At 68.3% G+C, this 56113-nt stretch carries 54 protein-coding genes, 2 tRNA genes, 1 other RNA gene and 1 riboswitch (1 of these 58 running past the window's edge); of the genes, 18 read left to right on the top strand and 39 right to left on the bottom strand.

The features are described 5' to 3' along the window. The 4 genes from ABZV44_RS21440 to ABZV44_RS21425 form a co-directional block, all read right to left on the bottom strand. A protein-coding gene (locus ABZV44_RS21440; protein ID WP_354838806.1) for an ABC transporter permease crosses the window boundary here: on the bottom strand, positions 1-470 show its 5' portion. It extends 403 nt beyond the left edge of the window; the window shows 470 of its 873 coding nt (coding positions 1-470); its start codon is at positions 468-470; its stop codon lies beyond the left edge, outside the window. An 88-nt stretch (positions 471-558) separates the two neighbouring features. Then, positions 559-1983 carry an ABC transporter substrate-binding protein gene (locus tag ABZV44_RS21435; RefSeq protein WP_354838803.1) on the bottom strand — a complete coding sequence of 475 codons (1425 nt, stop codon included), beginning with the start codon at positions 1981-1983 and terminating at the stop codon, positions 559-561. Between the two features lie 9 nt (positions 1984-1992). Continuing rightward, positions 1993-2220 (bottom strand): ferredoxin family protein, encoded by a 228-nt coding sequence (locus tag ABZV44_RS21430; RefSeq protein ID WP_040853885.1) that lies wholly within the window; start codon positions 2218-2220, stop codon positions 1993-1995. Further along, positions 2221-3009, bottom strand: a complete 789-nt coding sequence (locus tag ABZV44_RS21425) for a GntR family transcriptional regulator (protein WP_354838799.1) — start codon at positions 3007-3009, stop codon at positions 2221-2223. A 709-nt stretch (positions 3010-3718) separates the two neighbouring features. Between ABZV44_RS21425 and ABZV44_RS21420 the strand changes: the two genes are divergently transcribed. Then, on the top strand, positions 3719-4993 hold the full coding sequence (locus ABZV44_RS21420) for an ROK family protein (RefSeq protein WP_354838796.1): 1275 nt from the start codon (positions 3719-3721) through the stop codon (positions 4991-4993). Between the two features lie 185 nt (positions 4994-5178). On the opposite strand, the gene ABZV44_RS21415 is transcribed toward ABZV44_RS21420, so the two are convergent. The 19 genes from ABZV44_RS21415 to ABZV44_RS21325 form a co-directional block, all read right to left on the bottom strand. Continuing rightward, a complete protein-coding gene (locus ABZV44_RS21415) occupies positions 5179-6315 on the bottom strand; it encodes an LLM class flavin-dependent oxidoreductase (RefSeq protein WP_354838794.1) in 1137 nt (378 codons plus the stop codon). Further along, positions 6312-7124, bottom strand: a complete 813-nt coding sequence (locus tag ABZV44_RS21410; RefSeq protein WP_354838791.1) for a DUF1684 domain-containing protein — start codon at positions 7122-7124, stop codon at positions 6312-6314. Before ABZV44_RS21410 ends, ABZV44_RS21415 begins: the two co-directional genes overlap by 4 nt. Next, positions 7121-8485: an NtaA/DmoA family FMN-dependent monooxygenase gene (locus ABZV44_RS21405; protein ID WP_354838788.1), complete on the bottom strand. Its 1365-nt coding sequence runs from the start codon at positions 8483-8485 to the stop codon at positions 7121-7123. The genes ABZV44_RS21410 and ABZV44_RS21405 overlap by 4 nt, the downstream gene beginning before the upstream one ends. Positions 8486-8494: 9 nt before the next feature. Further along, positions 8495-9592, bottom strand: coding sequence for an LLM class flavin-dependent oxidoreductase (locus tag ABZV44_RS21400; RefSeq protein ID WP_354838785.1), 1098 nt, complete (start codon positions 9590-9592; stop codon positions 8495-8497). Further along, complete coding sequence (locus tag ABZV44_RS21395; RefSeq protein ID WP_354838782.1) at positions 9592-11217, bottom strand: ABC transporter ATP-binding protein; 1626 nt, start codon at positions 11215-11217, stop codon at positions 9592-9594. The genes ABZV44_RS21400 and ABZV44_RS21395 overlap by 1 nt, the downstream gene beginning before the upstream one ends. Then, entirely contained in the window at positions 11214-12032 is an 819-nt protein-coding gene (locus ABZV44_RS21390) for an ABC transporter permease (RefSeq protein WP_354839101.1), read from the bottom strand. The genes ABZV44_RS21395 and ABZV44_RS21390 overlap by 4 nt, the downstream gene beginning before the upstream one ends. A gap of 116 nt (positions 12033-12148) precedes the next feature. Beyond that, on the bottom strand, positions 12149-12310 hold the full coding sequence (locus ABZV44_RS21385; protein ID WP_354838779.1) for a hypothetical protein: 162 nt from the start codon (positions 12308-12310) through the stop codon (positions 12149-12151). Continuing rightward, a complete protein-coding gene (locus tag ABZV44_RS21380; RefSeq protein WP_354838776.1) occupies positions 12303-13262 on the bottom strand; it encodes an ABC transporter permease in 960 nt (319 codons plus the stop codon). Before ABZV44_RS21380 ends, ABZV44_RS21385 begins: the two co-directional genes overlap by 8 nt. A 4-nt stretch (positions 13263-13266) precedes the next feature. After that, positions 13267-14901, bottom strand: a complete 1635-nt coding sequence (locus tag ABZV44_RS21375) for an ABC transporter substrate-binding protein (protein ID WP_354838774.1) — start codon at positions 14899-14901, stop codon at positions 13267-13269. Continuing rightward, positions 14898-15968 (bottom strand): LLM class flavin-dependent oxidoreductase, encoded by a 1071-nt coding sequence (locus ABZV44_RS21370; protein ID WP_354838772.1) that lies wholly within the window; start codon positions 15966-15968, stop codon positions 14898-14900. Before ABZV44_RS21370 ends, ABZV44_RS21375 begins: the two co-directional genes overlap by 4 nt. Next, on the bottom strand, positions 15965-16483 hold the full coding sequence (locus ABZV44_RS21365; RefSeq protein WP_354838770.1) for a GNAT family N-acetyltransferase: 519 nt from the start codon (positions 16481-16483) through the stop codon (positions 15965-15967). The genes ABZV44_RS21370 and ABZV44_RS21365 overlap by 4 nt, the downstream gene beginning before the upstream one ends. Continuing rightward, complete coding sequence (locus ABZV44_RS21360; protein WP_354838768.1) at positions 16480-17457, bottom strand: ABC transporter substrate-binding protein; 978 nt, start codon at positions 17455-17457, stop codon at positions 16480-16482. The genes ABZV44_RS21365 and ABZV44_RS21360 overlap by 4 nt, the downstream gene beginning before the upstream one ends. Positions 17458-17485: 28 nt before the next feature. Beyond that, positions 17486-18250, bottom strand: a complete 765-nt coding sequence (locus tag ABZV44_RS21355) for an amino acid ABC transporter ATP-binding protein (protein ID WP_354838766.1) — start codon at positions 18248-18250, stop codon at positions 17486-17488. Continuing rightward, on the bottom strand, positions 18247-19143 hold the full coding sequence (locus ABZV44_RS21350) for an amino acid ABC transporter permease (protein WP_354838764.1): 897 nt from the start codon (positions 19141-19143) through the stop codon (positions 18247-18249). Before ABZV44_RS21350 ends, ABZV44_RS21355 begins: the two co-directional genes overlap by 4 nt. 8 nt (positions 19144-19151) lie before the next feature. Further along, positions 19152-19244: riboswitch (SAM riboswitch) on the bottom strand. A gap of 102 nt (positions 19245-19346) precedes the next feature. Further along, a complete protein-coding gene (locus ABZV44_RS21345) occupies positions 19347-19895 on the bottom strand; it encodes a flavin reductase family protein (protein WP_354838762.1) in 549 nt (182 codons plus the stop codon). Positions 19896-20038: 143 nt separating this feature from the next. Continuing rightward, on the bottom strand, positions 20039-20734 hold the full coding sequence (locus ABZV44_RS21340) for a hypothetical protein (RefSeq protein WP_354838760.1): 696 nt from the start codon (positions 20732-20734) through the stop codon (positions 20039-20041). 211 nt (positions 20735-20945) lie between these two features. Beyond that, entirely contained in the window at positions 20946-21665 is a 720-nt protein-coding gene (locus ABZV44_RS21335; RefSeq protein ID WP_354838757.1) for a hypothetical protein, read from the bottom strand. Positions 21666-21823: 158 nt separating this feature from the next. After that, positions 21824-22519: a hypothetical protein gene (locus ABZV44_RS21330; RefSeq protein WP_354838754.1), complete on the bottom strand. Its 696-nt coding sequence runs from the start codon at positions 22517-22519 to the stop codon at positions 21824-21826. A gap of 117 nt (positions 22520-22636) precedes the next feature. After that, on the bottom strand, positions 22637-23215 hold the full coding sequence (locus ABZV44_RS21325; RefSeq protein ID WP_354838751.1) for an HhH-GPD-type base excision DNA repair protein: 579 nt from the start codon (positions 23213-23215) through the stop codon (positions 22637-22639). A gap of 88 nt (positions 23216-23303) precedes the next feature. On the opposite strand from ABZV44_RS21325, the gene ABZV44_RS21320 reads away from it, so the two are divergent. After that, entirely contained in the window at positions 23304-24146 is an 843-nt protein-coding gene (locus tag ABZV44_RS21320; RefSeq protein ID WP_354838748.1) for a methyltransferase domain-containing protein, read from the top strand. Between the two features lie 167 nt (positions 24147-24313). Here the strand turns inward: ABZV44_RS21320 and ABZV44_RS21315 are convergent, their stop codons facing one another. Continuing rightward, a complete protein-coding gene (locus tag ABZV44_RS21315) occupies positions 24314-25621 on the bottom strand; it encodes an aminotransferase class I/II-fold pyridoxal phosphate-dependent enzyme (RefSeq protein WP_354838745.1) in 1308 nt (435 codons plus the stop codon). 140 nt (positions 25622-25761) lie between these two features. Then, positions 25762-25856, bottom strand: an RNA gene (ffs, locus tag ABZV44_RS21310) — signal recognition particle sRNA small type. A gap of 99 nt (positions 25857-25955) precedes the next feature. Between ffs and ABZV44_RS21305 the strand changes: the two genes are divergently transcribed. The 4 genes from ABZV44_RS21305 to ABZV44_RS21290 all read left to right on the top strand — a co-directional run bounded on the left by ABZV44_RS21305 (position 25956) and on the right by ABZV44_RS21290 (position 29174). Beyond that, positions 25956-27053 carry a hypothetical protein gene (locus ABZV44_RS21305; RefSeq protein ID WP_354838743.1) on the top strand — a complete coding sequence of 366 codons (1098 nt, stop codon included), beginning with the start codon at positions 25956-25958 and terminating at the stop codon, positions 27051-27053. 54 nt (positions 27054-27107) lie between these two features. Beyond that, a tRNA-Ser gene (locus ABZV44_RS21300) sits at positions 27108-27193 on the top strand. Positions 27194-27852: 659 nt separating this feature from the next. Further along, positions 27853-28689, top strand: coding sequence for a DUF2637 domain-containing protein (locus ABZV44_RS21295; RefSeq protein WP_354838741.1), 837 nt, complete (start codon positions 27853-27855; stop codon positions 28687-28689). A 59-nt stretch (positions 28690-28748) separates the two neighbouring features. Continuing rightward, positions 28749-29174, top strand: a complete 426-nt coding sequence (locus tag ABZV44_RS21290) for a hypothetical protein (RefSeq protein ID WP_354838738.1) — start codon at positions 28749-28751, stop codon at positions 29172-29174. A gap of 154 nt (positions 29175-29328) precedes the next feature. Here the strand turns inward: ABZV44_RS21290 and ABZV44_RS21285 are convergent, their stop codons facing one another. Continuing rightward, positions 29329-30738, bottom strand: coding sequence for a wax ester/triacylglycerol synthase domain-containing protein (locus ABZV44_RS21285; RefSeq protein WP_354838736.1), 1410 nt, complete (start codon positions 30736-30738; stop codon positions 29329-29331). A gap of 97 nt (positions 30739-30835) precedes the next feature. Here ABZV44_RS21285 and ABZV44_RS21280 point away from each other — a divergent pair, with 97 nt between their 5' ends. After that, a complete protein-coding gene (locus ABZV44_RS21280) occupies positions 30836-32455 on the top strand; it encodes a cytochrome bc complex cytochrome b subunit (protein ID WP_354838734.1) in 1620 nt (539 codons plus the stop codon). Positions 32456-32676: 221 nt separating this feature from the next. Here ABZV44_RS21280 and ABZV44_RS21275 read toward each other — a convergent pair whose 3' ends face one another. Next, a complete protein-coding gene (locus tag ABZV44_RS21275) occupies positions 32677-32886 on the bottom strand; it encodes a DUF397 domain-containing protein (protein WP_354838731.1) in 210 nt (69 codons plus the stop codon). A 395-nt stretch (positions 32887-33281) separates the two neighbouring features. Between ABZV44_RS21275 and ABZV44_RS21270 the strand changes: the two genes are divergently transcribed. The 3 genes from ABZV44_RS21270 to ABZV44_RS21260 all read left to right on the top strand — a co-directional run bounded on the left by ABZV44_RS21270 (position 33282) and on the right by ABZV44_RS21260 (position 35691). Next, positions 33282-33779 (top strand): DUF309 domain-containing protein, encoded by a 498-nt coding sequence (locus ABZV44_RS21270; protein WP_354838728.1) that lies wholly within the window; start codon positions 33282-33284, stop codon positions 33777-33779. Between the two features lie 122 nt (positions 33780-33901). Beyond that, positions 33902-34858, top strand: a complete 957-nt coding sequence (gene gluQRS, locus ABZV44_RS21265; RefSeq protein ID WP_354839098.1) for a tRNA glutamyl-Q(34) synthetase GluQRS — start codon at positions 33902-33904, stop codon at positions 34856-34858. A 50-nt stretch (positions 34859-34908) separates the two neighbouring features. Beyond that, entirely contained in the window at positions 34909-35691 is a 783-nt protein-coding gene (locus ABZV44_RS21260; protein ID WP_354838726.1) for an RDD family protein, read from the top strand. Positions 35692-35816: 125 nt separating this feature from the next. Here ABZV44_RS21260 and ABZV44_RS21255 read toward each other — a convergent pair whose 3' ends face one another. Next, positions 35817-36362 (bottom strand): DUF4190 domain-containing protein, encoded by a 546-nt coding sequence (locus tag ABZV44_RS21255; RefSeq protein WP_354838723.1) that lies wholly within the window; start codon positions 36360-36362, stop codon positions 35817-35819. A 174-nt stretch (positions 36363-36536) separates the two neighbouring features. Here ABZV44_RS21255 and ABZV44_RS21250 point away from each other — a divergent pair, with 174 nt between their 5' ends. After that, entirely contained in the window at positions 36537-37211 is a 675-nt protein-coding gene (locus ABZV44_RS21250) for a queuosine precursor transporter (protein WP_354839095.1), read from the top strand. A gap of 35 nt (positions 37212-37246) precedes the next feature. Here the strand turns inward: ABZV44_RS21250 and tgt are convergent, their stop codons facing one another. The 5 genes from tgt to ABZV44_RS21225 form a co-directional block, all read right to left on the bottom strand. Beyond that, the gene (tgt, locus tag ABZV44_RS21245) at positions 37247-38506 is read right to left on the bottom strand and encodes a tRNA guanosine(34) transglycosylase Tgt (protein WP_354838720.1); all 1260 of its coding nucleotides are present in this window, start codon (positions 38504-38506) and stop codon (positions 37247-37249) included. A gap of 87 nt (positions 38507-38593) precedes the next feature. Beyond that, positions 38594-40561 (bottom strand): ABC transporter ATP-binding protein, encoded by a 1968-nt coding sequence (locus ABZV44_RS21240; protein WP_354838717.1) that lies wholly within the window; start codon positions 40559-40561, stop codon positions 38594-38596. Next, positions 40558-42291, bottom strand: coding sequence for an ABC transporter ATP-binding protein (locus ABZV44_RS21235; protein ID WP_354838714.1), 1734 nt, complete (start codon positions 42289-42291; stop codon positions 40558-40560). The genes ABZV44_RS21240 and ABZV44_RS21235 overlap by 4 nt, the downstream gene beginning before the upstream one ends. Positions 42292-42399: 108 nt before the next feature. Further along, positions 42400-42960 (bottom strand): Rrf2 family transcriptional regulator, encoded by a 561-nt coding sequence (locus ABZV44_RS21230; RefSeq protein ID WP_354838711.1) that lies wholly within the window; start codon positions 42958-42960, stop codon positions 42400-42402. 37 nt (positions 42961-42997) lie between these two features. Beyond that, on the bottom strand, positions 42998-43585 hold the full coding sequence (locus ABZV44_RS21225; protein WP_354838708.1) for a TetR/AcrR family transcriptional regulator: 588 nt from the start codon (positions 43583-43585) through the stop codon (positions 42998-43000). A 222-nt stretch (positions 43586-43807) separates the two neighbouring features. On the opposite strand from ABZV44_RS21225, the gene ABZV44_RS21220 reads away from it, so the two are divergent. Next, entirely contained in the window at positions 43808-46135 is a 2328-nt protein-coding gene (locus tag ABZV44_RS21220) for an MMPL family transporter (protein WP_354838705.1), read from the top strand. A gap of 75 nt (positions 46136-46210) precedes the next feature. Here ABZV44_RS21220 and ABZV44_RS21215 read toward each other — a convergent pair whose 3' ends face one another. Continuing rightward, positions 46211-47320, bottom strand: coding sequence for an FAD-dependent monooxygenase (locus ABZV44_RS21215; protein ID WP_354838702.1), 1110 nt, complete (start codon positions 47318-47320; stop codon positions 46211-46213). 88 nt (positions 47321-47408) lie between these two features. On the opposite strand from ABZV44_RS21215, the gene ABZV44_RS21210 reads away from it, so the two are divergent. Beyond that, entirely contained in the window at positions 47409-47975 is a 567-nt protein-coding gene (locus ABZV44_RS21210; RefSeq protein ID WP_354838699.1) for a helix-turn-helix domain-containing protein, read from the top strand. Between the two features lie 215 nt (positions 47976-48190). Here ABZV44_RS21210 and ABZV44_RS21205 read toward each other — a convergent pair. From ABZV44_RS21205 to ABZV44_RS21195, 3 genes are all read right to left on the bottom strand, one after another. After that, positions 48191-48278, bottom strand: a tRNA-Ser gene (locus tag ABZV44_RS21205). Positions 48279-48332: 54 nt separating this feature from the next. Then, positions 48333-48770: a nucleoside deaminase gene (locus ABZV44_RS21200; protein WP_354839092.1), complete on the bottom strand. Its 438-nt coding sequence runs from the start codon at positions 48768-48770 to the stop codon at positions 48333-48335. A 26-nt stretch (positions 48771-48796) separates the two neighbouring features. Then, entirely contained in the window at positions 48797-49336 is a 540-nt protein-coding gene (locus ABZV44_RS21195) for a tRNA adenosine deaminase-associated protein (RefSeq protein WP_354838696.1), read from the bottom strand. Between the two features lie 58 nt (positions 49337-49394). Here ABZV44_RS21195 and ABZV44_RS21190 point away from each other — a divergent pair, with 58 nt between their 5' ends. Continuing rightward, positions 49395-50363, top strand: coding sequence for a prephenate dehydrogenase (locus ABZV44_RS21190; RefSeq protein ID WP_354838693.1), 969 nt, complete (start codon positions 49395-49397; stop codon positions 50361-50363). Here ABZV44_RS21190 and ABZV44_RS21185 read toward each other — a convergent pair. Continuing rightward, complete coding sequence (locus ABZV44_RS21185) at positions 50360-50962, bottom strand: putative glycolipid-binding domain-containing protein (RefSeq protein ID WP_354838690.1); 603 nt, start codon at positions 50960-50962, stop codon at positions 50360-50362. The genes ABZV44_RS21190 and ABZV44_RS21185 overlap by 4 nt on opposite strands. Before the next feature lie 277 nt (positions 50963-51239). Between ABZV44_RS21185 and dcm the strand changes: the two genes are divergently transcribed. The 4 genes from dcm (at position 51240) to ABZV44_RS21165 (ending at position 54480) form a co-directional block, all read left to right on the top strand. Then, a complete protein-coding gene (gene dcm, locus ABZV44_RS21180; RefSeq protein WP_354839089.1) occupies positions 51240-52382 on the top strand; it encodes a DNA (cytosine-5-)-methyltransferase in 1143 nt (380 codons plus the stop codon). Between the two features lie 50 nt (positions 52383-52432). After that, a complete protein-coding gene (locus tag ABZV44_RS21175) occupies positions 52433-52855 on the top strand; it encodes a very short patch repair endonuclease (RefSeq protein WP_354838687.1) in 423 nt (140 codons plus the stop codon). Positions 52856-52977: 122 nt separating this feature from the next. After that, on the top strand, positions 52978-53739 hold the full coding sequence (locus ABZV44_RS21170) for a DUF998 domain-containing protein (RefSeq protein WP_354838684.1): 762 nt from the start codon (positions 52978-52980) through the stop codon (positions 53737-53739). A 27-nt stretch (positions 53740-53766) separates the two neighbouring features. After that, positions 53767-54480 (top strand): maleylpyruvate isomerase family mycothiol-dependent enzyme, encoded by a 714-nt coding sequence (locus ABZV44_RS21165; protein WP_354838681.1) that lies wholly within the window; start codon positions 53767-53769, stop codon positions 54478-54480. Positions 54481-54628: 148 nt separating this feature from the next. Here the strand turns inward: ABZV44_RS21165 and ABZV44_RS21160 are convergent, their stop codons facing one another. Next, entirely contained in the window at positions 54629-55996 is a 1368-nt protein-coding gene (locus tag ABZV44_RS21160; protein WP_354838678.1) for a flavin monoamine oxidase family protein, read from the bottom strand. Positions 55997-56113 lie beyond the last annotated feature (117 nt).

Genomic DNA, 56113 nt, shown 5'->3' with positions numbered 1-56113 from the left:
ACGATTCCCGTCTCGTCGTCGGGGAACAGCAGAATGGCGACCGGCACGATGGCGATGGCCGGAATCGGCCGGGCCAGCTCGGTGAGCGGCCCCAGCGTGTCGGCGATCCACCGCGAACGCCCCAGCGCCACACCGGATGCCACCCCCGCCCCGGCCGCCAGCCCGAATCCGGTGAGGATCCGGACGAGCGACTGCCCGAGATCGAGATAGTAGGTGTCGGTCCCCAGCTGATGCTGAAATGCCCGCACGATCTGCGTCACGGTCGGCAGGGTGTCGAACCGTACCCAGAGCCGGAGGTGGGAGGCCGTCAGGAACTGCCAGAAACCCACCGCGACCAGCACAGACAGTGCGCGCACCAGGCGCGACCGCCATACCGTCCGGCCGGCCCCGGAGCCGGCCGCGCCCACCGCCCGTGCGGGTGCGGCGGCGGACGACGCCGGACGGGCCGCTACCGCCGTGGTCGCGATCATCGTCCAACTCCGTTGCGCCACTGCATGCTTCGACCCGCTTCGGCCGTTCGCCGCCGACCCGGGATCACGTCGTTCCGCGGCCGGGCGCTCACGGCCGGACCTCGCTGATCGCCTGGTCGTAGGAGACCGTCACACCCGACGGGTGCCGGCCCAGGTAGCGCCGCACGGCCGACGCGGTCGTGAAAGGCAGGTAGGTGTCGCCGTCGCGGACCCACAGCGCCTTGTCGGCGAACCAGCGGGTGCCGAGTTCGGCATCCGGCACGTAGGCGGCGCGGACCGTCTTCCCCTGTGCCCGCGCCTGTTTGATCGCGCGGAGCAGGCTGGTGGGGTCGGCGGCGGGCTGGGTGACGTCCTGGCCGGTCAGCCAGATCTCGCCGGCCAGCGCCGGATTGTCGGCAGCCCGGTTGGCCACCGGATCGGTGCCGGCCACGGGCGCGGGGTTGGTGGTGCGGGCCAGCTCCGCGTCATAGTTCAGGCCCCGTTCCGCGAACGCCTGCTTCAGCGCGGCCGGGTCGACGAACCTGTCGATGTCGAGGTCGGCGAAGTCACCGATCGACTTCAGGTACGGCACATCACCTTTGAACGCGGCGATGAGCGAGGGCTTCAGCGTGGTGTCGAAGGAGGTTCCGCCCGGCCCGTTGTACAGGTACACGACCTCCGGGGACAGCCCGGCGTTGTCGGCGACCACCTGCGCCGCTTCCAGGGGATGCTGGTGGATGAAATCGGTGGCGTCCAGCTGGGCTTGCAGGAAGGCATCGAGCACCTCGGGATGCTGCGCGGCGTAGTCGCGGCGGGCGACCACGCCGTGGAAGGTCGGGACGTTCAGTTCCGCGCCGTCGTAGAGCAGCCTGGCCTTGTTCTGGAAGACCAGCAGCCCGGGCCAGGCCACGAACTGCGACAGCGCCGACACCTGACCGGATTCCAGTGCGGAGGAACCGATCTGGGGTTGCTGATTGAGCACCTCGACTCCGGACTTCGGGTCGATGCCCGCGCGGGTCAGCGCCTGTACCAGGGTGCCGTGCCCGGCGGAGCCCACACTGGCCGAGATCTTCTGACCGGCGAGGTCGTTCAGGGATTGCGCCTTGGAGTCGGGCGCGACCACCACCATGTTGAGCGCGCCCTTGGGGTTGTAGCCGGTGATCGAGACCAGCTCGGTCTTCGACCGCTCGCTCGCCTGGGTACGGGAGCCATTGATGAGCAGCGGATAGTCGCCCATCGAGCCGATGTCGATCTTCTCGGCCACCATCTGCGCGGTGATGGGCGCGCCGGTGTCGTAGTCCTGCCATTCCACCGCGTACTTCTTGCCGCCCCCGGCACTGAGGGCGTTCAGGCGCTGTTCCAGAAAGCCCTTGGCCTTCAACAGGGTTCCGGCGGTGACGGTATTGATGGTCTTGGACTGATAGCCGATGACGACCTTGACGGTGTCACCGTCGCCGGTGCTCTCGAGCGAGCAACCGGACGCGGTCAGGGCGAGGGCGGCGGCCAGAGCGGCCAGAGCTGGGCGGTACTTCATGGGTTTTCCTCAACGCAGCAGATAGGGCATGTTGACGGTGACGGCGCCGGTGGGACAGCGGGCTGCACAGGGGCCGCAGTACCAGCACTCGTCGACGTGCATGTACGCCTTGCCGTTGTCCGGGTTGATCGCCAGCGAGTCCAGCGGGCAGATCTCCACGCACAGCGTGCAGCCCTGGATGCACAGCGATTCGTCGATGGTCACGGGCACGTCGGCCCGGTGCTCGACCACAGCCATCTAGATCAACCTCCAGTCGGTGCCCGCTTCGGCACCCGGTGAGCGCTCCGGTGGCCGGATCAAGCTGCCGCGCATGGTGATCCGGTCTCCGCGCATGCGGATGTATTCCAGGTCGACCGGGCGGCCGTCCTCGAGTTTGGTGAGCCGCTCGAGCAGCAGCAGCGCGCCGCCCTCCGGCATCTGCAGGGTCATGGCCGAGTGGGCGTCGGCGGTGATGGCCTCGAGCGCGAGATCGGCGGATCCGAGTGGGCCGCCGCTGATCTGCTCGATGAGGGCGAAGACGTCATTGCTCTCGAGGTCGCGGGTGACGACCTCGTCGCCGATGTCGGGGGCCAGATAGGTGAGGTCCAGGCTCAGCGGCAGGTCGCCGAGGTACCGCAGACGCTCGATGTACACAGACTGTTCGCCGGGCTCGAGCCGCAGCTTGCGGGCGACCGCGGGCGGCGGCAGCAGTCGCCGGGCCGCACGCACCTCATTGCGGACCTCGCCGTGTCCGCGCAGGGTCTCCTTCAGACCGAGCAGGGCGTCGAGTCCGTGGTCGTATTTGCGCTGGGCCACATGGGTGCCGATCTTCGGGGCGCGTTCGATCAGGCCCTCGTCCTTGAGCAGCGCAAGGGCATCGCGAATCGTGTTCCGCGACACCGCGAATTCGGCGGCCAGCTCGTGTTCCGGGGACAGCGCCCCCTCGAACGCGCCCGCGTGAATCTGCTGACGCAGCACATCCGCCACCTGACGGGCACGATCGGCCCGGCGCAGGGGTGCGCGCAGCGGTACCGGTTCCGGCGACACCTCGACTCCTCTCAACGCCTTTGACCTGTGGTTTCAGAACTGTAGAGGCGATGCGGGAGGGCATCGGGGCACTCACCCGAGGGCCGCGCGGGCGGTGCGTTTCTACGCCGCCCGGCCGTGCGCGCGGCCTGCCGAAATGCCGGTGATTCGAGCTATTGCGCCACCGCGACCGCGGGTGGAGGACTTGGAATCACGCTGAGCGGAATGCGTGCACCGGACCTGGCTCCGGAGTGGGGTCGGGGCAGGCCCGCTTTCTCGAGATGCGGGACGGCGACGTGGCGTGCACCACATTTCCCGTCGGCTCGGCACGACCGCGTCGGTGGCGTGAAATATCAACCGGCACAAAAGATTCGGCCTTACGGCAGGTTGTTCGGAGGGTTTGCAGCCGAGGCGGGCCGACAGGCCCGGGACTGCCGGGACGGACGCGCGCGCCTTCCGTTCGTCGTGATCGGAATGATACTTTGATCCTATGTCTGCCAGTCGCCCTCTCTCCGCGCCGCGGGTCACCTACGTGACCATCGCGCTGGGCGTTCGGCTGCCGCGGCAACGGGAACTGTGTTGTCCCTGCCGTCGCGCAGCCGAGTTCTGACCCGGATCGTTCAAGCATCACCGCCCACCCGGATCCGGGTTCCTCGCTGCACCGCTGATTCCTCCATGTAGGCATTCGTCCCCCTGTCGGCAGGCGGGACCGCAGCAAGGATTGCGAAAAGTGTCCAGCCCCACGCTCGAACGTCCCCATACCGCCGTCTCCACCGCGACCGCACGGCTGGCTCCGGCCCGCCCGGCGGTGCCGCCGGAGCTGCGCATCACCGACAATCCGGCGGCCGCCGTGCTGCGCGCCGCCACCCGCGGACCCATCTTCCGCGATATCGCCGCACAGGCCACGGGTCTGAGCATCGCCACCGTGAATCGCCAAGTGTCCGCGCTGCTTTCGGCCGGACTGCTGCGCGAGCGCGCCGATCTGACCGCGTCCGGCGCGGTGGGCCGCCCGCGGGTGCCGTTCGAGGTCGACACCGACACCTACGTGACGCTGGGTGTGCACATCGGCTTCACCGTCACCCGCATCGTGGCCGCGGACCTGTCCGGCCGCATTCTGGGCGGACTCGAAATCGCCACGCCCCAAACGGGTCAGGACGCGGCGCTGACCATAGTGGCCCGTAGCGCCAAGGCGTTCCTGGACCGGCTGCCGCGGCGGCGGCCGCTGTGGACCGGCGTGGCGCTGGCCGGGCGGGTGGACCCCGCCGCGGGCGTGGTGGATCATCCCCGCCTGGGCTGGCAGGCCGCGCCGGTGGCGGCGGTCTTCAGCAGCGTGCTGGATCTGCCGGTCTCGGTGTCGGCGCACGTCGAGGCGATGGCGGCGGCGGAGCTGCTGCTCACCCCGCGCGAGCCGGGCGAGGAGGCGCGACCGGGCAGCAGCCTGTTCGTCTACGCCCGCGAAACCGCCGGTGTGGCAGTGACATTGCATGATCGGGTGCACACGCCAGCCAACGGCCCCGGCTCGATCGCTCACCTGCCGACCGGCTCGGAGGTGGATTGCACCTGCGGCCGGCGCGGTTGCCTGGAGGCGGCCATCGGTGAGCGCGCCCTGCTGGAGCGCGCGGTGCGCAAAGGCGTGCTCCCCAAGCCGGAGGCCCCGCGCCGCCCGGCGATCACCGATCTGTACCGGGCCGCGGACTCGGGGAACGCCGCCGCCCGTGACCTGCTCGTCGAGCGGGCCGAGATCCTGGGCCGCACAGCGGCTCTGGTGCGCGACATGTTCAATCCGGACCGGGTGGTGCTGGGCGGTCAGGCGTTCACCGGCTGGCGGCCCGGCATGGAGCGGGTCGCCAAGGCCTTCGCGGAGTCGACCACCCTGCCCGCGGCGGATCTGCGGATCAGCCGATTCGGCGGCCGGGTGCAGGAATTCGCGGCGGCGGTGACGTCGGTGAGCGTGTTCTACGCCGATCCGCTGTCGGCCATGCGCCGGGCCACCCGGGCCCGCTAGCCCGATACGACGAAATCCCCGCCGGTGCGTCCGGCGGGGATTTCCTTGTGGCCGAAGGGGGTCGGGCCGGACGGTCCACGGTCCGGCCCGGCCCCCGGTCCCGCAAGCACGCGAGGCCCTTGCGCGCACTGCGGGTTTCCCCGCCGCCCGCCCCGGAGTCCCCTTCCGGGCGGGCGGCGGTGGTCTCAGGCGGCCCGCACCTGCGGGGACAGTCCCCACTCGCGAGCCAGCAGGCGATGGGAGTTCACCCGGCTTTCATGGTCGAAAGTCACGCTGGTGACCAGGATTTCGTCCGCCCCCGTGAGCCGTTGCAGGGCGCGCAGGCGTTCGGCGACAGTGGCGGGGGAGCCGACGAACTGGGTGGTGACCCGGTCGTCGACCAGGCGGCGCTGCTGGTCGGACAGCGGCGGCGCGGTGTCGGGATCGAGGTATTCCGCCGCGCCCGCACCGCTGCGAATGCTGTAGACCCAGTGGCCATAGGTGGCGGCCAGGTGCTGGGCGGTGGCGTCGTCCGCGGCGACCACCACATCGGCGGAGACCACCAGGTACGGGCGCGGGAAGCGGGCGGACGGGCGGAAGGCCGCGCGGTAAGCCTCGACGGTCTCCACGACGGTGCCCGGCGAGACGTGATAGTTCGCCGCGAACGGCAGCCCCAATCGCCCTGCCAGCTGGGCGCTTTCACCACCGCTGCTGCCGAACAGCCAGGGCTGCACATCGGCTCCCTCGCCGGGGACGGCGTGCAGCTCGACGCCGTCGGGCGTGACATAGGTGCCGTCGAGCAGCGCGAGAATCTCCGCGATCTGCTCGGTGTAGGGCAGCGGTTGCGCGCCCGGCAGGTGCAGCGCGCCCAAACTCGCTCGCACCCTGGAGAAGTCGAGCAGCTGGCCGGGGAAGAACGGGGGCGGGATGACCACGCCGTCGCGGACCTCGGTGGGGCGATCCGGTGCGGGGACCGGCGGCACACCCGCCGACCGCACCTGGTCCGCACGGTGACCGGAGCGCCCCAGCCCCAGATCCAGGCGGCCCGGGTAGAGGGCGTCGATGGTGCCGAACGCCTCCACCACCGAGATCGAGGTGTGGTGCCCGAGCTGCACGGCCGCCGACCCGACACGAATGGATTCGGTTGCGGCGGCGATCAATCCGATCAGCGTGGTCGGCGCGGCGCCGGCCACCTTCACGAAGTGATGCTCGGCGACCCAGAACCGGTGGTAGCCCAGGCGTTCGGCCTGCTGGGCCAGGTCGATACTGTTGCGCACCGCCTGCTGCGGCGTGGAGCCCGCGCTGATCGGGGCCAGGTCCAGGACGGATAGCGGAATGGTCATGCGGTGTGCTCCTTCCGCGGATCCCGTTCGCCCGCTTCGACGGCCAGCGGGAGCCGGTTCTCGGCCGGGGCGACCGGGCAGGTGGCGTAGTCGGTGAACGCGCAGGGCAGATTGACCGCGCGATTGAAGTCGAGGACCACGGTGCCGTCGGCGGCGGGCCGGGACAGATCCAGCCGCCGCACGCCGCCGTAGGTGGTGACGCCGCTGGTGGCGTCGGTGAAGAGCACGTGCAGGCCGCGCGTCTGGTTGCCGAAAACGACCAGTTGCCGCTGCTCGCCGCCCAGTTCGACGGTCACGGTGCCGGTGGCGGTGTGGTGGTGTTCGAGGCCCTCGACCACCGCACCCGTGGTGACCACCCGGGCCACCTCGAAGGGTTCGAACCGGCCGGTCACGACCCAGGCCGGATCCGGCCGGTAGACCGGGATCTCGGTGAAGGCCGCCAGGGCCGGCGACGCCGGATCGTGGACACGCAGCGCGAACTGCCCGGTCCGGCGGATCACCTCGATGACACGGTCACCGGTGCGGACCTCGAGCCCCGGGGCGCCCTCGCCCGGGGTGAGCACCGCCGAACCGGCGAGTGCCGCGCCGTTCAGCAGCAGCTGCCCGGCCTCCTCGGATTCCACTGTCACATGGACGTTCTCGCCGTCGGCGCGCCAGCGGCCGGGCAGGCCGTCGACGGTCTCGTCGTGCTCCCCGAGCCAGTGCAGGCCGGTCAGGCTGAGCCAGCCCAGCGGTTGACGGGCCCAGGCGGCTCGTTCGGCGCGGAACGCGGCCCACTGCTGGTCGAATTCGGTGGCGGTGGCGGTCATGAGGCGCGGACTCCTTCGGTGCCGTGGTGAGGGTGGCGCAGACCCAGGTGGTCACGCAGGGTCGCGCCGGTGTACTCGGTGCGGAAGCTGCCCAGGGACTGCAGTTCCGGGACGACCTTCTCGACGAACTCGTCGAGACCGGTCGGTGTGAGATGCGGGACCAGCACGAAACCGTCGGCGGCATCGGACTGGACGTAGTGGTCGATCTCGGCGGCCACCTGCCGGGGCGTGCCCACGAACTGCTGGCGGGCGGTGGTCGCGATGATGAGCTCGCGAATGGAAAGCTGCTCGGCCTCGGCCCTGGCCCGCCACGCCTCGGCGATGGCGCGCGGATCCCGAGCGTGCCGGACCCTGCCCCGGGTGATGTTCACATCCTCGGCCGGATCGATGTCCGGCAGCGGGCCGTCCGGGTCGTAGGCGGAAAGGTCACAGCCCCAGACCTGTTCGAGGAAGGCGATGGCGGTCTGCGGCGTCACCTGCTGCCGGCGGATGTGGCCGGCGCGTTCGGCCGCGTCGGCCGCGGTGTCACCGAGCACGAACCCGGCCGCGGGCAGGATCTTCAGATCGTCGCGACCGCGGTCGTACTTGGCGAGCCGGTCCTTCACATCCCGGTAGAACCGCTGTCCGTCCTCGAGCTCGCCGTGCGCACTGAAGATGACATCGGCCTTGGCGGCGGCGAATTCGCGGCCCTCGTCGGAGTCGCCGGCCTGGATCTGCACCGGATGGCCCTGCGGACTGCGCGGCAGCACGAACCGGCCGTCGATCTCGAACTGATCGCTGCTGAAGTGCACCTCGGGCACCGGCCGGGCGAAAAACCCGCGCTCCCGGTCGATCACGAGAGCATCGGCGGGCCAGCTGTCCCACAGCGCGCGGGTGGCGTCGACCACCTCGTGCGCGCGGGTGTAGCGCTTGGCGTGCTCCAGATAGCCGCCGCGCCGGAAGTTCTCACCGGTGAAGGCATCCGAGGAGGTCACCGCGTTCCAGGCGGCGCGGCCGCCGGACAGGTGGTCCAGCGTCCCGAATTGCTTCGCCAGCTCGAAGGGTTCGTTGTACGTGGTGTTGATGGTTCCGGCCAGGCCGAGCCGGTCGGTGACCGCGGCCAGCGCATTGAGCACCGTGAAGGTGTCGGGGCGGCCCACCACGTCCAGGTCGTGGATGCGGTCGCGGTGTTCGCGCAGGCGCAGGCCCTCGGCCAGGAAGAAGAAGTCGAACAGCCCGCGCTCGGCGGTGCGCGCCAGGTGCACGAAGGAGTCGAAGTCGATCTGACTGCCCGAGTCCGGGTCGGTCCAGACGGTGTGGTGGTTGACGCCCGGGAAGTGGGCCGCCAGGTGAATCTGCTTGCGTATCCGCTGATCCGGCATGATGGCTCCTCAGGCGTGGGCGGTGACGTGCGCGCCACCGGCGTAGCGGCCGGCCGGACGCGGCAGGCCCAGACGCTCGCGCAGGGACGGGGTGAGAGCGGGCAGGTGCGGCAGGGCGGCGGCCAGCGCCAGCGGGCGCAGCACCACACCGTCTGCCGCGCAGTCGCTTTCGACGCGGCGCAGCAGGTCGCGGAGTTCGGCGGCGGTGCCGATGTGGAATACCGTCGCCGGGGCCGGGGTGGCGATCCAGTCCTCGAGCTGGGCGACGTCGGCGGCGGCCGCGTCCACGGTGTCCGCCAGCTGGACGTCGATATCGAGCAACACCCGGACCCGGTTGGGATCGCGCCCGGCGGCGGCGACCGCGGAGCGCAGTTCGGCGCGGGTGGCCGCGGCGGTCGCGAGATCCGGTGCGGCAATGCGGATCAGGTCGGCGCGGTGCACGGCCACCCGGGTGCTGTGCGGATCGGCCGCGCGCACCGCCACCGGCGGCTGCCCCTGCGGCGGACGCGGGGTGATCGACGGACCCTTCACCGAGAAGTGCTCACCGGCGAAGTCGATGTAGTGCAGTTTGTCGCGGTCGATGAAGCGGCCGGTGGACGTATCGCGGATCTCGGCGTCGTCCTCCCAGCTGTCCCACAGCCGCGACACCACCTCGACGGCCTCGTCCGCCTCCCGCCAGCGGGAGCGATCGTCCTGCTCCGGTTTGCGGCCGAACACGGCCGCCTCCCCCGCCGAGACCGTGATCTCCCAGCCCGCCCGGCCCTTCGTGGCGAAGTCCAGGCTGGCAATGGCCTTGGAGAGGTGGAAGGGCTCGGTGTGGGTGACCGACGCCTGCGGGATCAGGCCGATGCGCCGGGTCTGCGCGGCGGCGCGCGCGGCCACCGCCACGGCGTCCAGGCGGCCGATCGCCCCCGCCGGTTGCAGGGTGAATCCGTCGGGCAGGAATGCGAGATCGAGGCCCGCGTCCTCGGCGGCCCGCAGCACGCCCACCCAGTAGCGGGCATCGAAGAGGTCCTCGGCGCGGGAGTCGGCGCGCCGCCAGGAGGCCGGGTGCACGCCGGTGCCGGACAGTTCCAGGCCCAGCAGCAGCGGAGGGAGATGCGGCATCAGGCTGTCCTTTCGAGCGGAAGGGGGACCTCGGGCGGGGTCGCCCGGGGGACGGCCGCGAGCAGCTCGCGGGTGTAGTCGTGCTGCGGATTGCCGAAGAGCTCGGCCGTGGTGGCGGTTTCGACCACACACCCCTGGCGCATGACGGCCACGCGGTCGGCCAGGCGGCGGACCACGGCCAGATCATGGGAGATGAACAGGTAGGCCAGGTCCAGGTCGGTCTGCAGCCGTTCGAGCAGATCCAGGATCTGGGCCTGCACCGAGACGTCCAGGGCCGACACCGGTTCGTCGAGGACGAGCAGGTCCGGACGCAGGGCCAGGGCGCGGGCGATGGCGACGCGCTGCCGCTGGCCGCCGGAGAGTTCGGCGGGGCGGCGATCCAGGTAGGCGCCCGGCAGCGCGACCTGGTCCAGGAGTTCGGCGGCCGTCGCACGACGGGACCGGCGATCGCCGATGCCGTACGCCTGCAAGGGTTCCGACACGATCGTGCCGATACTCAGCTTGGGGTTCAGCGACACGTACGGGTTCTGATAGACGACCTGGATGCGGCGGCGGAGCGCACGCAGCCCGGCCCCTGTCAGCGCGGTGATGTCCTGCCCGTCGAAGGTGACGGTGCCCGCGTCCGGTGCGGCCAGCCGGGCGATGATGCGGGCGGTGGTGGACTTGCCCGAACCGGATTCGCCGACCACGGCCAGGGTTTCGCCGCGATTGATCTCCAAGGAGACGTCGTCGACCGCGGTGACCGTGAAATCCCTGGTGACACGGAAGGATTTGCGCAGCCCGGTCGCCGACACCAGCGGTGTCGCGGGCTCGCGGACGGGTCGCGGATGCCGATCCCGGTCCAGGGTGGGGGCGGCGGCGATCAACCGCTTCGTGTACTCGTGCTGTGGATTGCCGAGTACCGCTGCCGCCGTTCCCGTTTCGACGATCAGTCCGTTCTGCATGACCGCGATGCGGTCCGCGCGTTCGGCGGCCACCGCCAGGTCGTGGGTGATGAGCAGGACCGCCGTACCGGATTCCGCGGTGCGCTGCGCGAGGTGGTCGAGAATGCGGCGCTGCACGGTGACGTCGAGCGCGCTGGTCGGCTCGTCGGCGATCACCAGTTCGGGGCCACAGGCCAGGGCGATGCCGATCAGCACGCGCTGGCGCTGGCCACCGGACAGGTCCTGGGGATATTGCCCGGCCCGCACCTCCGGCCGATCCAGCCCGGCCTGCTCCAGAATCCGCACCGCCTCGAGCCGGGCGGTGCGGCGATCCGCCCGGCCGTGAATGCGCAGCACCTCCCCGACCTGATCACCGATGCGCAACACCGGATTCAGCGAGGTACCCGGGTCCTGCGGGATCAGGCCGATGCGCGCACCCCGGATCCGTTGCAGCGCCCGCTGCGAGGCGTGCTCGAGGCGCTCCCCGGCGAAGCCGATCGCACCCGCCGTGATCCGGCCGCCGTTCAGCAGCCCGATCACCGCGTGCGCGAGAGTCGACTTGCCCGAACCGGATTCGCCCACGAGCGCGACCGTCTCACCGCGCCGCACCTCCAGCGAGACACCGCGCACGGCAGCCGTCGTCCCGGTACTGCCCCGGTATTCGACCTGCAGCCCCTCGATGCTCAACAGCAGATCGGTCATCGGACACCGTCCTTCTGCAGTGCCCGGGCAATCCGCTGGGTGGACAGCACCAGCACGACGATCACCAGCCCGGGCATGGTCGTCAGCCACCACGCGGTGGCCAGGAACCCGCGGCCGTCGGACACCAGCGACCCCCACTCCGGCGTCGGCGGCACCGCGCCATAGCCGAGGAAGCTCAGCGAGGCCACGAACAGCACCGCGACCCCGAAGTCCACCGCCGCCAGCGCCGCCACCGGACCGTAGGCATTGCGCAGCACATGACGGAACAGCACGGTGTGCCAGCGCACCCCGGAGGCGAAGGCCGCCTCCACATACGGGGCCCGCCGCACCCGCAGCACCTCGCCCCGCATCACCCGCGCGAACCGGGCGATGAGCGAAACACCCACGGCGATGGCCACATTGCGGGTGCCCAGCCCCAGCACGGTGATCATGGCGAGCGCGACCAGCAGATCCGGTATGGACAGCAACACATCGACCACCCGCATGATCGCCGTGTCCACCGCGCCGCCCGCCGTGCCCGCCACCAATCCCAGTAGCGAGCCCGCGATCAGCCCGAGCAGCACCGCGAACACGGTCGCGCTCACCGAGAGACCGGTTCCGTGCACCACGCGGGCGTACAGGTCCCGGCCGAGATTGTCGGTCCCGAACCAGTGCCCCGCGCTGGGCCCGCGCAGCTTCTGCGCCGGCACGCCGCGCAGGGGATCGCTCCCGGCGAAAACCGCCGGGGCGACCGCCCATGCCAGTACCAGGAGCACCACGGCACTCGCCGCCAACAGTCCGAGATTTCCGCGTACCCACGCCACTGCGCGCCGCATCGGGACGATCGGCAGCCAGGGCGTATCCGACAGCGCCACAGCGTCAGACATGATCGGGCCACCTACCCTCGTACGACCGCCGACTCGGCGCGGGTGCCGGCCACGACACCAGAACCTCACGCATCGGACGCCTCCTCTGCGCCGACCCAGTAGGCGATGCCGGGATCGAGGAGCGGGTGGGCCAGGGTGATGACTCGCAGCCGGGAGCGCGGGCCGGAGGGGACGCGCAGGTGGTCGCGCAGGTTCCGGATCAGGTGAGCGGGCAGAAGGTCAGACATGGGCGCGCTCCTTGCGGGTATCCCGGTGCGCCACACGGGGATCCAAGAGTGGATAGGCGAGATCGATGAGGAGGTTGACCGTGACGAAGACCAGCGCGGCGAACACGACGATGCCCTGCACCACCGGAATGTCCTGGTTCAGCACCGATTCCTGGGTGAGGCGGCCCAGTCCCGGCCGGGAGAACACGGTCTCGGTGACGACCGAGCCCGCCAGCACCTGGCCGACCCACAGGCCCGCCACCGTGAACGCGGGGGTCGCGGCGGGCCGCAGCACATGACGCAGCTGCACCCACCAGCGCGACGCGCCCTTGGCGAAGGCGACCGCCACGAACGGCTGCCGCCAGGTGGCGACCAGGCTGCTGTAGAGCACCTGGGCGATCACCGCGCCGACCGGAATGGCGATGGTGACCGCGGGCAGGATGGTGCCGCTGAACCCGGTCCCGCCGAGCGCGGGCACCAGCCGCAGCCGGAACGAGAACAGCTGCAGCAAAAGCAATCCCACCCAGAAGCCGGGCATGGAAGCCCCGATCGGCGGTAGCGCGGTGAGCAATCCGCGCAGCCAGGGCCGCTCGGTGTAGGCGGCGGCCAGGGCGAGCCCGGTGCCGCCGAGCACCGCCAGCAGCAGGCCGAGCCCGGCCAGCGCGAGGGTCGAGGGCAGTGCCTCGGCCACAGCGCGGGCGACGGTCTGGCCGCTGAAGATGGAATGGCCCAGGTCACCGCGCACCGCGTGGGTGAGCGCCGTCCAGTACTGCGTCCAGAGCGGTTGGTCCAGTCCGTATCTGGCCCGCATCTCCGCGATGGCCGCCGCGTCCACGGGGGTGCCGGTGGCGGTATTGGCGGCTATCTCCACCGGATCGCCCGGCAGCAGGTACAGCACCACGAACGACAGCGTGAACGCCGCCCACAGCACGCCTACCGCCTGAAGTACCCGTCCGATCACGTAGCGGCCCATGGAATTATCGCTTCAGCCAGGTGTCGTGGAACTGCAACCGGGCCGACGCCTCGAACTTCACCCCGGCCACGCCCTTGCCCACGCCGATGGCCTGGGACAGTTCGATGGTCGGAATCCACAGGCCCTGATCCAGCACGGCGGACTGGGCGTCGCCGATGATGCGGACCCGCGCGGCCGGGTCGGTGGCCGACAGCTGCTGGGCGAGCAGGGAGTCCAGCGGCTCGGCCGGGCCGCGGGCGTTCAGGTTGCGCTGGTCCACCGCGAAGGTGGTGCGCAGGATGTCGCCGTCGGCACGGGTGGAGTTGTAGTAGTCGAAGTCGAAGTCCTTGTTGTTCTGGCGCACATTCGATTCCGCCGCCGACAGCGGCTCCAGGCGGAGATCGAATCCGACCGCCTTCAATTGCTGCTGGGTCAGTTCGAGGATGGCCTGATTACCCGCGAAGACCGCGGAGAAGATGACGCCCGCGGCGAGCCGCTGGCCGTCCTTGACCCGGATCCCATCGGCGCCGGGCACCCATCCGGCCTGGTCGAGGAGCTTCTTCGCCGCGTCCGGGTCGTACTTCACGCGGGATGAAAGATCCACATACCCCGGGGTTTTCGAGGCGAGCACGCTGGTGGCCGGTTTGAACTGCGGGCCCAGCACGGTGTCCACCAGTTCCTTGCGGTCGAGGGCGGGCACCAGCGCCGCCCGCACCGCCGGGTCCCGCAGCGGTCCGCGGGTGACATTCACCTGGAGGCCGAACGGCACGCCCGGATTCGCGGTGAACTGCACCCGGCCGCCACCCGCTTCGATCTGCGAAACATCTTGCGGCAGCGCGTCACTGACGGCATCGAGCTGACCGGAGGCGAGACTGCCGGTGCGGACGCCCGACTCCGGGACCACGGTGAACACGATCTTGTCCAGGTACGCCTCACCCTGGCCGGCGAAGACCGCAGAGCCCCAGGCGTATCCGGCGCGCTTGGCCAGCGTGGCCGAGGCGTTCTGCTTCCATTCCGCGTAGGTGAACGGGCCGCTGCCGATATTCGCGCCCAGGCAGCGGTCGTCGGCGGGCTTGGCGACCGTGGCGTCGGACTGGATCCCCAGCTGCGGCGTCGACGTCGCCTGCAGGAACTGGGCATTCGGCGCCGCGAAGTCCACCCGCACCGTGCGCGGATCCACCACCGTGCCGCCGGTGTATCCGGCCAGGTAGCTCGCGGCCAGCGGCGCCTTGGCCCCGCCGAGCGCGACGATGGAATCGAAGTTCTTGCGCACCGAGTCCGCGGTGAGCGGGGTGCCGTCGCTGAAGGTAATGCCGTCCTTCAGGTGGAACGTGAACGACTTGGCGTCCGGGGAAACCGTCCAGCTGTCGGCCAGCCACGGCTTCAGCGCACCGGTTTCCGGGTCCTGATCGACCAGGGAGTCGACAACCTGCCGGGTCACGTAGATGGTCTGATTCGTGCCGGACTGCGCGGGGTCCGAGCAGGTCGGGGCCGACGACAGACCGTAGCGAAGGGTGCCGCCCGACTGCGGCGGGCCCGACGGCTCGCCATTGCCGCCGGCGGTACCGCCGCCACCGCACGCGGTCAGCGCGAGGGTGGCGGCCAGCGCGCCCGCGAGCGCCAGGGGACGGGCCGCGCGGGCGGCGAGGGGCTGATTCATGCGGGGTCTCCGGACGGGTAGCGATCGCCGCCCAGCGGGCGGCTCGGAATGCGGTGGCGCAGTTCGGATGCGACCTCGGCCTGGAACAGCTCGAGGCTCTCGCGATGCTGGGCCTCGGTGCGGCCGTCGGCGTCGGCGCTCAGGTGGATCACCTCGTGGCCGAACCGCTCGTGGTAGCGACTCACCTTGTCCAGCACCTGTTCCGGGCTGCCGATGAGCGCGGAGGAGCGTTCGGCGAAGTCCTCCACCGTCTCGAAGACGATGGGTACGCCGAACTTCCGGGCCACGGCCCGACGGGCCTCGAAGACCGGGCGATACAGGTCCACGGCCTGCTGCGAGGTGCGGGTCACCAGAAAGCCCGCCGTACCCGCGCCCACCAGCGCCTCGGCCGGATCGTGCCCATAGGCCGCCCAGCGTTCCCGGTAGTGGTCCACCAGTTCGGCGTACGGCTCGATCGGATAGGTGACATTCGCCGAGAACAGCGGATCCCCGTGCAGCGCAGCGTAATCCGCGGATTCCCGGCTGGTCGCGCTGCCGTGCCAGATGCGCAGGCGCGGCTGCAGCGGCCGGGGCAGCGCCTTGGCCTCGGTGAGCGCCGGTCGGAAGCGGCCGGACCAGGTGACACTGTCGCTGTCCCAGAGCTTGCGGAACAGCTCGTAGCCCTCGCGATTGCGATCCCACTGGTCATCGGTGGTGACGTGGAACAGCTTGGCCTGCGCCGCGCCATTGCCCTTGCCGATGATCAGTTCCAGGCGCCCGTCGGAGAGGTTGTCCAGGGTGGAGTAGTCCTCGAACGCGCGCACCGGATCCAGCAGGCTCAGCGTGGTGACACCGGTGAACAGGGCCAGGCGCGAGGTGACCGCGGCGATATGGCTCAGCACCACCGGCGGGGCGGCGGAGATGAACGGATCCTCGTGCCGCTCCCCCACCGCGAAGCCGTCGTACCCGAGGTCCTCGGCCAGCCGGGCGCTGTCGACCACGCGGCGCAACCGCCGGCGGGGCGTCTCGGCAGTGCCGGTCACCGGGTCCGGGGTGTGCGTGATCAGGGTCAGGAGCAGGAATTTCATGCCGGGACCGCCTCGGTGTCGCCGGAACGCCGGCCGGCGGGGACGTACTTCTCGAACGGGTGCACGTGCCCGACCTCCTTCACGATGTCGCGCGGCAGCGCGGTGTAGCCCGCGGCCGTGTACAGCGCCACGGCCTCCGGCTGACGCGGTCCGGTGGTCAGGTAGATGCGCCGGTAGCCGCGCCGGGCGATCTCGGCCTCGAGCTGCTCGAGCACGAACCGGCCCAGCCCTCGGCGGCGGTGCGCGCTCGACGTCCAGATCCGTTTCAGCTCCGCGGTTTCCGCGTCGAAGCGCTGGAAGGCGCCGCCCGCCACCGGTTCGCCGTCCTCCACCACGATCAGCAGATCGCCGTCCGGCGGCGCGAAATGGCCGGCCGAATAGCCGGTCAGATCCGCGTGCACCTCACCCGGGGTGCGGCCGTAGCGGCTGCTGTATTCGATGGCCAGCTCCGCCAGCAGCGGCGCGGCCAGCGGATCGTGCTGTGCGACATGGAATACGGTGCGCGACACGCTCATCCCTTCTTCTTGGGTAGTCCGGGCGGATTGATCCGCGACTGCTGCACGGCCTCGTCACCGAGGCCCCAGCGGTCGAGGACCTGCTTGTAGGTCCCGTGGTCGATGGCGTACTGGACGGCCTGCTGCACGGGGCCGATGAGCCCGTTGTCCTTGCGAGTGAGTGCCGCGATCTCGGCCTGCAGTGCGTCTCCCGCTCCGGACCAGGTGGTGAGCACCTTGTTGCCGGTCGTCGCGGAGTGATACTGCGCTGCCGGGTTGGGGCCCACATAGCCGTCGATCCGGCCGGAGGACAGCGCCAGGTAGTAATCCGAGGATTGCTGGTAGTAGGCGAGTTCCAGCCCGGGCAGCCCCTCGGCCACGTTCCGGTCGTTCCAGGCGACCAGCAGCTGCTCCTGATTGGTGCCGGAACCGACGCCGATCTTCTTGCCGGCCAGCGACTTCCGGTCCTGATAGGTCCAGGTCGAATCCTTCGGCACCTCCAGGGCGATAGTGTCCTTGCGGTAGGTGGCGAAGTCGTACTTCTCCTTGCGCTCCTCGGTGACCGTGACATTGCTGACGAACAGGTCGACCTCGCCCGAGTCGATCTTCACGAAGTTCTGTGACCAGTCCCCGTTCCGGCGCTCCAGCTTCAGGCCGAGAATGTCGGCGATCAGTGTGGCGACATCCACCTCGGAACCGATGACGGTGCGATCATCGGTGGCGTAGAAGCCGAGCGGCGGCGTCGCGCCGACAGTGCCGGTGACCACCAGCGTGCCGCGGTCGCGAATGGCCTGCGGGACCTGCGCGGCAATCGAATCCACCTTGCCGGCGTGAATGCGCCCCTTCTGCTCCGGTGACAGGTCATAGGTCAGGCCGTTCACGCTGCGCGTGTCGCTGGTGCCGCCATCACCCTTGGCACAGCCGCCCGCCAGCAGACCGAGCAGAGTGACGGCGATCAGGACTCTGGTCCGTCTGCGACGGCTTGCCAGGGACATGAGCTTTTCCTTACCTAGTGAGAACACGTCAGAGGACGTGCGCGAGAAAGGCTTTGGTGCGCGGGTGCGACGGGTTGTCCAGCACCTGCGCGGGCGGACCCTGCTCGACGATGCGGCCGGCGTCCATCAGCACCACGGTGTCGGCGACCTCGCGAGCGAAACCGACCTCGTGGGTGACGATCACCAGGGTCGAACCACCGCGCGCCAGATCTTTGATGACATCGAGGACTTCACCGACCAGCTCGGGATCCAGCGCGGAGGTGGGCTCGTCGAACAGCACCACCTCCGGCCGCAGGGCCAGCGCCCGCGCGATGGCCACGCGCTGCTGCTGCCCACCCGACAACCGGCTCGGATACTCGTCCGCCTTGTCCGCCAGGCCGACCCGCGCCAGCAACTCCAATGCCTCGGCGTTCACCTCGGCCTTGGAGCGGCGTTGGGCGGCCACGGGCGCGAGCGCCACATTCTCCCGAACCGTCAGGTGTGGAAAGAGATTGAAGTTCTGGAACACGAATCCGATGCGCGCCCGCTGCCGCAGGATCTCGCGTTCGTGCAGTTCGTGCAGCTTGCCGCCCTTGCGCCGGTAGCCGACCAGCTCGCCGCCGACCCGCACGGTGCCACCGTCCACCTGCTCGAGGTGGTTGATGGTGCGCAGCAGCGTCGACTTGCCCGAACCCGACGGGCCCAGGATCACCGTCACCTCGCCGGGGCGCACCGCCAAGTCGATGCCCGAGAGCACTTCATTGCGGCCGAAGGACTTTCGGATGCCGCGCAATTCGATCGCGTACTCGGTCATCGCCGATCACCGGCCTTCGAACGACGGCCCTTCGAGAAGTGCCGTTCGATAGAGAACTGAACGACGCTCAGCACGGTGGTCAGCAGGATGTACCAGACCGTGGCCACCATGAGCAGCGGCACCACCCGGCCATTGCGGCCGTAGATGACCTGCACCTGATAGAACAGCTCGGCAATCGCCATGGTCGACACGATCGAGGTGCCCTTGAAAAGACTGATCACCTCATTGGCGGCATTCGGCAGAATTCCGCGCATCGCCTGGGGCGCCACGATCGTGAAGAACTGCCGCCGCCACGGCAGGCCCAGCGACCGGGCCGCCTCCCACTGGCCCTCGTCGACCGAGATGATCCCGGCCCGGATGATCTCCGCCGAATACGCGGCCTGATGCAGCGCCAAACCGATGACGGCCGCGGTGAATCCGCTGATCACGCCATTGGTCTGGAATCGCGCGAACTCCGGCCCGAACGGAATGCCCAGCGACAGCGTCTTGTACAGGTAGGCCAGATTGAACCAGAACAACAGCTGCACGATCAGCGGGATCGACCGGAAGGCCCAGACATAGGTCCACGAGATCGCCTGCAGCACCGGGTTCTTCGACAACCGGCCCACGGCCAGCCAGACACCGAGGAAGAAGCCCAGCAGCGTGCCCCAGAAGGTCAGCTCCAGCGTCACCTTCAGCGCCGACAATACCGATTTCGCGGTGACATACTGCGCGAAGGTTCCCCAGTCCCAGCCCGGATTCGTGATCAGCCCGTGCGCGAACTGCGCGACCAGCACCAGCGCGATCGCCGCGGTGACCCAGCGCCACGGGTGGCGGGCGCGGACGACCGGCAGATCCCCGTCGTGGTGTTCGGCTTCGGGCTCCGTCTGCGTGGGCGCCGCCAGCGTACTCATGGATTCGTCCTCCATCGGTCCCGGCGGAAGCACCCGCACCACGTGCGCGGGGGTTGCTGCGATGTCTGCGAGCCGGGTCTCTCGATCGCTCTGGATGGTGTAGACGACACTACGAATTCCGACGGCGCATGTCGCCGGTCACGATCAACGTGAATTCAATTGCATGGCAGTCGTTTTCCGGAATTCCGGTGGAAACGGGGAAATCAGCCCGCGGCCTCGTCGCGGTCGGGGGCCGGGTCGTAGAGGGCGCGGAAACCGCTGCGGTGGAAGACCAGCGGCTCGGAATCGGGGTGCGTGCCGAGCCGGTGCACCCGCAGCAGCACCACCGCGTGATCACCGGCCGAAACCTGTTCGTGCACCGAGGTTTCCAGCCATGCCGTGGCCCCGGCGACGAACGCCGCGTTCCCGTTCCCGGGGTGCAGGTCGACATTGCGGAAGCGGTCTCCCCGCCGCGAGCTCAGCCCGCGCGCCGCCGGTTCCTGCTCGCTGCTGAGCAGGCTCAGGCCCAAACGGCTCGCCTGCTCCAGCCGCGGCCAGGTCTCCGACGAATACTGGATGCAGATCGACACCAGCGGCGGGTCCAGGGAGACCGGCACGAAGGTGCTCGCCACCAGGCCGTACGGTGTCCCGCCGATGCGTGCGCACACGGCCACCACCCCGCTGGGAAAGTGCGAAAAGGTCCGCCGCAGATCGGTCCCGTCGACCGGAGTGAGCGCGGCGGCCGCGCCGTGAATCGAGGTCAGCTCGCCCATTGCCCCACTTCAGCACCGCCGTACGCGCCGCGACAGGATTGCGTTCACCTCGATTGCAAGTCGGCGGCCGCGGTCCCGTTGCGGGACAATGCGAAACCCCCGCCCGGCAGGCGCCGGACGGGGGTCGGGAATCCTCACGATGGCTACTTCGGCGCCTCGATGTGCGGCTGGTTGACGGTGACGAAGTAGTTGTACACGGCCGCGATGGCGACCGGCGCGGTCACGAACAGCTGACCGGCGATGGTGCCCAGGAAGCCGACCGTGGCCGCACCCAGGACGCAGCCGCCGAGCGGGCCGAGGCCGAACAGGGTGGCCAGGGCGCCGGTGGCGACCAGACCCACACCGATGCCGGCGATGCAGCCGACGGCCGCGCCGCCCAGACCGCCGACCAGGGTGCCGATGGTGGCGCCGGTGGAGATGGTGTCCTTCATACGGTTGAAAGCCGCCAGCTCACGGTCGTAGTCGCTCTTGAACGGAGCCTGGTCCTCGTAGGGCAGGTTGATCGGCTTGTAGACCGCGTGGTCCATGTCGTACTGCGGCGTCAGGGTCGCGGTGTGGTCGGCGATCTCCGCGGCGATCGGGAACTCGAAGTCGTCGACCCGGAAGCTCAGCGGCAGGCCGGCCAGCACGGTGCCGTTGGCAGCCTTGATCTTGAAGGTGCCGTCCTCGACCACCATCGAGCCACCATCGGTGTGGATGATGGTGTTGGTGTCGGAAGTCGTTGCCGCGTAATCGATCACGCCATTGTCGGCAGCCGGGGCCGCATTGACGGTGCCGGCGGTGACGCCCATGGCGGCGATGACCAGCGCCGCGGTCGCGGCGAAATTCTTGAAGCGCATTTCCCTTTGTTTCCTCATCAGACAGTCCGCAGGTTGGACCGAATGATCGAAACGGGCCGACCCGAACGAGATATGGATCCGGGGTGCTGACGCGGTGAACAGTTGAAATGGGAAACCCGCTCGGCCATACGGCCGAGCGGGCTGTCCCGATGAGGTATCAGCTGATGCCTATAGAGCCCCTCGCTCCTATAGAACCGTTAGAACCGCGCTCTTACTTGGCCGGAGCCGGAGCGCTGATGTGCGGCTGGTTGATGGTGGTGAAGTACTGGATCGCGGCGGCGATGGCGACCGGCGCGGTGATGAACAGCTGACCGGCGATGGTGCCCAGGAAGCCGACGGTCGAAGCGCCGACGAGGCAGCCGATGAGCGGGCCCGCGCCGAACAGAGCGGCCAGCGGAGCCGACGCCAGGCCGGCGAGGCCGAAGCCCAGGACACAGCCGACGGCCGCGGCGCCCAGACCACCGACCAGGGTCGCGACGGTCGCACCCATCGCGATGGTGTCCTTCATGCGGTTCCAGGCGGCCTGCTCACGGTCGTAGTCCGACTTCCAGGGAGCCTGGTCCTCGTACGGCAGGGAGACGTCCTTGACGTTGGCCGGCGTGTAGACCGCGTGGTCCATGTCGTACTGCGGGGTCAGGGTCGCGGTGTGGTCCGAGATCTCCGCGGCGATCGGGAAGGTGAAGTCGTCCACCTGAACCTTCAGCGGCATACCGGCGAGGATGTTGCCGTTGGCGGCCTTGATCAGGAAGTTGCCGTTCTCGACGACCATCGAGCCACCATCGGTGTGGATGATGGTGTTGGTCTCGGAGTTGGTGGCGGTGTAGTTGATCGCGGCATTGTCGGCGGCCGGGGCCGCGTTCACGGTACCGGCGGTGACGCCCAGGGCGGCGACCACGAGCGCGGACACCGCGGCGAAATTCTTGAGACGCATGTGTATTCGGAATTCCTCTTGAGATGAGCGGATGCGTCCCAGGGCAACAAGGTCAGGTGTAGCCCTGGGACGCTGTGATGGAAACCGGCCTTTTCAAACACAACGTGGCACGTCGGTTCCTTGCCGGTGAATCTTTGCCCATCGGTTGCCGAAATGGCCTACTTGGCAGGTGTGAATGGCTGATTGATAGTCGTGAAGTATTGCACCGCAGCGGCAATCGCGACCGGAGCCGTGACGAACAACTGACCGGCGATGGTACCCAGGAAGCCGACGGTGGCCGCACCCACCACGCAGCCCGCGAGCGGACCCGCGCCGAACAGCGTGGCCAGCGCACCGGTGGCCACCAGACCGGCGGCGCCGCCGGCGATGCAGCCCACCGCCGCGCCACCGAGCCCGCCGACCAGCGTGCCCAGGGTCGCGCCCGCGCTGATCGAGCTGGTCAGGCGGTTCCAGGCGGCCAGTTCCCGGTCGTACTGGGTCTTCCAGGGCGCCTGATCCTCGTAGGGCAGGGCGACCGGCTTGTACACCGCGTGCGCCTCATCGAACTGCGGCGTCAGAGTGGCCGTGCGGTCGTTGATCTCCGCCGCGATCGGGAACTCGAAATCGTCGACCCGGAACTTCAATTCCGTACCCGCGACGGTGGTCCCATTGGCGGCCTTGATCTTCAGCACGCCGTCCTCGACCACCAGTGACCCGGCGTCGGTCCGGATGATCGCACCGGTGTCGGTGGACTGGCCGGTGTAATTGATGGCGGCGTTGTCGGCCTCGGCCGGAGCGGCGTAGGCGGTGCCGGCCGTCACGCCGGTAGCCGCGATCACCAATGCCACAATCCCGGTGAATTTCCTCATCTTCATTCTGCTTACTGCTTCCACTGCCGCGAACTGAACTGTCGGCGGCAAGCATTAAGCAACCTCACAGGTTTCTGGAGGTTAAAAACCAGCTTGATTCGATCCGGGCGAACCGGACACCACTTACTTCGCCTTGGCGGCAGCCTTCGCCTGTTTCTTGAATTCCCGCACCTGAGTGAGGGATTCGGCGTCGGTCACATCGGCGACCGAGCGGCGGGAACCGTCCTCGCCGTACGCGCCCGCGGCCTCGCGCCAGCCGTTGGCGGTCAGCCCGCGCTGTTTACCCAAGAGCGCCAGGAAGATCCGCGCCTTCTGATCGCCGAAACCCGGCAGCTTCTTCAGCCGCTTCAGGATTTCCTTGCCGTCCGGATCACCCTCGGTCCACAGCGCCGCGGTCGTGCCGTCGTAGTTCTCCACGATGAATCGAGCCAGCTCCTGGACGCGCCGGCCCATGGAACGGCCGTAGCGGTGGATGGCCGGCGGGGTCGCGGCCAGCTCCTCGAATGCCTCGGGATCGGCGGCGGCGATCTTGTGGATATCGAACCCGCCCATGCGGTCGGCGAGTTTCCACGGGCCGCGGAAGGCGTGCTCCATCGGAAACTGCTGATCCAGCATCATTCCGACCAACAGGGCGAAATCATCGGTCGAAAGCAGCTCGTCGGCATCGGATTCCTGCGCAATACACAGCGTGCGGCTCACCATGCATCGATCATCCCATTCATCCCCGGTCGCGGTGACGCGGGTCACGGTGGCGCCCCAGAAGGACTAGGCTGCGGCCATGCCCGACACCATGGCTAATTCTTCAGTGCGAGCCGCGGCGCACCCTGCCGCTGGGTCCGGACTGCGACCGGACCGCTTCGACCGCGATGGACAAGACCAGCTCGTCGACGTTCACGATCTACAGGCAGCGCTGCCGGGCATCCGGAGCCTGCGCGCCTGGGCCCACGAGGCCCTGGCCACCCGGCCCGGCGAGAGCGCCGTCGACATCGGGTCCGGCTCCGGGTCGGAGGTCCTGACCTTCGCCGACCTGGTCGGCCCCACCGGCACCGCGCTCGGCGTCGAACCCGACCCGCATCTGCGCAGCGCCGCCGAACGCCGTGCCGCCCAGGCCGGATCCGCCGCCAAATTCGTCAGCGGTGACGCCTACGGTCTGCCCGTCGGCAGCGAGAGCTTCGACGTGGCGCTGTGCGAGCGCGTCTTCCAGCACCTCACCGCACCCGCCCGGGCCGCCGGGGAGATCGCCCGGGTGCTGCGCCCCGGCGGGCGCGTGGTGGTCATGGACAGCGACTGGGGCACGGCCATCGTGCATCCGGGCGACCGGCACGTCGTGCACGAGGTCATCGAGACCATGATCGCGGGCACCACCAATCCCTACGCGGGCCGCCGGCTGGCGGGTCAGCTCACCAAGGCCGGGCTGGTCGTCGACGACATCGGCTCGCACGCGCTGGTGCAGGACGGCCGCGTCGGTGCGGGCGCGCTCCTCGCCCGGGTGGCGGACCGGGCCGTCGCGCGCAGCGCCATTACCGAGCGTCAGCGCGACCAGCTGCTCGCCGACCTGGAGGCCGGCGCCGCCAGCGGCGACATCCACCTGTCGGTGACCATCTTCGCGGTGCTGGCCCACAAGCCGCACTGAGGAACAGCCCGGGCGCGCACCGGTTCCGGTGCGCGCCCGACGCGCGAAAAATGTTTCGCAACAACTGATTTCGGAGCACGAGGGTAACTCATCGGGGACCCCGAAATGCTAGCGGCACCCAACCGCCGGCACGGGTTGCCGACCGGTCACGGCACCCGAACCGCCCGCTACAGGCTCGGGGAGGCGGAGGAGTTCATGAGCTTCTCGGACGCGGCCAGCAGCACGCAGGTGGCCAGGCCCTGCATCGCCTGCTCCAGCTCACCCTCGGACGGGAAGCTGGGCGCGATGCGAATGTTCTTGTCCTCCGGGTCCTTTCCGTACGGGTAGGACGATCCGGCGGGGGTCAGCGCGATGCCCGCGTCCTTGGCCAGCGCCACCACCTTGCTCGCGGTGCCCTCCAGCACGTCCAGACTGATGAAGTAGCCGCCCTTCGGCTCGGTCCAGGACGCCACCTTCGAGGCGCCCAGCCGGTCCTCCAGAATCCGCAGCACCAGTTTGAATTTCGGCTCCAGGATGGCGCGGTGCTTCTGCATGTGCTCCCGCACACCCTCGGCGTCCCCGAAGAAGCGCAGGTGCCGCAGCTGGTTCAGCTTGTCCGGGCCGATGGTCTTCTTGCCCAGGTGCTTCAGGTACCACTCCAGGTTCGCGGTCGACGAGCCGAAGAAGCTCACGCCCGCACCCGCGAAGGTGATCTTCGAGGTGGAGGCCAGCACGAACGGGCGGTTCGGGTGCCCCGACGACGCGGCCAGGCCCAGCACGTCCAGCACCGGCTCCGCGGTGTCGGTGAGCGGGTGCACCGCGTAGGCGTTGTCCCAGAACAGGCGGAAGTCCGGCGCGGCCGTCGGCATCGAAACCAGTTCGCGGGTAACGGCTTCGGAGAAGGTGACGCCGGTCGGGTTGGAGTAGTTCGGCACCGCCCACAGACCCTTGATGCTGGGGTCGGACGCCACCAGCTCCGCGATCAGGTGGGTGTCCGGGCCGTCACCCTTCATCGGGATCGGGATCATCTCGAAGCCCAGCGACTCGGTGATGGCGAAGTGCCGGTCGTACCCCGGCACCGGGCACAGGAACTTGAGCACCGGCTCGTCGGCCCAGCGGCGCACCGAATCGGCGGTGCCGTACAGCATCGAGAACACCAGCAGGTCGTGCATGATCTCCAGGCTGGCGTTGTTGCCCGCGAGCAGATTCGACACCGGAATGCCGAGCAGCTCACCGAAGATGGCGCGCAGCTCCGGCAGGCCGTGCAGGCCACCGTAATTGCGCACATCGGTGCCGTTGGCGTCGCGGTAGTCGGCGGTGCCCGGCAGCTCGAGGAGTTCCTGCGAGAGGTCCAGCTGCTCGGGCGAGGGCTTTCCTCTCGTAATGTCCAGCGTCAGCTTCTCGGTCTTGAGCTTCGCGTAGTTCGCGGTCTGCGTCTCGTGTTCCGTCACGAGTTCCGCATGGCTCATCAAACCGAATTGCGTCTGCCGAGGCATCTGACAGCCTTTCCAATGGCGTGGGATGTTTGTCCAGGGTTGCGCGCACCGCGAACCCAACCGACCACGTTACTAGGCGGCCGCTCCGATTCGGCAGGGATATATACAGTTCCGTCGCCGCCCGATCGGGCCTCGAAAATGAAAGGGGACCCAGCGCACCCGGCAGAGCCCGTTGACCCTTGCTGCCTTCCGGCCCTGGGGGAGTTCACAGGATGCGCGCCGCGCTGGATCCGTCGGCCAGTGTAGCGGCTCACCGCGCCCCGTGCGCTACCGGGTCGATACGATGCCTGCGATAAGCGGGGTCACCCGCGAAATTCCGGAGGGGAAAGACGAGATGACGAGTTCCGATCCAGGATCGGGTGGGCCGCACGACCCGGCGAAAGCCCAGGAAACCGCGCAGTGGTGGGCCACCCCGCCCAGCGGAACCGACGCCGGTCAACCGGTCCAGGGCGCGGACCCGACCATGCTGAACTACAACGCCGGCGGCATCCCGCCATACACGCCGCCCGCCCAGCCGCTTTCGACCGGCCAGCCCTCCGGCGGCTACCCGGCGGTGCCGGGTGGATTCCCGCAGCAGGCGATGTCGGGGGGATTCCCGCAGCAGGCGGTGCCGGGCGGTTACCCGCAGCAGCCGGTCTCCGGGGGCTACGCGCAGCAACCGATGTCCGGCGGCTTCCCCCAGCAGCAGTACGCCCCGCCGCCTCCGACCCCGCCGATCGCGCCCGCCTACGGCTACCCGGCGCAGCCGCCCCGCTCGGGCGGCAACAAGACCGGCTGGATCGTCGGCGGTGTCATCGGCCTGGTGGTGATCGTCGGCGTCATCATCGGCGCGGTCGCCCTCTCCGGCGGCGACGGCCCCTCGCCGCTGAGCGACGACAAGAAGAAGAACGCCGGCAAGTACACGATGGACGGTGTCACCAACGGCTGCAGCGTGATCGACACCTCGGTGCTGAGCAAGTGGGTGTCCACCTCCAAGGGCACCCCCGAGCACTCCGAGACCAAGCCCACCGACTACTCGGGCGGGCGCTTCGACTGCCGCGCCGGCAACGAAGAGGCCAGCAAGACCGACAAGTACACCACCAACACCGCCGACCTCACCCTCGACGTGTCCTTCTCGAGCGGCGCGCCGACGGCCTACAACAAGCCCGAATACGACACCTGGAAGACGACCGACACCGGCACCACCGGCAGCGGCCGCACCGCCGGCGACGTGAACGGCATCGGCGAGGCGGGCTACTGGTCGGCCAAGGTCGACGACTGGACCTACTGGACCACCACCGACTACACGGTCGCGGTCAAGGACGACAACGCCTCCGTCAAGGTCAACATCCGCCTGCGCATGGCCAAGGGCCAGGACGTCAGCAAGGACGCGATCGCCCAGGTCTGCAAGGACCAGGCCCAGAAAGCCCTCACCAATCTGAAGAAGAAGTAGCCGCCGACCACGGCATTTGCTTCCACCAGGGGGGCACCCGGTATATTGCTCGGCGGAGGATTCGCCTAGTGGCCTATGGCGCTCGCCTGGAACGCGGGTTGGGTTAACAGCCCTCAGGGGTTCAAATCCCCTATCCTCCGCTTCGAAGGCCCCGGCCGGACCCAGTCCGGCCGGGGCCTTCCGCATTTCCGCCGACCCGCAGCCGGTCGGGCCGCAGTCTCGGACTCGCGCAGTGCCCCATGACCCGTCCTGGTATTGCGGCCACCCGGTCGGCCGATCCAGCGCGCCGGCCGCGGTCTTCGATCCTTCCCCCGGCGCTCTGGCGCCCGATCTGGTGAACGCGGACGAGTGGCACGCACTGGTCGCGGCCATGGGTCTCAACGGCCGGATCGCACGGATCACAGGCCGCACTGGCCGGTATCCTGCTGTCGATTGGGCCCACATCAGCGCTGTTCATCGCGGGCACAATGACTTTCGTGGTGCCGGTGGTGGCATGGCTCCTCCCGGGGGGCACGTCGGTGGAGATCATGCGATGGGCTTTGGCCAAGTTGCAGTTGGGTTCTCGTCAGGGCGCGACGAGATGACGGACCGAAACGGATGATTGGCACGAAACACCTATTGGTTGGGTACTTGCGCTGGCCCGATTGGTGCGGTCAGGCGTGATGTGTTGCAGCCCATGGGATTCGAGTTAATTGACGGCTAACTGTCGAGAGCTCTATTGCGCGCGCCTGCGCAGCACCGAATCTGAAACTGGCGCGGTACACAATCCGGGGACCGGCCGCACAGTACCCTCGCCGCCATGATGGAGATCACAGCCGCGAGATCCACAGATGACGACGTGCAAGCGCCCGCGCTGCACAGGGCGGGGGACGTCATGGGACGACTGAGTTCGTTCAGACCCCGGTTGGCACATGCTTCGTTAATTGTCGCGGGCGTAGTAGCAGTCAAGTCATTTCAAATGTCTTTCGCCGCCCTGCACCAACTCTCGATACGCAATCTGGTACCGCCCGACCTGGCCTCGAATGTGCCGATCGCCATCGACGGCCTGGTAATCGGTTCGATCATCGCCACCGCCTCGTTCCGGCAGTGGAGTGTGGGCTGGTGGTATTCGACCGTGTTGTTCGTTCTTTCGACCATGCTCTCGATTGCCGGGAATATCCAGTACGCCCACGAGATCGGTGGCGGCGTCGTGGCCATGTTCATTTACGCCGGCATGCCGCTGACCATGCTGTTCGCGGTGCACCTCACGTTGATGCTCTGGCAGCGCGGCAAACAGGTCGCGGCCGAGCTGGCAGCCGAGCACGAGGCCACCGAGCTCGGAACCACTGAGCTTGGAACCACTGAGCTTGGAACCACTGAGCTCGGAACCACTGAGCTCGGAGCCGCCGAGCACGAGGCCGCCGAGCTCGAAGCCGACCTCGAGGCCACCGAGTTCGCGGCCGAGTCGTTCACCTCACCGGATGCGGAGCGCTCCGCGGAACCCATTGCAGCGCGTCAGCCCAGGCTCTACCCGCTTGAATCCATCGGGCCCGGGTATTCCCGCGGGCAGACCGCAGGCATCGGCGCACAGCACAGGTCAGCGGCGCCGGAGGCCGTCGAACGACCCCAGGTCTCGATGACCGCCGCGCAAATGTAATGGCGGACGCAGCTCGATCGACCCCTCAGTCACCTCTGAAACCCTCTCTGGAGCGAAGAATGGCGATGACCATGTGGCAGGACCAAGGAGTAGATCAGTTCCGGGAAATCGCGAGCCGGCTGGCTTCGATCATCCAGAACAGTCTGGATCGATCGGGTGCGATGACACAGTTCACCGACGCAGTCGGCAACGTCGAAACATTCACCGATCTGATGATCGAATACTCCGGTCGGTGGTTCAGCGAGACGGGCGGACGCTCGACACTGATGGGGCCGGAACTGTTCTGGATGTTGTCCGAGCCCGGACCGCGGCGCGGCCCAGTGGTCGGCATGCGCGGCCAGGAATCCGGAGTCGAATCCGAAGTCAATTCCGGGCATCGCGCCCGAAAATTGTTGTTGATCTGCGTTTTCGAAGCACTCGCGCATAGTCAATGGGGCGTCCCCGAGGGCGTCTCGGAGCATCCGCTGGTCAACGGTATGGTCTGATCCGCCGTTGAACCCGGCGATCCATTCGCTCGATCGAAAGCATCAGAGGTGATTCGGGCAAACAGGCAGCATTGCCGGGCCCGCAAGGCTCCGGCCGGACTCGGTCCGGCCGGAGCCTTCCGCATATCCAGCCCCGCGACATATCCAGCCCCGGTCAGCCCGTGGCGCCGGATTCCCGCAATGCGCAGGTGATCTCGTCGATCGCCGAATCCAACAGGGCGCTGTAGCGGTCGACGTCGGGGATTACCGCGGGGTCCGCGTGGATGGAGACGGTGACCGTCTCGCCGAGGCCGTGGATGCCGTGGGTCAGGTGCATGACCGTGCCGAGGGCCGGAAAGCCGGCCGTGAATCGGGCTGCGCCGCCGCCGAATCGGAGGTCCGCGGGACCGCGGTCGACGCTGGAGACCACGGTATGACCCGAAACTCGTTCGGGGAGCACATCTATCGGGGCATGCATCACGTCATGGTGCAGCAGCGGGGCGGGGAGGACGGCGGTCACCGAATCCTGCGCGTCCTGGAGCGGATGTGCGGCGCGCGTGCGGCGCCCGGCGAGGTCGGCGGCGATGCGATCGGCGCGGATGCGCGGCGGGGATGCGGCGACGGCCAGATCCACCGACAGGTCGCGGTAGCCGTTGCGGCCGTCTGCCGCGGTGGCGATCGCCATGGGGACCTGGGCGCGCAGGTCGGCGACCGCGGCGCCGCGCTCCGAGAGATAGGTCTCCAACGCGAGGGAAATGGCGGTGAGCGCCACCACCGTTACCGAGTGGTCCGGTACCCGCAGCCGATTCTTGTCGCACACCAGCATGCGAACGATATGCGCGACAGGCGCTGCGCCGGTGCCGTTCAGGGCCGTCGGTTCGGTATCGGGTGCGGGTGGCGGCAGTTCCCCGGCGGCCGTGAGCTCGGCCAGCCGGCGCTGGGCCCGGGCGGCGGCCAGACCGCGAACGACGGTGCGCGCCATGCCGATCGGGATCCCTGGTAGCGCAACCGTAGCGGCGAGGACGCTCGTCACGGCATCACGAATGCTGTGTGGAAGGAACCGACCGAGGAGTCGGCTCGAGGAAGCCTCGGAGGCAGATGCCGGAAATTCGCTGCTGCTGAACAATGCTCGCGCGATGGCAGCGGCGCGGCGGCCGTCGGCCAGGGCATGGGACAGCTGGAGCAGCACTACCAGGGCACACTCACCGGTAGCGAATCCCGGGACGTCCCGGACATTTCGGAACACGTGCAGCCGCCAGGGGCGGTCGTTCGCGTTCAGGCCGGCGCCGAGCAGATCGCCCACGGCGGCGGTGACATTCACCCACGTGGCGTCGGAGAGACGATGGTCGACGAACTGCTCGTTCGTGAATTCGCAAGTCGCCCAAATCGGATACGCAATATTTGCAGGAGTATCCAGCACATGGATCAGCAAATCCGGAATGTGGACCACCCGGCTCGCGACCTCCGCCCGCAGCTCGCCGGCCTCGCGTCCGGTGTCGGCGAAGCAGTAGAGCAGGAACAGGTCGTTGCGGGTACGCGCGGACAGCCAGTACATGGTGGCGTCCCGGGCGGCCAGGGATTTCACCCGATGACCATAACGAAACCCCGCACGGCGCAGCGCCTCCGGGTGCTACCGTTTGTAGTAGAAGCCTTACCATTCTCCCGGGGGCGGGGTGACCGCGATGGCAACCACCAGCAGGCTCGCCGGTCGACTTGCGCAACAAGCCGATGGCATGGACGAGCGCTACAAAGGCGCCGCATTCCTCAAAAGATCCATCAACAAGGTATTTCCGACACACTGGTCGTTCCTGCTCGGTGAAATAGCGCTGTACAGCTTCATCATTCTGCTGCTGTCCGGCGTCTATTTGACCTTGTATTTCGACCCGTCCATGCAGGACGTCACCTACAACGGCGCCTACCAGCCGCTGCGCGGGGTCACCATGTCGCGCGCCTACGAGAGCGCGCTGAACATCTCCTTCGACGTCCGCGGCGGACTCTTCGTCCGGCAGGTGCACCATTGGGCCGCACTGCTGTTCACCGCGGCCATGATCATCCACATGTGCCGGGTCTTCTTCACCGGCGCCTTCCGCAAACCCCGCGAGGCCAACTGGGTGATCGGCGCACTGCTGTTCATCATGGCCATGTTCGAGGGCTTCTTCGGCTACTCGCTGCCCGACGACCTGCTCTCCGGCACCGGCCTGCGCGCCGCCTTCGCCGGAATCACCCTGGGCAGCCCGGTGATCGGCACCTGGCTGCACTGGCTCATGTTCGGCGGGGACTTCCCCGGCAGCATCATCATCCCGCGCCTCTACATCGCGCACGTGCTGCTGCTGCCCGGAATCATGCTGGCGCTCATCGGAGTTCACATCGCGCTGGTCTGGTACCAGAAACACACCCAATACCCGGGCCCGGGCCGCACCGAGAAGAACGTCATCGGCACCCGCATCGTGCCGGTCTTCTCGCTCGACCAGGGCGCGTATTTCGCCTTCACCCTCGGCGTGCTGGCGCTCATGGGCGGGCTGCTGCAGATCAATCCGATCTGGAACCTGGGGCCCTACAACCCCTCTCAGGTCTCCGCCGGCACCCAGCCCGATTTCTACATGATGTGGACCGACGGCTTCCTGCGCCTGTTCCCGGCCTGGGAGGCCTATCCCTTCGGGCACACCGTCCCGGGCGCGTTCTCGGTGGCGCTGTTCATGCCGCTCATCTTCACGCTGATCATCGCCTACCCGTGGATCGAGAAGCGGCTCAGCGGCGATCGGGCCCGGCACAACCTGCTGCAGCGGCCGCGCGACGTGCCGGTGCGCACCGCCATCGGGGCCATGTCGCTGAGCTTCTACCTGATCCTCACCCTGGCCTGCGTCAACGACATCATCGCCTTCAAGTTCGACATCTCGCTCAATGCCACCACCTGGGCCTTCCGCATCGCGCTGCTGACCGTCCCGCCGCTGGCCTACACCATTGCCTACCGGTTGTGCCTGGGTCTGCAGCGCGCCGACCGCAGCGTGCTCGAGCACGGCATCGAAACCGGTGTGGTGCGGCGGCTTCCGCACGGCGAGTACATCGAGGTGCACCAGCCGCTGGGGCCGGTGGATGCGCACGGCCATCCGATTCCCCTGGCGTATCAGGGCGCTCGGGTACCCCGGAAGATGAACGAACTCGGGATCGCCGGCCGCCCCGGCAGCGGCACGTTCTTCTGGGCCGATCCGCCCGAGGAGCGCGAACTCAATGCCGCCAACGATCATGCGGCCGAGCACGCGCAGCTGACGGTGCTGCGCAAGGTCCAAGACCGCGCCCACTGAAACCGCACCTACAGGTTCGCGGCCGTCTCGATTCTGGACCGCGGCTGGAATAGACCTCCGCCTTGGAGCGGGGGAGCGAAGCGGAGGAGCGGAGGAGGGAAGAATCGAGACCTCAGGGCCGCGAACCCGCCCGGAGCGAAGCGGAGGGCGAATTGAACACAGAGCGAAGCCCCCGAGTCTCCGGGACTCGGGGGCTTCAGTTTTTCCCGGTGGCGCAGCGGTCAGGCCCGCTTGAACTCGCCATCGGAGACGCCCGCCACGAAGGCATCCCATTCGCCAGGGGTGAAGGCCAGGATCGGCCCGCCACCGTGGTCCTTGCTGTCGCGGACCGCGACATTGCCGTCTCCGAGGAAAGCGACCTCCACGCAGTTGCCGTTGGGCCCGCTGTGTTTGCTCTTACGCCACACGGCGCCGGTGAAATCCACCTTCACGGTACTAGCTCCTTTTCTGCGTCAAGCTTGGAATCTTGCTGGCATCGATCTTGGCGACCTCGGGATCCATCCCTCAATCACGAATCCCAGGTGTGCTACGGGTCGCACGCAAACGCTCCGTACAACCCGTTCTCTGCACTTCGCGACGGGAATGCACCCCCGATGGCCGTTCCCGCGCTAAACCCTAGCAGGGTTCGTCATAGGGAGATCGCATTCTTTCGTTTTCAACCAGCAAATTTGCAGCAAGGTTAGCCAGCTAATTATTTGCGCGAAATTAGCTTTAATTTGAGGCTATTCAATTTCAGAAGTCCGAATTCCGTTACCCAGCCATTCGCGCACCCGCAGGCAAACTCCGCGCGCGCCGCCCGCGCCGGCCATGGGGAATCATGGAGGACATGCCCCAGCCGACCCAGGACGACACCGGACGGGACCGCGACGAGAACGGACGCGCCCGGAATGCCCGACCTCGTGACCGTTTTGGGCGACCCCTCCCATTCGGCAGCGCCGGTGTCCCCCGGATACCCGATGATCTCGACCTGCCGCCCCTCGAAACCCTCGACTACGCCCAGCGCCTGCTCGACGACGGCCTGGCCTTCAACGCCCATGAGGTCCTCGAGGCCGCCTGGAAGAGCGGTCCGTTCGCGGAGAAATCGCTGTGGCAGGGCCTCGCGCAATTTGCCGTTGGACTGACCCACATTCAGCGCGGGAATCCGAAGGGCGCGCGCACCCTGCTCGAGCGCGCGGCACAGCGGCTCGCCGCTTACCAACCCGCGCCCTACGACATCGACACACCCGGCCTGGAGGCCCGCGCGCACGCCCTGCTCACCGCGCTCGACCAGGGAAAACCCATCTCCGACAACGATCTTCGGCCCCGGCTCACAATCCCGCACTGAATTCGCAAGCCCGCTGTCACACCGCACCCGGTGTGTACGCCCGCAAGAAGGCGAACGACCAGCGGCGCTGCGAAGTATGCGAACTACCATCGACAACCGTGCCTGCCGACCCCGCCACAGCAATAGCCGGCCGTCGGGATCCCCACCCCGGCCACGGTGCGCCCCCGCACGGCGCGGGCCGCTTCGCGCCCAGCCCGTCCGGCGACCTGCACCTGGGCAACCTCCGCACCGGACTGCTGGCCTGGCTGTTCGCCCGCTCCACCGGCCGCGGATTCCTCATGCGGGTGGAAGACCTGGATCGGGTGAAAAAGGGTGCGGCACAGCGACAGCTGGAGGATCTGGCGGCCATCGGGCTGGACTGGGATCCGCCGGTGGTGTGGCAGTCGCAGCGGCTGCCGCTCTACGCCGCCGCCATCGAGCGCCTGACCGCCGCGGGCCATACCTATGAATGCTTCTGCACCCGCAAGGAGATCCAGCAGGCGGTGACCGCCCCGCACGGCCCGATGGGCGCCTACCCGGGGACCTGCCGCGACCTCACCGAGCACGAGAAACAGTGCCGGCGCGACGCAGGACGGCCCGCCGCGCTGCGGCTGCGCGCCGAGGCCGGCGAATTCACCATCACCGATCGCCTGCTCGGCGAATACCGTGGCGCGGTGGACGATCTGGTGCTGCGGCGCGGCGACGGCACCCCCGCCTACAACCTCGCGGTGGTGGTCGACGACGCCGAGCAGGGCATCGACCAGGTGGTGCGCGGCGACGACCTGCTGCCCTCCACACCACGGCAGGCGTATCTGGCGACCCTGCTCGGGCTGCCCGTGCCCGAATACGCCCATGTCCCCTTGGTACTCAACACTTCCGGGCAACGGCTCGCGAAACGCGACGGCGCCGTCACCCTGCGCGACCGGATGGCCCTCGGCGAATCCCCGCAACACGTGCTGGGACTGCTCGCGGCGTCATTGAGCTACTCGGGCGCAACTACGCCGTCCGCCTTGCTGGCGCAATTCGATCCGGAAAACCTGCCACGCGAACCGTGGACACTCGACCCCGACGGGTTGTTGCAACCCAGTTCGTATCCGTAACGTACGCACTCGACCAGATCCCGAACGAATTCGACGAGGACGGCGAAACAATGACGAGCGGTGGGTACGACCCCAACCAGTATCCGCAGGGTGGCCAGCCGTACGGGCAGCCGCATCAGCCCCAGCAGCCGTACGGGCAGCAGCCCTACGGACAGCAGTCCGATCCCTACGGCCAGCAGCCGCAGCAGCCGTACGGCCAGCAGTCCGACCCCTACGGCCAGCAGCCACAGCAGCCTTACGGCCAGCAGCCTTACGGCCAGCAGCCCTACGGACAGCAGCCCGACCCGTACGGGCAGCAGCCGCAGTCGTTCGGTCAGTCCGACGCCTACGGCCAGCAGCAGCCCTATGGCCAGCAGCCGTACCAGCCCTACCCGGGCGGCGGCCAGCCCGGTTTCGGCGCCGGCGGTTTCGGTGGCGCGCAGCCGGGTGACCTGTGGATCCGGTTCGCCGCCCGCATCATCGACGGCCTGATCATCGGTATCCCGGGCGGCATCATCGCGGCGCTGCTGCCCAACAGCATCGCCTGGGCCTGGGACGTGCTGCTGCCGATCATCCTGTTCGGCTACTTCATCCTGATGGAGACCCAGCAGGGCGGCCAGACGCTCGGCAAGAAGCTGCTGGGCCTGCGCGTGGTCGGCCCCGGCGGCGGCCCGCTCGACCCGGCCACCTCGGCCAAGCGCAACCTGTACGTGGTCGTCCAGCTGATCCCGTGCCTGGGCTGGCTGATCGGTCTCGGCATGGCGATCTACATCGCCATCACCATCGAGCAGGACCCGAACAAGCAGGGCTGGCACGACAAGTTCGCGGGCGGCACCCAGGTGCTGAAGGGCTGAGCCCGGCTCCGCTGAGCGCGAAAAGGGGACGCATCCCGACGGATGCGTCCCCTTTTTCATTGCTGCGCACAGTCCTTTTTCATTGCTGCGCACAGTCCCTTTTCATTGCTGCGCAAAGCCTTCCGTCAGGATGACCCCGTCGATCCCGCGATGATCAGGATCAGGAACAGCGCGAGGCCGATCACGATGCTGATGGCGCCCACCCAGACGCCGCCCAGCGCCAGTCCGCGGCCCTGCTGCTGCGTGTTCTTGAGCTGGTTCAGCGCCACGATGCCGAGCACCAGGCCGACGATCGAGACGACCGGCAGGAAGGCGCAGAAGAACATGGCCGGCACGCCGATGATCGACACCACCAGCGAGGCGATGGCCAGCGAATTGGTCTGCTGCACCGGCGGACCGTAGCCGTAGGGCTGATAGCCCGGATACCCGTAGGCCGGGGGTTGCTGCCCGGCGGCCGGATAGGACGGCGTCGGATTCGCCTGCGGCGGCGGATAATTCGGATACACCGGCTGCGGCGGCGGGGTCAGCGGCGGATTCTGGTACTGCGGAGCGGAGGTGTAGCCAGCCGGGGGCGGGGCCGGCTGCTGTGGCGGTGCGGGCGGGATCTCGGGCGTCACGCCCTCACCGCCGTACTGCTTCCACCACTCGTCGGAATCGCCGGGATTCGTCATTCGCTCAGCCTAGGGCAACCCATCGGTCCGTACCCATCGGTCGAGGCAGGGATACTTTTCGGCGTGAGTGAAATCGAAAAGAGCGACATCGGCAAGGTCGACACCGATCGATCTGGGCACCCCACGCCCGAACACGCGGCATTCGCGGACGCGGCGGGGGGATATTTCACGCCGGTGGCGGTGGCCTTCACCGCTGTCCTGCTGATCTCGAACGTCTGTGTCGCCAAAGGCGTCCAATTCTTCACCGGACACCATGTGTCCTTCGGCCCCATCACCGTGCTGCCGCTCACCATGGACGGCGCATTCTTCCTCTTCCCGCTCGCCTACGTCATCGGTGACGTCCTCAGCGAGGTCTACGGGTTCCGCGCGACCCGCCGCATCGTCTACTACGGGTTCGGCGCGCTGCTGCTGATGATCGTCTGCTTCCAGATCGTCATCAAGCTGCCCACCGGAGACCTGGATCAGAACGGCTCGGCGTTCGGGGACGTGCTCGGCCACACCCCGCAGCTGGCGTTCGCCGGCATCGCGGGCTATTTCGTGGGCCAGTTCCTCAACTCTGTCACCCTGGTGCTCATCAAGGAGCGCACCAAGGAGAAGCACCTGTGGGCGCGGCTGCTGGGCTCCACCGTGGCGGGCGAATTCGGCGACACCTTCGTGTTCTGCTCCATCGCCGCCACCGCCATCGGCATCCACACCTGGGGCGACTACATCAACTACACCCTGGTGGGCTTCATCTGGAAGACGCTCGTCGAAATGATGGTGCTGCCGATCAGCTACCGCTGTATCGCCTTCCTGAAGAAGCACGAGCCCTCGTACCGCCCGCGCGAACGCTCCGCCATCTACGAGTGACGCGACCGGCCTTCGGCGCGGCCGGTCGAATTCCCCTACAGGCCAGGGGCTTTGATGCGGCCGCGCCAACGGCCGAGGAACTCGTTCTGGTAATCGTCGAAGTATCCGCCGTCGATGCTCTCCCGCACCCGATCCACCAGCCGCACCGTGAACCGCTCGTTGTGGATGGTGCACAGCGTCGACGCGAGCATCTCCTTCGCCTTGAACAGGTGATGTATGTAAGCGCGGGTGTAATTGGCGCAGGTGTAGCAGTCACAGGTCTCGTCGACGGGCGTGAAGTCCCGCTTGAACCGGGCCGTATTGATATTGAAGCGGCCCTCGTCGGTGTACAGCGCCGCATTGCGGGCCACGCGTGAGGGATTCACGCAGTCGAAGGTGTCCACGCCGTTCTCCACCGCGGTGAAGATGTCCTCCGGCTCGCTGATGCCGAGCAGGTGCCGCGGCTTGCCCTCGGGCAGCTCGTCACAGCACCAGCCGACAATGGTGCCCAGATTGTGCTTCTCCAGTGCGCCGCCGATGCCGTAACCGTCGAATCCCGTTCCGGCCGCGCCACGCAGGTCCTCCAGATCGCGACATGCCTTACGGCGCAGGTCCTCGTACTGCGCGCCCTGGATGACGCCGAACAGCGCCTGGTACGGCCGGTGCGAGCGGGCCGCGGTGAGCCGCTCGTGCTCGTCGAGGCAGCGCTGGGCCCACAGCCGCGTGCGCTCCAGCGATTCCTCCTGGTAGCCACGGGTGTTCATGAGCGTGGTGAGCTCGTCGAAGGCCATCATGACGTCCGCGCCCAGCCGATGCTGGATGCCCATGGACACCTCGGGCGTGAAGCGGTGCTCGGAGCCGTCCAGGTGCGAGCGGAAGGTGACGCCGTCGTCGTCGACGTGCGCCAGCCGCTCCTTGCCCTTGGCGATCACATCGTCGTTCTGCACGCCGACCGACTCCATGGCCAGCACCTTCTTGAAGCCGACGCCCAGCGACATGACCTGGAAGCCGCCGGAGTCGGTGAAGGTCGGCCCGTGCCAGTTCATGAACTCGGCCACCCCGCCGGCCTCGTCCACGATGTCGGGGCCGGGCTGGAGGTAGAGGTGGTAGGCATTGGCGAGCAGGGCCTGCGAGCCGAGTTCCTTCATGGTCTCGGGCAGCACCGCCTTGACCGTGGCCTTGGTACCGACGGGGATGAAGGCGGGGGTCGCGATGTCCCCGTGCGGGGTGCTGATCACGCCCGTCCGGCCGTGCCGTCCTTCCAGACGGGTACCGACCTTGAACGAGAACTCGGAGGCAGCAGACACGCAAGCCATCCTCTCACCCGGCGAGAAATGGCCTGGCCCGCACCATCGGGTGCGGGCCAGGCCGTGAAGGACCGTCCTCAGTGGACGATCGAGCCGTCAGCTCTTGCTGAGCACCACGGCATCGGGTTCCGGATCGTCCACATTGTTGCCCTCGCCATCGGTGAGGGCGGCGGCGAACTGCGCGTCGTAGAGCCGGTAGTACGCGCCCCGGGACCGCAGCAGCGTCTCGTGCGTCCCCTGCTCGACGATCCTGCCCTTCTCCATCACCACGATGGTGTCGGCATCGCGGATCGTCGAAAGCCGGTGCGCGATCACGAAACTCGTGCGATCCCGGCGCAGCGCCGCCATGGCGTGCTGCACCAGCAGCTCGGTGCGGGTGTCGACCGAGCTGGTGGCCTCGTCCAGGATCAGGATGGACGGCCTGGCCAGGAAGGCGCGGGCAATGGTGATGAGCTGCTTCTCACCGGCGCTGACGCCGGAGCCCTCCTCGTCGATGACGGTGTCGTACCCGTGCGGCAGCGCGTGCACGAACCGGTCCACATAGGCGGCCCGGGCGGCCTCGAGGATCTCCTCCTCGGTGGCACCGGGATTGCCGTAGGCGATGTTCTCCCGGATGGTGCCGCCGAACAGCCAGGTGTCCTGCAGCACCATGCCCATGCGCGACCGCAGGTGGTCGCGGGTGATGCGGGTGATGTCGACGCCGTCGATGGTGATGGCGCCGGAATCCACCTCGTAGAACCGCATGAGCAGATTGACCAGCGTGGTCTTGCCCGCGCCGGTCGGGCCGACGATGGCCACCACGTGCCCCGGTTCGGCCACCAGCGAGAGATCCTCGATGATCGGCGTCTCCGGCTCGTAGCGGAAGGACACGTCCTCGAACGCCACCCGGCCACGATCCACCGGCCGCGAATCCTCCGGATCCGGATCCGCCGACTGCTCCTCGGCGTCGAGGATCTCGAAGATCCGCTCCGCGGAGGCCACACCCGACTGCAGCAGGTTCATCATCGAGCCGATCTGGGTGAGCGGCTGGGTGAATCCGCGCGAGTACTGGATGAACGCCTGCACCTCACCCAGCGACAGATTGCCCGACGCCACCCGCAGACCACCGACCACGGCGATCAGCACGTAGTTCAGATTCCCGAGGAACATGATGGCGGGCATGATCAGGCCGGAGATGAACTGCGACTTGAACGAGGAGTTGTAGAGCTTGTCGTTGGTCTCGTCGAACTTCTCGCCGACCTCACGCACCCGGCCGAAGGCGCTGACCACCTCGTGCCCGGTGAACGCCTCCTCGACCTGAGCATTGACCTCGCCGGTGAGCTTCCACTGGTCCACGAAGTGCGGCTTGGAGCGTTTGGCGATCTGCGCGGTCACGATGACCGCCAGCGGCACCGTCAGCAGCGCGATCAGGGCCAGCAGCCACGAGATCCAGAACATCATGATCAGGATGCCGATCACCGACAGCACATTGATGATCAGCTGGGACATGGTCTGCTGCAGCGTCTGCGCCACATTGTCGACGTCATTGGTGACGCGGGAGAGCACATCGCCGCGCGGCATCGAGTCGAAGTAGCGCAGCGGCAGCCGATGGATCTTCTCCTCGATCTGCGCGCGCAACCGCTTCACGGTCCGGTTGATCACGATGATCAGCAGTTGGGCTTCGAGCCAGCCGAACACCGAGGCGCCGATATAGAGCGCCAGCACCCAGGCCAGCACATGGCCGACCGCGGTGAAATCGATTCCCGTACCGGGAATCACGTTCATGCTGGCCAGCATGTCCGCGAAGGTGTTGTTGCCGTTCGCGCGCAACCCCTCGACCAGCTGGTCCTTGCTCTGCCCGGGGGGCAGCTGCTTGCCGACCACACCGTCGAAGATGAGGTTGGTGGCCTTGCCGAGGATCTGCGGGCCCAGAGTGTTGAGCACCACCGAACCCACGGCCAGCAGGAAGACCACGACCAGATAGAACCGGTCGGGCGCGAGCATGCGCAGCAGGCGCTGCAGCGACGGGCCGAAGGACTTCGCCTTGGCATCCGGCGCACCGGGATTGACGGCTCCGGGCCTCATCGCACCTCCTCCGCGCTGAACTGCGACTCCACGATCTCGCGGTACTCGGGACAGTCGCGCAGCAATTGCTCGTGGGTGCCGATGCCGGCCATCGCGCCGTCCTCCAGCACCACGATCTGATCGGCGTCGCGGATCGTCGAGATCCGTTGCGCCACAATGATGACCGACGCGTCCGAGGTCTCCGGCCGGAGCGCCTCGCGCACCCGCATGTCGGTAGCGACGTCGAGGGCCGAGAAGCAGTCGTCGAACAGGTAGATGCGCGGCTTGCGCACCAGCGCGCGGGCAATGGCCAGCCGCTGGCGCTGACCACCGGAGACGGTCGTACCACCCTGTGCCACAGGCGTTTCCAGGCCCTGCGGCATCTCGCGCACGAAATCGGCGGCCTGCGCGATCTCGAGCGCGTGCCAGAGCTCCGCGTCGGTGGCGTCCGGCTTGCCGTAGCGCAGGTTGGAGGCCACGGTGCCGGAGAACAGATACGCCTTCTGCGGCACCAGGCCGATCTCGGAGCGCAGCGTCTCCAGGGGCAGGTGCCGGACGTCGGTGCCGCCCACGTAGACCGCGCCGTCGGTGACATCGATCAGCCGCGGAATCAGGTTGATCAGCGTCGTCTTTCCGGCACCGGTCGCGCCCACGATGGCGGTGGTGGTGCCCGGCCGGGTGTCGAACCGGATGGCCCGCAGCACCGGCTTCTCGGCGCCCGGGAACTTGAACTCCGCGAAGGCCAGATCCACCGTGCCGGGATCACCCTTGAACGGCTGCGGCAGCCGCGGTTCCGACACCGAGGACTCGGTGTCCAGCACCCCGCCGATGCGCTCGGCCGAGACGGCGGCGCGCGGGGCCATCATGGCCAGGAAGGACGCCATCATGACCGCCATCAGGATCTGCATGATGTAGGCCAGCATCGCGGTGAGCGAGCCGATCTGCATCTCCCCGTTGTCGATCGCGTGGCCGCCGAACCAGATGACGCCGACCGTGGTGACGTTCGAGATGAGCATGACGGCCGGGAACATGAGGGCCATGTACTTGCCGACATAGAGCGACTGCTCGGTCAGCTCGGTATTGGCGACCCCGAAGCGCCAGGTCTCCTGCCGCTCCCGCACGAAGGCCCGCACCACGCGAATGCCCGTGATCTGTTCGCGCAGTACCCGGTTCACCGCGTCGATGCGCTCCTGCATGCGCCGGAAGCCCGGCACCATGCGGCTGATGATGAAGGCCATCGACAGGCCCAGCGCCGGCACCGCGATCAGCAGCAGCCACGACAGCTGCAAGCTCTCGCGCAGCGCCATGAAGATACCGCCGATGCACATGATCGGCGCCATCACCAGGATGGTGGCGCTCATCAGCACGAGCAGCTGCACCTGGCCGACGTCATTGGTATTGCGGGTGATCAGCGACGGCGCGCCGAACACGCCGACCTCCCGCGCGGAGAAGGTGCCGACCCGGTGCAGCAGCGCCGCGCGCATATCGCGGCCCGCGCCCATGGCCGCTTGCGCGCCCAGGTACACCGAGACGGCCTGAGCGGCGATCTGGATGCCCGTCACCAGCAGCATCCACCCGCCGGTGGACCAGATGTAGCCGATATCGCCCTTGGTGACGCCGTTGTCGATGATGTCGGCGTTCAGCGTGGGCAGGTACAGCATGGCGATGACCGAGATCAGCTGGAGCACGACGACCCCCGCCAATTGCTTGCGGTAGGGCCAGAGAAAGGTGCGTAGAAGTCGGATCAACATGATGCTGGCAGGCTACCGTCATCCTCCGGAGCTCGCCGCGACGTTGTGCGGCGCTGCCGGGCAACGGCCCGGGTCACGGGGCGGATCGGCCGCCCCCGGCAGGTTCGCTCAGATGTCGGGCTGATCCAGATCTCGCCACCCGCCCGCCGCGGGCGCGCTCAGCGATCCGCCATTGGACGCCGATCCGGCCGCGACCGGTCCGCCCGCGGGGCGGGGACGGCGGGTCCAGGCATCCGGATCGTGCAGCAGCTCGTCCAGGAAGGACGGCAGCAGATCGTGGGCGATATCGGCGACGGTGACCCGCTCCAGTACCGAGCGGATGTTCACCCGCAGCCCGATCCACACCCGCTGCAGCGGTTCGGCCGCACCCGGGTAGCTGACATCCTCCGGCCGCCGCCCGCGCACCGAGGCCAACGGACCCTCCACCGCGCGAATCACATCCGCGATGCTGATCTCGGCGGCCGGGCGGGCCAGGCGATAACCCCCGTCGGGACCGCGGCGGCTGACCACCAGTTCGCCCTTGCGCAGATCCGCCACCACCGATTCCAGCACCTTGGGCGGAATGTCCTGGGCGGCCACAATGGCGTCGGCCTTCACCGAATCCGGTTGTGCCTTCGCGATTTCCACAAGGGTGCGCACCGCGTAATCGACCTTCGCGGTGATGTGCACGAGAACTCCTGAGACAGATCGGTGGTGAGCGAGAACCCTATCGCGCCGGATTCAGCACGCCGAGTGCGGCATTCAACAATGTCGTCTCGATGTGATCGGCATCGGTGCCGGGCACGATCTCCTGGGACATCATCGCGGTGCTGAGCACCTGCATGGCCGCGGCGGCGCGCAGCAGGGTGTCATTGTCGGCATCGGGCCCGGCCATCCAGCGGCACATGCGGTGATGCAGTTGGATCATGTCGGGATAGCGGTTGCCGAGGGCATTCACGATCGCGACGGTGTCCCGCATGCAGAGCACGCCGACCTGACGGTTGGCCAGCGTCGACTGCAGACGCCGGCGGATCACCTCGCGCACGTTCTCGGGAGTGTGCGGAATGTCATCGAGACCCTCGACCTGATCACGCACTTCCTCGAACATCGGCTCGATGATCGCTACCAGAAGATCGACCTTCGAGGCGTAGTGATAGTAGAGCGAGGCTTTTGTGATTCCCACCGCATCGGCGACCTCGCGCAGGCTGCTGTGATCGAACCCCTTGGTCGAAAACAGCTGTAGAGCGGCGTCCCGGATCGCGTCCTTGGTGCTTCTACCTGCGACAATTGTTCCGGAACCGACCTGGCCACCCATGTTCTCATCCTCTCACCCGCGCTCGGTGTGCGATCAACGCCACCTAGAGTCGAGGTTGTTCCTCCGCTTATTCGCTCGGTAGTCTACCTACCGCACGGTAGGCAGATTTTAGTTTCGTGGAGGCGGGGAGCCCGCAGAGCTCCCGGCGGCAGTGCTGTCTACGCGCTCGCACACCAGCACCCTGTTTTCGCCCGCACAAACCATCGCCCAGGAGAACCCCTCGTGTCCGTATACCTCTATCGGTGGGGAAAGTTCGCCTTCCGCCGGAAATGGATAGTCATCACGGCGTGGATCGCCGCGCTACTCGTCATCGGCGGACTCGGCGGGGCCCTCGCCAAGCCGTTCCAGGACTCCTTCACCATGCCGAACCTGCCTTCGGAGCGGGCCACGGAAATCCTCGACGAGCATTTCCCCGGCATGTCCAAGGACTTCGATCCCAATGCCGTCACCGGCACCTATGTGATCGCCGCGCCGGAGGGTCAGAAGCTGACCGATCCCGCGAACGCCGCCGCGCTGCAGCAGTTCCTGACCAAGCTCGGCGATCTCCCGATCGTCGACAAGTCGGTGCCGCTGGTGAATCCCGTCGACGCCACCAAGAAGGTCGGTACGCCGGCCGGGATCGACTGCCTCACCGGGGACCGCTCCAACCCGAACTTCTCCGCGATCTGCTCCAGCGCGCCGCTGAACGTGCTGAACAAGACGAACCCGGATTCGGTGGCGACGGTCAAGGCCAAGTACACGATTCCGAAGTTCTCCGACATCAAGCAGGCCGACCGTGACGCGGCCTACAAGGTGGGCGACGACGCCCGCGCGGCCGGGCTGCAGGTGGAGCTCACCGGTTCGATCGCGCAGGATCCGGGCGGCTCGAACGGCTCCTCGGAACTGATCGGCATCGCGGTGGCGCTGGTGGTCATGGTGATCGCGTTCGGCGCGATCGTGGCGGCCTTCGTGCCGATCCTCACCGCTCTGATCGGTGTGGGCACCGCCATCTCCATCATCATGTTCGGCACTCACTTCCTGACCGTGCCGACCTTCACCCCGATCCTGGCCTCCATGATCGGCCTGGCATTGTCCATCGACTACGCCATGTTCATCGTCTCGCGCTACAAACACGAACTGGCCGTGTCGAATTCGCCGGAGGAGGCCGCGGGCACCGCGGTCGGCACCGCGGGTTCGGCCGTCATCTTCGCGGGTCTGACCGTCATCATCGCGCTGGCGGGCCTGAGCTTCGTGGGTGTCAGCTTCCTCACCTACATGGGCATCTTCGGCGCGGTCTCGGCCGCGATGGCGGTGCTGGTGGCCGTCACCCTGATGCCGGCGCTGATGGGCGCGTTCGGCCGCTTCCTGTTCAAGCCGAAACTGCCGCTGGTCGCCAAGCACGATCCCGAGGACGCGAACTCGGTCACCAACGGCATGCGCTTCGCCCGCCTCATCGGTAAGGCGCCCGCGCTGACGCTCGGCATTTCGGTGGTGCTGCTCGGCCTGCTGGCCGCACCGGCGGCGAACCTGCAGCTGGGCCTGCCCGGCGGCGACTCGATGCCCAAGCACACCACCGTCCGCAAGGCGTACGACCTGCAGACCGCGGGCTTCGGCGAGGGTGCGAACGGCACCCTGATGGTGGCCGTGGATCTGAGCAAGACGCCGGAGAACCAGCGCACCGAGGCGCTCGACGCGCTGCGTTCCACGCTGGCCGCCTCTCCGGCCATGGACTACCTGACCGTTGCCGCGCCCAGCCAGGACGGGCAGGCCGCCATGTTCATGGGCGTGCCGAAGTTCGGGCCGAACAACCAGGAAACCAAGGACCTGGTCAAGAACGCCCGCAATGCCGAGTCCGAGTTCCATGACAAGTACGGCATGGAGTACGGCATCACCGGTACGACGGCCATCTACGCGGACGTCTCGCAGGCGTTGCTGGACAAGATCATTCCGTACCTGGCGATCGTGGCCGGCGCGGCATTCATCCTGCTGCTCCTGGTGTTCCGTTCCATCGTGGTGCCGCTGACCGCCGCGTTGGGCTTCCTGCTCTCCATGGCGGCCACCTTCGGCGCGACCGTGCTGATCTTCCAGGAGGGCCACTTCGGCCTGGTGGAGGCGCATCCGCTGGTGAGCTTCCTGCCGATCATGCTGATCGGCCTGGTCTTCGGTCTCGCCATGGACTACCAGGTCTTCCTGGTCACGCGCATGCGTGAGGAGTACGTGCACGGCAAGTCCGCCAAGGACGCCATGATCAGCGGCTACCACCACGGCGCCCGCGTCGTGACCTCCGCCGCCATCATCATGATCTCGGTGTTCAGCGCCTTCATGCTCGACGACAACGTGGTGGCCAAGTCCATGGGCTTCGCCATGGCGGCGGGTGTCTTCTTCGACGCCTTCATCGTCCGCATGGTCCTCATCCCGTCCCTGCTCGCCCTGCTGGGCAAGTGGGCGTGGTGGCTCCCGAAGTGGCTGGACCGCATCCTCCCCGACATCGACGTGGAAGGCGCCAAGCTCGCCGAGCTGAAGCAGTCCGCCACCCCCGTCGAGGACAAGCAGCCCGTCACGGTCGGCTGACCCCGGCACGAAACCCACTCGGCCCCCACCCGATTCCCCGGGTGGGGGCCGAGTTCTTTTGTGTCACCGCTCGTTTCATCGCATGAAGCGGGTGACGGCATTGCGGGCCACGATGCCCGCGGAGGTCGCGGGGACCATGAGGGCCGACGCGGCGCGCATGCCGCGCTGCCTGGGCTCGACCAGTTTCCGGTGACGCTGTTCGTAGGCGGCGAAGGCGGTGTGCGGGCGACCGGGAGTGCGAGTCAATTCCTCGGCGAGGGTGTGGGCGGCCGCGATGGCGAGGGTGGAGCCGTCGCCGAAGAGGGAGAGGCAGGATCCGGCGTCGCCGAGCAGCGCGACGCGGCCATCGGACCAGCGCGGCAACCGCACTCGGCTCACCGAGTCGAAATAGAGGTCGTCGGCGGCCTTCAGCTGGTCGAGCAGGTCGCCGAAGATGCCGATCGGCCCGGAGAAGGTGCCGGCGATGAGCCGCTTGTGCCCGTCGAGATCGCGGTGGCCGAGGCCCGGGATCGCGTCATGGCGGAACATGAAGGCCGCCACCGCCTTTCCCTTCGAAGGGTGCACGGTGATGGCCTGTCCGGGGCGGTTGAACATGACCACCTCGCGCTCGTCGCCGAAGGCCCGGTCCACCGGCAGGGTCGCCACGTACATGCCCAGGTGGCGGAGGAATCCGGCCTCCGCGCCGAAGACGAGCCGACGAACGTTCGAGTGCAGGCCATCGGCCCCGATCAGGTAGTCATAGCGCCCACCCGCGCCGTTCTCGAAGACGACATCCACGCCGTCCGAATCCTGCGTGATCCCGGAAATCGAATCGGCCCAGCGGATTTCGGCATGGTCGCGAGCCGCGTCGAGGAGAATGGCGGCCAGATCGGCGCGCGCGAGCTCGATCTCGCGGTCACCGGCGCCACCCTGAAAGGCGCTGAGCCGCAACCTCGATCGCTCCCGTCCGGCCGCATCGACGAAGCTCATTCGCTCCACCCGCGACGCGGCCGCCCGCAGCCGCGGCATCACCCCCATGGCCTCGGCCACATCGACAGCCGGTCCCTTCACGTCGACCGGGTTCCCGCTGGACCGCTGCGCCCGCGCCCGCTCCACCACGGTCACGTCGAAGCCGTTGCGCCCCAGCCAGTACGCCAGGGTCGATCCCGCGATGCCCGCCCCGGAAATCAGCACTGTCCTGCTCATCGTCATCACCCTCGATTCAAGCGGACGATTTTCGTCCACTTCCAAGAAGGTACGCTAACCGGAAGATTTTCGTCCATTTCTATCGGAGGTGAGGACAACGGCCGAGCTCAGAGCCGATGCCCGTAGCAATCGCGACCAGATCCTGACCGCGGCCCAACAGGTCTTCCGCGAACAGGGCGTCAGCGTCTCCATGAAGGACATCGCCGACGCCGCCGGTGTGGGCGTGGGCACCCTCTACCGCCGCTTCCCCGACCGCGGCGCCCTCATCACCGCCGCCGCCCACTCCTACCTCTCGGCCCTCGCCGACCTGGCCGCCACCGCCGACCGCGAATCCCCCACCGCCTGGCAAGCCCTCACCCGCATCCTCCGTGAATGCGCCGAACTCCGCCTGGGCGCCCTGGCCACCGCCGTCGAACCCACCCTCCACGCCGACATCAAATCCGACCCCGCCCTCACCGAAGTCCGCACCACCATCACGGACCGCATCGCGGACCTGACCGCGCGGGCCCACACCGAAAGCGCCCTCCGCCGCGATGTCACCCCCGAAGACATCGCCCGCCTGATGACCCTGCAGATCTACGCCGCCCCCACCGAGCCCTACCCCGCCGCGATCAACCGCGTCCTCGACCTCCTCCTCGACGGCCTCCGCCCCTGAAAAGCAACGCCCCGAACCGGTTTCCCGGTGCGGGGGGTTTCTGCCGGATCCCAGCGATCTGGATCAGCGGCGGCTCACGCGGAAAGCCCCGCGCCGCAAGGAATCCTGGGCGGGCCGACCTCAACCGAACCTTGTCGCCCGAATAAGGGTGATCGCGCGCATGGAGGACATAGAAAGAGCCCCTCACCTGTCGGAACAGGTGAGGGGCTCCTCAGCGGTGGCGGAGGGATTTGAACCCTCGGAGGGGGGTTACCCCTCACACGCTTTCGAGGCGTGCTCCTTAGGCCGCTCGGACACGCCACCGCTGGTGACTTTACCTGAGCACCCGCCGGATCCTGAAATCGCCTGGAGAGAGGGCTAGGGGCGGTGGGAATCGAAGAAATCGGCGAGGAGAGCGGCGCATTCGGGTTCGAGGACGCCGGCGCGGACCTGGGGGCGGTGATTGAGACGTCGGTCACGGACCACGTCCCAGAGGGAGCCGACGGCACCGGTCTTGGGTTCCCAGGCGCCGAAGACCAGGCGGCCGATACGGGACAGGACCAGGGCGCCGGCGCACATGGTGCACGGTTCGAGGGTGACGACCAGGGTCGCGCCCTCCAGGCGCCAGCCGTCGCCCAGTACCCGGGCGGCGGCGCGCAGGGCCAGGATCTCGGCATGGGCGGTCGGATCGCCCAGGGCCTCACGGGCATTGGCGGCGCGCGCCAGTTCCCGGCCCCGGGCATCGAAGACGACCGCGCCGACGGGGACATCGCGCGGGTCGGCGGCGGCTGCCGCGGCGATGGCGGCCCGCATCATCGCCTCGTCCGAGGCGAGCGAGCCGATCAACGCGGGAGCTTGTCCAGGACCGCTGAGAATTCGCTGGCGAAGCCGAGGCGCTGGGCGATCATGCCGAGCTGCTCGTCCGGGTACAGGTCGGTCTCCGCGAGGATGACCGCCAGCACCGGCTCGGGCAGGCCGAGATCGGCGAGGACGCCGAGGTCGCCCTCTTCCCAGGGCTCGACGTCGTCGATCTCGTCCGGGTCGATGTCGGGAATCTCGATATTGAGTTCCTCGAGCACGTCGGCCGCGATGTCGTAGTCGATGGCGGCCGTGGCGTCGGACAGCAGGATGCGGCTGCCGGTGGGGCCCGGGCGCAGGATGATGAAGAATTCGTCGTCGACATCGAGCAGGCCGAACACCGCGCCGGAACTTCGCAACGCCCGCAGCTCGTGCTCGGCCGCGGACAGACTGGACAGTGAGGCGTCGCTCAGGGGCGTCACTTTCCAGTTGGCTTCCTCGCGGACAACCGCCACTGCGAACCCTTCCACGTCGTCGAACTCATCCGACGTCGCCCTGTTCGTGCTCGAGCGCTGTGCTGCCATGGCCGCAACGGTAGTCCGCTTCGGGGGAAATGTTGAAGTCGTATGCGAATCTGATCGCATGACGGGCACTCCGAAACCAGCTGTCTGCGTCCTGGGTACCGGTTTGATCGGCGGTTCGGTGCTGCGCGCCGCCGCCGTCGCCGGGTACGAGGCGTTCGGCTACAACCGGTCCGAGGTCGGCGCGAAGGCCGCCCGCTTGGACGGATACGACGTGATCAGCGATGTGGAGGCGGTGCTCACGCGGGCGGCCGACCGCGATGCGCTGGTGGTGATCGGCGTGCCCATGCCTGCCATCGACGCCGTGCTCTCGGATGTGAAGACCTTCGCTCCCGACTGCGTGCTGACCGATGTGGTGAGCGTGAAGGCGCCGGTCGCGGCGGCCGTGCAGCGTCACGAGCTGGGCGCCCGCTACGTCGGCGGCCACCCCATGGCCGGGACCAGCGAATCCGGTTGGGCCGCATCCTCTCCCGACCTGTTCAAGAACACTGCGTGGGCGGTGAGCGTCGATCCGGGCGTACATGCCGACCCCTTCCGGCGTGTCGCGCGGCTCGCGCTGGACTGCGGCGCGGTGGTGGTCCCGGTGCTGGCGGTGGAACACGATCGCGCGGTCGCGCGCATCTCGCACCTGCCCCACGTCCTCGCCGAGGCCCTCGCCATCGAGGGCTCCAACGGTGGCCCGCTGGCCCTCGGACTCGCGGCCGGCTCCTTCCGCGACGGCACCCGCGTCGCCGCCACCGCCCCCGACCTGGTCCGCGCCATCTGCGAACCGAACGCCGCCGCGCTGCTGGACGTACTCGACGACACCCTCGAGGTCCTCACCCAGGCCCGGGACAGCCTGCGCGCGAACGGCACCATCGCCGAACTCACCGAAGCCGGGCACGACGCCCGCAACGACTACGAGGACAACGAGCGCTGGGTCATCACCGATGTCCGCCCCGGCGACCACAACTGGCTCACCAAGCTCATCGACGCGGGCCGCTCCGGCGGTGTCCTGACCACCCTGGACCAGGCGCCCGGCCCCGGCTAGATCCGTTCGGCCAGGCCGGGGTAATCGAGCAGGAAGCCGTCCTCGTCGACGGTGACGGTCGCGCTGGAGACGGGGGAGAGCACGTGGATGCCGTCGGGACCGCTGCTGTAGACGAGGCCCGCTTCCTGCACGAGGAGATCGGGCAGGCGCACGTAGACGACGGGAACCTGCACGTCCTCACTGGCATGGGCCAGCCCGTAGCGGCGGATGGGCAGGGTGTTGAAGAAAGGGCTCAGCACCACGTCCACATCCAGCGCGCCGCCGAAGGTGGAGCGCACGTGGGTGTTTCCGGCGTCGATGAGCCAGTAGTTCTCCTCGTCGCGGGCGATGGAGGCGTGGCGTTCGCCCGAAGCGAGGGTGCTGCGCAGCGACAGCCGCTTGGTGACCCCGGATTCGTCGGTGACCAGGTCGTAGGACGCGCTGAAGGCCGGGTGGTCCTCGCAATCGCCGGCGATGATGCGGCCCGCGGCGCGAATCCGGTTGCCGCTCAGCACCACCCGCACCGACTCCATGCGCGACGCGTTGTGCGCCCGCCAGGTGAGAATGGCCGGCCACCGCGGCGCAGCCGGGTTGGCGTCCTCACTCCCGTTATCCGTCACGCCTATAACCGTAGTTCCCCGCGCCCGCGCACCCGCGATCCCCGGCCGGTATCACCGCCCCGGCGGCACATCGTGATCAACATGCAATGGTGCCGACCGGTTCTCGGCGTTCGCGCACGACATCGACGACCGTCCACCCGCCCCGAGCCATAGCGAGGGGCTCTGGACCGGCGGTGGGCAGGGGTGTTGGTCACGGTGGGGGTGCGGGGACTCGAGTAACGTGCTCTGGGGCACGGGGGACTCCGGGGTGAAAGGGACTGTTGTGACGGGCGCGCGGATGGTCGGCCTGTTCGCCGGCATCGGCGGGCTGGAGCTCGGGCTCGCGGCGCACGGATGGCGCAGTGAACTGCTGTGCGAGATCGACTCCGGAGCGCAGGCGGTGCTGGCCGCGCATTTCCCGGACGTGCCACTGCATTCCGATGTGACCAGGCTGCGCGCGCTGCCGTCGGGGACGGAGCTGGTGGCGGCGGGTTTCCCCTGCCAGGATCTGTCGCAGGCCGGGCGGACGGCCGGAATCACCGGGGCCCGTTCGGGTTTGGTGGACGAGGTGTTCCGGCTGGTCAAGCGCAAGAAGGGCCCGCGCTGGCTGCTCATCGAGAATGTGCCGTTCATGCTGCAGCTCGGCGGCGGCGCGGCGATGCGGCACATCACCGCCGCGCTCACCGACCTCGGCTACACCTGGGCCTACCGGGTGGTGGACGCTCGCGCCTTCGGACTGCCGCAGCGGCGGGAGCGGGTGCTGATGCTGGCCTCCCGCACCGAGGATCCGCGGCCGATCCTGTTCGGCACCGACGCCGGGCCCCGCGACGTGGGCGACCCGGCGCACGATCCGTGCGGCTTCTACTGGACCGAGGGCACCCGCGGCCTGGGCTGGGCGGTGAATGCCGTGCCCACCCTGAAAGGCGGTTCGGCCCTGGGCATTGCGAGCCCGCCCGCGGTGCGGCTGCCCTCGGGTGAACTGGTCACGCCCGGCATCACCGACGCCGAGCGGCTGCAGGGCTTCGACCGGGATTGGACCACAGCCGCTCTCGCCGTGCCCGGGGTGCGGCCGGGGCATCGCTGGAAACTGGTCGGCAATGCGGTGAGCGTGCGCATGGCGTCCTGGATCGCCGAGCGCGTCACCAACCCGTCCGACGACCCGATCCCGGACGGCGCACCGCTGACCCGCCGCAGCTGGCCGACGGCGGCCTGGGGGCATCGCGGCGAGGTGTACCGGGTTCCGGTGTCCACCTGGCCCGTTCACGCGCCGTACGAGGATCTGCGCTGGTTCCTCGACGACTCCCGGCTGCTGTCCGCGCGGGCGACCGCGGGCTTCCTGCGTCGCACCCGGATGGGTTCGCTGCGCTTCCCCGAGGGGTTCCTCGACGATGTGGAGAACCATCTCGAGCGCATGGGGGGCGCACCGCGCGAGGCCGCATGACAGCTCCGGGGCACCTTGCCGGCGGTGGCGGGCGCGGCGAGGATGGCCCGATGGCGGATGCGCGACGACCCGGCACCGATGCGGCCACCAGCGCGCGCATGGCCAGGCAGCGGCGCGTGGGGACGAAGCCGGAGCTGGCCCTGCGACGGGAATTGCATCGGCGCGGAAAACGCTTCTTCGTGGACCGGGCTCCGCTGCCGGGGCTGCGGCGGCGGGCCGATCTCGTGTTCCCGCGGCGGAAAGTGGCGGTCTATGTGGACGGATGCTTCTGGCACAGCTGCCCGCAGCACGCGACACACCCGAAGAACAATGCCCAGTGGTGGGCCGACAAACTGGCGGGCAATGTGGCGCGCGATCGCGACACCGATGCCCGGCTGGCCGCGGCGGGCTGGACCGTGGTGCGGGTCTGGGAACACGAGACCACGGATTCCGCGGCCGACCTGGTGATGCGGGCTTTGGCGCGCGGCGTCTGACGTCCGCGCCGGCGCATGGGCGACAATGGTCCTACGACCGGACCAGCCGACCAGTCCGGGCAGATCGGAAGCTGCGGGCAGGGCAGTACGAGTAAGCGAGGCCAGCGAAAGCGAGCGCGGTGATGCCAACCGAGCAGAAACTAGCCGAGGCGGCCCCCGTGGAGGACAGTCTCCAGCCGCGATGGCGACGGGTGCTGCGGTGGTTCATCGCGATCTTGATCGCGGTGGCCGGACTCGGCTATTCCTCCTGGGTCCTGGAATTCATCCTCCCGATCCACAGCAATCCCACCAACACCTTCCTGAGCCAGCTGGCCGAGAAGGGCGCGCCGTTCAGCTGGGTGTTCACCACCGGCGACACCGGGTCCGGCGCGCTGCTGGTAGTGGCGGGACTGGGCGGCCTGCTGCTGTTCTCGCGGCGGCGGTACTCCACCATCGGCTGGGCGGCGCTGGCCTGCTTCGGCGCGTCCACCATCGCGGACGCGCAATGGCCCATCGTGCCGGACGATCCGAACGGGCCCAAACGGTACGTGGACACCGGCCTGTTCCCGCAGTTGCACCAGATCCATGCGCTGACCAGCACGCTGGCGGTGTTCTCCATCTACATCGCGATGATCGCGTTCACCGTGGCCGCCTTCAAATACCGGCGCTGGCCGATTCTGCGGCACACCGGACTGTGGATTCTGATCGTCGGTTCGGCGGTGACGGCGTGGATGCTGATCGCCGACAATCTGCCCGGCAACTACGGCCTGGGCATCGCACAGCGCATCCAGGTCGGGGCCATGTCGCTGTGGCTGGTGGCGCTGGCGGTGCAAATCGTTGTGGCCGAACGGGATTCCGGAATCCCGACCCGGCGTCGGCACACCACGCGCTCATCCGGTCGATGACCGCTCCGACTGGGTAGGGTCGGACTCGTGACCAGCGATGCGCAACTCGCCGACACCGCAGCCCTGCTCGACACCGTCGCCGCCGCGACCGAGCGCCTGCTCCCCGCGATCGCCGCCCTCGGCGACGCCGACCTGGTGGAACCCTCACTGTTGCCCGGCTGGACCCGCGGCCACGTGCTCGCCCACCTCTCCCGCAATGCCGACAGCCTGGTCAATCTGCTGCTGTGGGCCCGCACCGGCATCGAAACCCCGCAGTACGCAAGCCAGTTCCTCCGCGAGGCAGACATCGAGGCGGGCGCCCCCCGCCCGCTGCGCGACCAGCTCGAGGACTTCACCGCCTCCGCCGAACGATGGCTGGACCTGGCCCGGGTCATACCCGCCGACCGCTGGCCCACCCTCGTCCGCAACCGCCAGGGCGGCGAGATCCCCGCCACCCGCATCCCGTGGATGCGCCTGCTCGAAGTGGAGATCCACCACGTGGATCTCGATATCGGCTACACCCCCGCCGACTGGCCGGCCGACTTCGCCGCCCGCCTCCTGGCCCAGTCCATCACCGAGGTCGAGCCCGCCGACGGCACCGGCTTCACGGTCACCGCCACCGATTCCGGCTACACCGGCACCGTCGGCGTCCCGACCGCGACCATCACCGGGCCCACCGCCGCCCTCGCCGCCTGGCTGATCGGCCGCTCCCCCGGCAGCGACCTCACCGGCGACCTCCCCGATCTGTCCGCCTGGAAGTAGCCGGGCGAGTCGGGTTGCCGTGGGCGAGTTCGGCGCCCCGCGGTCGCCCGGTCGTGCCGGAAGTCTGCGAAACCGGTTCCGGCAGAATAGATCTCGATGCTCGACGCGCCGACATCGGTCATGTCGATATCGGTCATGTTGATGTCGGTCATCCGGCCAGAATCTCGTCGGCGGTGCGGCGGCCGGATCGGACCGCGCCTTCCATGTAGCCGTTCCATTCGACGGCGTACTCCGCCCCGGCCCAGTGCACGCGGCCGATCGGTTCACGAAGCACGTCGCCATAGCTGGTCCACACGCCCGGCGCGAAATGCGCGCCATAACAGCCGCGCGTGAATTCTTCTGCGCTCCAGTCCTTCTCGACGTAGGAGATCGGGTTGGCCGCCGCGGGCCCGAAGTATCGGACGAAGCTGCCGAGCACTTCGCCGCGTCGTTCGCCCGCGGACAGCCGCTGCCACCGGCGCGCCTCGCCGCCCTCGACGAAGCCCAGCAGGATGCCCACCTCGCTGCCGGGAGGCGAGACGTCGAAGGTCACCTTGACGGGGCCTTCCTCGGAGATCGCCTGGCCGTTGAGGCCGTTCTCGCGCCAGAACGGCGTCGGGTACGACGCGAACGTCTTGATCACGGTGCCGGCGGGGAGCTTCTGGGTCAGCTGGTCGCGCCAGGCGGGCAGCACGGGGTCGTAGTGCAGGCGCCCGGCAAGGGTCGGCGGCACCGCGATGATCACGTGCTGCGCGGAGAGCGACGCACCGGAGCGGGTCGTGACCGTGACGCCGTCGTCGTCCTGGGCGACCGTCGTGACCGGCGACCCGAGGCGCACGTCGAGCCCCTCGGCAAGGCGCTCGGAGACGAGGACCGAGCCACCGACGACCCGGTCCTGCTGCGCACCCTTGTCGACGGAAATGAGGGTTTCGAGATCGCCGTTGCTCACCGAGTAGAAGAGCATGTGCAGAAGCGAGACGTCGACCGAATCGGCGGAGAGCAGCGCCTCGGCCACGACGCGGAAGTAGGTACGACCGCTGTGTGTGCGCAAGTTGCGACGCACCCACGACTCGTAGGTCTGGCCGTCCAGTTCATGCGCACGGGGGTGCGCCCAGGGCTGCGCGGGGTCGACGGTCTTCGCGAGCCGCTCGAACCGGAGGAGGCCCTGGGCCAGGTCGGCGAGCGCGAACGGGTTGAGCTTGGGCGTCGCGCCCTTCTGGCTGCCCAGGCGCGACTGCTTCCCGCCGAGCCGCAGGAGGACCTTGCCCGCGTCGTTCCACGTGCGGAACGTCTCGAGGCCGAGGTCCTCGACGAGGGCGTACATCTGCTCGTGCCCCTCGCCGAGCCAGGTCCCGCCGAGCTCGACCGGATGACCGTCCAGAACGCCGCCCTCGGTGCGGCCGCCCACGCGGTTCCGCGCCTCCAGCACGGTCACCGTCCGACCGGCCTCGGCAAGCTTGCGCGCGGCACTCAAGCCGGCGAGGCCGGCCCCCACTACGACGACGTCGACATCGTGCATTTCCGGTTTCCTTCGCAAAGTCGGTCGTATGACTGATTTGACTCAGGCTACGACGCGACCCCGGACAGCGCAATGCCCGGACCCGGACATGAAAAAAACCAATACGGCCGACTTGATCGGCGCACGACTCGAGGC

This window comes from Nocardia sp. NPDC004860 (genome assembly GCF_040609015.1).
Classification (GTDB): domain Bacteria; phylum Actinomycetota; class Actinomycetes; order Mycobacteriales; family Mycobacteriaceae; genus Nocardia.
The sequence above is the reverse complement of the archived record's forward strand: the minus strand, read 5'-3'. Positions and strand labels throughout refer to the sequence as shown.

Bases quoted from the DNA above. Each gene is read 5' to 3' on its own strand.
- ABZV44_RS21290 (WP_354838738.1), top strand. From the start codon at position 28,749: ATGGCGATGACCATGTGGCAGGACCAAGGAGTAGATCAGTTCCGGGAA.
- ABZV44_RS21260 (WP_354838726.1), top strand. From the start codon at position 34,909: ATGACGAGCGGTGGGTACGACCCCAACCAGTATCCGCAGGGTGGCCAG.
- ABZV44_RS21395 (WP_354838782.1), bottom strand. From the start codon at position 11,217: ATGACCGATCTGCTGTTGAGCATCGAGGGGCTGCAGGTCGAATACCGG.
- ABZV44_RS21280 (WP_354838734.1), top strand. From the start codon at position 30,836: ATGGCAACCACCAGCAGGCTCGCCGGTCGACTTGCGCAACAAGCCGAT.
- ABZV44_RS21405 (WP_354838788.1), bottom strand. From the start codon at position 8,485: ATGCCGGATCAGCGGATACGCAAGCAGATTCACCTGGCGGCCCACTTC.
- ABZV44_RS21195 (WP_354838696.1), bottom strand. From the start codon at position 49,336: ATGGCAGCACAGCGCTCGAGCACGAACAGGGCGACGTCGGATGAGTTC.
- ABZV44_RS21345 (WP_354838762.1), bottom strand. From the start codon at position 19,895: ATGGGCGAGCTGACCTCGATTCACGGCGCGGCCGCCGCGCTCACTCCG.
- ABZV44_RS21370 (WP_354838772.1), bottom strand. From the start codon at position 15,968: ATGAAATTCCTGCTCCTGACCCTGATCACGCACACCCCGGACCCGGTG.
- ABZV44_RS21175 (WP_354838687.1), top strand. From the start codon at position 52,433: ATGGCGGATGCGCGACGACCCGGCACCGATGCGGCCACCAGCGCGCGC.
- ABZV44_RS21170 (WP_354838684.1), top strand. From the start codon at position 52,978: ATGCCAACCGAGCAGAAACTAGCCGAGGCGGCCCCCGTGGAGGACAGT.
- ABZV44_RS21225 (WP_354838708.1), bottom strand. From the start codon at position 43,585: ATGGGTGGCCAGGTCGGTTCCGGAACAATTGTCGCAGGTAGAAGCACC.
- ABZV44_RS21390 (WP_354839101.1), bottom strand. From the start codon at position 12,032: ATGCGGCGCGCAGTGGCGTGGGTACGCGGAAATCTCGGACTGTTGGCG.
- ABZV44_RS21430 (WP_040853885.1), bottom strand. From the start codon at position 2,220: ATGGCTGTGGTCGAGCACCGGGCCGACGTGCCCGTGACCATCGACGAA.
- ABZV44_RS21380 (WP_354838776.1), bottom strand. From the start codon at position 13,262: ATGGGCCGCTACGTGATCGGACGGGTACTTCAGGCGGTAGGCGTGCTG.
- ABZV44_RS21435 (WP_354838803.1), bottom strand. From the start codon at position 1,983: ATGAAGTACCGCCCAGCTCTGGCCGCTCTGGCCGCCGCCCTCGCCCTG.
- dcm (WP_354839089.1), top strand. From the start codon at position 51,240: ATGGTCGGCCTGTTCGCCGGCATCGGCGGGCTGGAGCTCGGGCTCGCG.
- ABZV44_RS21410 (WP_354838791.1), bottom strand. From the start codon at position 7,124: ATGACCGCCACCGCCACCGAATTCGACCAGCAGTGGGCCGCGTTCCGC.
- ABZV44_RS21190 (WP_354838693.1), top strand. From the start codon at position 49,395: ATGACGGGCACTCCGAAACCAGCTGTCTGCGTCCTGGGTACCGGTTTG.
- ABZV44_RS21340 (WP_354838760.1), bottom strand. From the start codon at position 20,734: ATGCGCTTCAAGAATTTCGCCGCGACCGCGGCGCTGGTCATCGCCGCC.
- ABZV44_RS21355 (WP_354838766.1), bottom strand. From the start codon at position 18,250: ATGACCGAGTACGCGATCGAATTGCGCGGCATCCGAAAGTCCTTCGGC.
- ABZV44_RS21415 (WP_354838794.1), bottom strand. From the start codon at position 6,315: ATGACCATTCCGCTATCCGTCCTGGACCTGGCCCCGATCAGCGCGGGC.
- ABZV44_RS21335 (WP_354838757.1), bottom strand. From the start codon at position 21,665: ATGCGTCTCAAGAATTTCGCCGCGGTGTCCGCGCTCGTGGTCGCCGCC.
- ABZV44_RS21315 (WP_354838745.1), bottom strand. From the start codon at position 25,621: ATGCCTCGGCAGACGCAATTCGGTTTGATGAGCCATGCGGAACTCGTG.
- tgt (WP_354838720.1), bottom strand. From the start codon at position 38,506: ATGGCTTGCGTGTCTGCTGCCTCCGAGTTCTCGTTCAAGGTCGGTACC.
- ABZV44_RS21270 (WP_354838728.1), top strand. From the start codon at position 33,282: ATGCCCCAGCCGACCCAGGACGACACCGGACGGGACCGCGACGAGAAC.
- ABZV44_RS21330 (WP_354838754.1), bottom strand. From the start codon at position 22,519: ATGAAGATGAGGAAATTCACCGGGATTGTGGCATTGGTGATCGCGGCT.
- ABZV44_RS21200 (WP_354839092.1), bottom strand. From the start codon at position 48,770: ATGATGCGGGCCGCCATCGCCGCGGCAGCCGCCGCCGACCCGCGCGAT.
- ABZV44_RS21240 (WP_354838717.1), bottom strand. From the start codon at position 40,561: ATGAGGCCCGGAGCCGTCAATCCCGGTGCGCCGGATGCCAAGGCGAAG.
- ABZV44_RS21400 (WP_354838785.1), bottom strand. From the start codon at position 9,592: ATGCCGCATCTCCCTCCGCTGCTGCTGGGCCTGGAACTGTCCGGCACC.
- ABZV44_RS21385 (WP_354838779.1), bottom strand. From the start codon at position 12,310: ATGTCTGACCTTCTGCCCGCTCACCTGATCCGGAACCTGCGCGACCAC.
- ABZV44_RS21325 (WP_354838751.1), bottom strand. From the start codon at position 23,215: ATGGTGAGCCGCACGCTGTGTATTGCGCAGGAATCCGATGCCGACGAG.
- ABZV44_RS21255 (WP_354838723.1), bottom strand. From the start codon at position 36,362: ATGACGAATCCCGGCGATTCCGACGAGTGGTGGAAGCAGTACGGCGGT.
- ABZV44_RS21350 (WP_354838764.1), bottom strand. From the start codon at position 19,143: ATGAGTACGCTGGCGGCGCCCACGCAGACGGAGCCCGAAGCCGAACAC.
- ABZV44_RS21320 (WP_354838748.1), top strand. From the start codon at position 23,304: ATGGCTAATTCTTCAGTGCGAGCCGCGGCGCACCCTGCCGCTGGGTCC.
- ABZV44_RS21295 (WP_354838741.1), top strand. From the start codon at position 27,853: ATGATGGAGATCACAGCCGCGAGATCCACAGATGACGACGTGCAAGCG.
- ABZV44_RS21360 (WP_354838768.1), bottom strand. From the start codon at position 17,457: ATGTCCCTGGCAAGCCGTCGCAGACGGACCAGAGTCCTGATCGCCGTC.
- ABZV44_RS21235 (WP_354838714.1), bottom strand. From the start codon at position 42,291: ATGTTGATCCGACTTCTACGCACCTTTCTCTGGCCCTACCGCAAGCAA.
- ABZV44_RS21305 (WP_354838743.1), top strand. From the start codon at position 25,956: ATGACGAGTTCCGATCCAGGATCGGGTGGGCCGCACGACCCGGCGAAA.
- ABZV44_RS21365 (WP_354838770.1), bottom strand. From the start codon at position 16,483: ATGAGCGTGTCGCGCACCGTATTCCATGTCGCACAGCACGATCCGCTG.
- ABZV44_RS21215 (WP_354838702.1), bottom strand. From the start codon at position 47,320: ATGAGCAGGACAGTGCTGATTTCCGGGGCGGGCATCGCGGGATCGACC.
- ABZV44_RS21375 (WP_354838774.1), bottom strand. From the start codon at position 14,901: ATGAATCAGCCCCTCGCCGCCCGCGCGGCCCGTCCCCTGGCGCTCGCG.